This window comes from Streptomyces sp. NPDC098781 (assembly GCF_044759995.1).
Taxonomy (GTDB): domain Bacteria; phylum Actinomycetota; class Actinomycetes; order Streptomycetales; family Streptomycetaceae; genus Streptomyces.
This window is the reverse complement of sequence record NZ_JBIWAK010000004.1, coordinates 796,308-848,190: the sequence shown is the minus strand read 5'-3', so window position 1 is coordinate 848,190 and position 51,883 is coordinate 796,308. Positions and strand designations below refer to the sequence as shown.

The window sequence follows — 51,883 nt, the reverse complement described above, 5'->3', positions numbered from 1 at the left end:
GGCTGGACTGGTACAACTACCACCGACCCCACACCGGCATCAGCGGCCACACACCAGCCACCCGCGTCACCAACCTGTCCGAACAGCACACCTAGGTGGGCTTGAGCCCCCGGAGGGTCAGGTGCAGCAGCCGGTCCGCCAGTTCCGGGTCCGCCGGTGTCTCCTCCGCCGCCAGCGCGATCGCGTGGGTGAGTTGGAGCAGGTCGCCGATCGCCACGTCCGCGCGGACCGTGCCCGCTTCCTGGGCCCGTGACAGCAGTGCGCCGCCCGCCTGTCGGATCGGGTCGCTGCACCGGGCCAGGGCGGAGGTCCGGTCGTCGGAGACGGACATCAGGGCGTGCGCCAGGCCCCGGTACTCCCCGGCGTGCGTGACCATCTCGCGCAGCCAGGTCACCAGGGCCGTGCAGGGCTCGGGGGAGCGCAGAAGTTCGCGTGAGCGGGCCAGCAGGTCCCCGGCCGCCTCCTCGAAGACCGCGCTCAACAACGCGTCCCGGTTGGGAAAGTGGCGGTAGAGGGTGCCGATGCCCACGCCCGCCCTACGGGCCACGTCCTCCAGGGAGGCGTCCGTGCCGTGCTCGGCGAAGGCGGCGCGGGCCTCGGTGAGCAGACGCTCGTGATTGCGGCGGGCGTCGGCGCGCATGGCACGGCCGGCACCCGGTGAGGTGCCCGTGTCGGTCCCGCTCGTCATGGGGTCCTCCCTGGGATACGCCCTTCCAGGATGAAGCAAAGCGCCCGCCGGACCACTCGGGGTCCGGCGGGCGCCGATGTGCTGCTCCGGATCAGTCCTTGATCTCGCAGATCGCGGCCCCGGAGGTGAGCGAGGCGCCGACCTCGGCGGACAGGCCCTTGACGGTGCCGGCCTTGTGCGCGTTGAGCGGCTGTTCCATCTTCATCGCTTCGAGTACGACGACCAGGTCGCCTTCCTTGACTTCCTGGCCCTCCTCGACGGCCACCTTGACGATGGTGCCCTGCATCGGGGAGGCGAGGGTGTCGCCGGAGGCGGCCGGGCCGGACTTCTTCGCGGCGCGGCGCTTGGGCTTGGCACCGGCGGCGAGACCGGTGCGGGCCAGCGTCATGCCGAGCGAGGCCGGGAGGGAGACCTCCAGGCGCTTGCCGCCGACCTCGACGACGACGGTCTCACGGCCGGTCTCCTCCTCCGCCTCGGTGTCGGCGGGGGCGGCGAAGGGCTTGATCTCGTTGACGAACTCGGTCTCGATCCAGCGGGTGTGGACCGTGAACGGGTCGGTGGAGCCGGTCAGTTCCGGCGCGAAGGCCGGGTCCTTCACGACCGCGCGGTGGAACGGGATGGCGGTGGCCATGCCCTCGACCTGGAACTCCTCCAGGGCCCGCGAGGCCCGCTGCAACGCCTGCTCACGGGTGGCACCGGTGACGATCAGCTTGGCCAGCAGCGAGTCCCACGCCGGGCCGATCACGCTGCCCGACTCCACGCCACCGTCCAGCCGCACACCCGGTCCCGACGGCGGGGCGAACAGGGTCACCGTGCCGGGGGCGGGGAGGAAGTTGCGGCCCGGGTCCTCGCCGTTGATGCGGAACTCGAAGGAGTGGCCGCGCAGCGGCGGGTCGTCGTAGCCGAGCGCCTCGCCGTCGGCGATGCGGAACATCTCGCGGACCAGGTCGATACCGGTGACCTCCTCGGTGACCGGGTGCTCGACCTGGAGACGGGTGTTGACCTCCAGGAAGGAGATCGTGCCGTCCAGGCCGACCAGGAACTCCACCGTGCCCGCCCCGACGTAGCCGGCCTCCTTCAGGATGGCCTTGGACGCGGAGTACAGCTCGGCGACCTGCGCCTCGGACAGGAACGGCGCGGGCGCCTCCTCCACCAGCTTCTGGTGCCGGCGCTGGAGCGAGCAGTCACGGGTGGAGACGACCACGACGTTGCCGTGGGTGTCGGCGAGGCACTGGGTCTCGACGTGACGGGGCTTGTCGAGGTAGCGCTCGACGAAGCACTCCCCGCGGCCGAACGCGGCGACCGCCTCGCGGACGGCCGAGTCGTAGAGCTCGGGGACCTCTTCGAGGGTGCGGGCGACCTTCAGGCCGCGTCCGCCACCGCCGAAGGCGGCCTTGATCGCGATCGGCAGGCCGTTCTGCTCGGCGAACGCCACGACCTCGTCGGCGCCGGAGACCGGGTCGGGCGTGCCGGCGACCAGCGGGGCGCCGGCCCGCTGGGCGATGTGGCGGGCGGCGACCTTGTCGCCGAGGTCGCGGATGGCCTGCGGCGGCGGGCCGATCCAGATCAGGCCCGCGTCCAGCACGGCCTGGGCGAAGTCGGCGTTCTCCGACAGGAAGCCGTAGCCGGGGTGGATCGCGTCCGCGCCGGACTCGCGTGCGGCCTTGAGGACCTTGTCGATGTCCAGGTAACTGGTGGCCGGGGTGTCACCGCCCAGGGCGAACGCCTCATCCGCGGCGCGGACATGCAGAGCGTCGCGGTCCGGGTCCGCGTAGACGGCCACGCTCGCGATCCCGGCGTCCCGGCAGGCCCGGGCCACGCGGACAGCGATTTCGCCACGGTTGGCGATGAGCACCTTGCGCACGATTGAGGCTCCCTCCTTGAAACAAGCCGAGTTTAGGGACTGCCGACACGACACTTCGACCCGTCCCCAGTGGTGAGCTTGCCCACACGGAGCGTGATTCCAGGCTCGCCCGACCCGCGAAATCCCTTGTCGCGCCACGGTGCGCAGGTCTCTCCCGCAAAACCCTAGCTCTCCCCTGTGGTCAAGGTCTCTGTCATCACGTGCTGCGGGCCACCCTGTTTCTTTGTGGAATCCCTACGAATGGCCCAATGCATCTTTGCCATCTCCCGAACCCTTGTCCCGGGGTTTACCCGTTAGTAGCGTTCGCGATGTCTCGAACGTACTTGGGGTAACCGTCGTCGTGCTCGGATAGGGCTAGGACGGCGCTCGAACAGCTCGGAAGTGGGTGGGGACCGGTGGTGCGCAGGCCGGTGGCATGGGTCGTGGCGGTCGTGCTCCTCGTCGAGGCGCTCGGTGTCGCGGGGCTGAACTGGTTCCTGGGGGTCGTCGTCGACCGCCAGGACATGTCCCTGGCGGGCATGGATCCTGACGTGATGTCGATGTCCTCGAAGATCGGCGGCGTGGTCTTCGGCGCCTATTTCGCGCTGTGCGGCCTGGTCGCGCTGCTCGTGGCCCTGCGCGACCGCGCGCCGGCCGGCCTGGGCCGCATCCTGCTGATCAGCGCGGCCGTGGTGCACGCCCTGCTGGGCGCGTTCGCCTGGGGGCTGGTGGGCTGGACGGCCTTCCTGTTCATGATGGTCGTCCTGGGCCTGATCGTGCTGCTGCTCATGACGTACGACGCCCAGGCCGCGCCCGAGGGGCCCGTCGACGCGGCTCCCGACGGGGGCAAGGGCGGCGACTCACCGGCCCAGGGCTCCCCGGTCAGCCCTCCGCCGGCGCCCACAACTCCGTGATGCCGACGCCCAGTTGCCCCAGCAGCCGCCGCACCAGGGGCAGGCTGATGCCGATCACGTTGCCGTGGTCGCCGTCGATGCCGTCGATGAACGGGGCTGAGCGGCCGTCGAGGGTGAACGCCCCGGCGACGTAGAGGGGTTCGCCGGAGGCGACGTACGCCGCGATCTCCTCGTCGGTCGGCTCGCCGAAGCGGACGACGGTGGAGGCGGTGGCCGAGGTGTACCGGCCGGTGCTGGTGTCGTAGACGCAGTGGCCGGTCTGGAGGGTGCCCGCCCGGCCGCGCATCGACTTCCAGCGGGCCGTGGCCTCCTCGGCGTCGGCCGGCTTGCCCAGGGCCCGGCCGTCCAGGTCGAGGACCGAGTCGCAGCCGATCACCAGGGCGCCCATGACCTCGGGCCGCGCCGCCACGACGGAGGCCTTCGCCTCCGCGAGGGCCAGCGCCAGTTCGGCGGGGGTGGGCGCGCTGACGGCGTCCTCGTCGACGCCGCTCACGATGACCTCGGGGGCCAGCCCCGCCTGGCGGAGCAGATTGAGGCGGGCGGGGGACTGGGAGGCGAGGACGAGCCGGCGGCGGGGCTGATCAGTCATGCGGTCAGCGTATCGGCGCTCCCGGCCGGGCTCACCTCAGCCCGAGCACGATCATCGTCAGCACCATGGCCAGCGCCATGAGAACGCCCAGCCGCCGCAACATCTCCTGCGTGTCACGCAGTTCCTCGGGCGGTTCGTTCTCGGGGTCGGACCACAGCATGCCTTCCATCGTCGGGCGGGGATTCTCGGCTGCGCCTGAGTACGCGTACTCAACTTCCCTCCAAACGGTGCTACGGTTCCATTAGTTAAAGGGATTCTGGTTCCGTTTGGAGGATGTGCCGTGTTCACCACTTCCTGGACCGCGTCACCGCAGGCGCCGAGCGAGGGCTTCACGCCCAACTGGTCCCGCGAGGGCTTCTGGCGTCAGTCGGTACGGCAGGTCGTACGGCTGTCGGCGGGTGGCGGACGGGTGCGGGTACGGCTCTCCAACGCGTACGGCACCTCACCGGTCCGGGTCGCCGGCGCGAGCGTCGGGCATACGGCGGTCGGGGCGGGCGTACGGCCGGGGTCGCTCACACCGCTGACCTTCGGCGGCGGTGCGCAGATCGGGATACCCGCGCGGGGGGAGGTCGTCAGCGATGACGTCCCGCTCGCCGTCGCCGCCGGGGAGTCGGTGACCGTCACCCTCCACTTCGGCGCCCCGACCGGCCCCGCGACCTTCCACGCCCAGGCCTTCACGGCCGGCTACCGCGGCGAGGGCGACCTGACCGCGCGGGCCGACGGTGCGGGCTTCGACGCCGGAACCGAGTCCTGGTACTTCCTGTCGGCGGTGGAGACCGACGCCGGCCGCACGGACGGTGTGGCGCTCTTCGGCGACTCGGTCACGGACGGGTTCGGCTCCACGGTGGGCGCGGACCGGCGGTGGTCGGACGCGCTGGCCGCGCGCACGGGGCGGCCCGTGCTCAACGCGGGGATCGGCGGGAACCTGCTGCTCAACGACTCCGCGTGGTACGGCGAGAAGGGCCTGCACCGGCTGCGCCGGGACGTCCTCGGCCACCTCGGCCTCGACACCCTCGTGGTCCTGCTCGGCCTCAACGACATCGGCTTCAGCGAGACGGACGAACAGCCCACGTACAAGCCGGCGCCGGTGGTGGAGGCGGCGGAACTCGTCGCCGGGCACCGGGAGCTGATCCGGCAGGGCAGGGCGGCGGGGCTGCGGGTGATCGGCGCGACCCTGCTGCCGTTCGCCGGGTCGGACCACTGGGGCGAGCACGCGGCCAAGGCGGCTCACGAGCTGAACGAGTGGATCCGGTCCGCGGGCGAGTACGACGCCGTGGCGGACCTGAACCGGGCGCTCGCCGACCCGGCGGACCCGGACCGGCTCAGGCCGTCGTACGACTTCGGCGACCACCTGCACCCGAACGATCTCGGGTACGAGGTGATGGCCGAAGTCGTGTCAGCGACTCTCTAGCCGGGCCAGTACGTACGCGCCCACGTCGTCGGCCCGGGCTGCGGCACCCGCCGGGACGCGATGCGGGCCGGGTCCGCCCAGGAGTCGAGGGGTTCCGGCGCGCCGGACGGCGTGGCTGCCGCCGCCGCGGCGCGGGCGCGGACCACCGCCAGTGCGGCGGCCAGCTCCTCCGGTGTCGGGTTGCCCCGTAGGACCTTGATGTTCATGACGGGCTCCCAGCGGGCCTAGAGGGGGATGTTGCCGTGCTTCTTCGGAGGCAGGGATTCCCGCTTGGTACGCAGCTGACGCAGACCGCGCACGACATGGCGGCGGGTCTCGGACGGCATGATCACCGCGTCGATGTAGCCGCGCTCGGCCGCGACATAGGGGTTGAGGAGGGCGTCCTCGTACTCCTGGATCAGCCGCGCCCGCACCGCCTCGACGTCCTCGCCGCTCGCCTCGGCCTCGGCGATGGTGCGCCGGTGCAGGATGTTGACCGCGCCCTGGGCGCCCATGACGGCGATCTGGGCGGTCGGCCAGGCGAGGTTGAGGTCGGCGCCGAGGTGCTTGGAGCCCATGACGTCGTAGGCGCCGCCGAAGGCCTTGCGCGTGATGACCGTGATCAGCGGGACCGTCGCCTCGGCGTAGGCGTAGATCAGCTTGGCGCCGCGGCGGATGATGCCGTCGTGCTCCTGGTCCACGCCGGGCAGGAAGCCGGGGACGTCCACGAAGGTGATGACCGGGACGTTGAACGCGTCGCAGGTGCGCACGAACCGGGCCGCCTTCTCGGAGGCCGTGATGTCGAGGCAGCCGGCGAACTGCATCGGCTGGTTGGCGACGATGCCGACCGGGCGGCCCTCGACCCGCCCGAACCCGGTGACGATGTTCGGCGCGAACATCGGCTGCGTCTCGAAGAACTCGGCGTCGTCCAGGATGTGTTCGATCACCGCGTGCATGTCGTACGGCTGGTTGGCGCTGTCCGGCACCATCGTGTCCAGCTCGCGGTCCTCGTCGGTGAGGGCGAGGTCCGCCTCCTCCGGGAACGCCGGGGGCTCGCTGAGGTTGTTGGACGGCAGGTACGACAGCAGCTGCTTGACGTACTCGATGGCGTCCTTCTCGTCGCCGGCCATGTGGTGCGCCACGCCCGAGGTGGAGTTGTGGGTGCGGGCGCCGCCGAGCTCCTCGAAGCCGACGTCCTCGCCGGTGACCGTCTTGATGACGTCGGGGCCGGTGATGAACATGTGCGAGGTCTGGTCGACCATGACCGTGAAGTCGGTGATCGCCGGGGAGTAGACCGCGCCGCCCGCGCACGGGCCGACGACCAGGCTGATCTGCGGGATGACGCCCGAGGCGTGGGTGTTGCGGCGGAAGATCTCGCCGTACGCGCCCAGCGAGGCCACACCCTCCTGGATACGGGCGCCGCCGGAGTCGTTGATGCCGATGACCGGGCAGCCCGTCTTCAGCGCGAAGTCCATCACCTTGACGATCTTCTGGCCGTAGACCTCGCCCAGCGCACCGCCGAAGACGGTGAAGTCCTGCGAGAACACGGCGACCGGACGGCCGTCCACGGTGCCGTACCCGGTGACGACACCGTCGCCGTACGGACGGTTATTCTCCAGCCCGAAGTTGGTGGAGCGGTGCCGGGCGAACTCGTCGAGCTCGACGAACGACCCCTCGTCCAGGAGCAGCTCGATCCGCTCACGGGCCGTCAACTTGCCCTTGGCGTGCTGCTTTTCGACGGCGCGTGCGGAGCCGGCGTGCGTCGCTTCCTCAATGCGGCGCTGGAGATCCGCGAGCTTGCCCGCGGTCGTGTGGATGTCGATCCCAGGGGTCTGAGGGATCTCGTGACGCTCTTCCGGCTCGGACATCGGGATGGCGCTCCCTGCCTGCTCAAAAGGGGGGACGGTTACTCATCCGTAGACTAGTGGGGGCCCCACCGATCGGCAGTGCGGTGTTTACCACACCTAGGGTGGCTTGCATGACGCCGCGAGATGCATCAGACGACAGTCGCTGGTCCGACCTGGAGCGGCCGCCGCTCAACGCCGCCGCGCTGCGCCGTGGACTGCTGCGCGAGGGCGGGCTGTGGCGCGCGGTGGACATCGTGCAGCAGACCGGCTCCACCAACACCGACCTCGTGGACCTGGCCACCGCGGGCAAGGCCGCCGAGGGCTCGGTCCTGGTCGCCGAGGAGCAGACCGCCGGCCGGGGACGGCTGGACCGGAACTGGACGGCACCGCCCCGCTCGGGGCTGTTCTTCTCCGTGCTGCTCAACCCGGCCGAGGTGCCGCTGCCCCGCTGGGGCTGGCTGCCGCTGCTCACCGGCGTCGCGGTGGCGACGGGGCTGTCGAGGGCCGCGGGCGTCGACACGGCACTCAAGTGGCCGAACGACCTCCTGGTGACCGTCGGCGGCGAGGAACGCAAGGCCGGCGGCATCCTCGCCGAGCGCGCCGGGGACGCCGGCGTGGTCATCGGCGTCGGCATCAACGTCACGCTGCGCGCGGACGAGCTGCCCGTGCCCCAGGCGGGCTCGCTGGCGCTGGCCGGGGCGGTGAGCACGGACCGGGACCCGTTGCTGCGGGGCATCCTGCGGTCCCTGGAGGACTGGTACGGGCGCTGGCGGGCCGCCGCCGGGGACCCGTTGGTCAGCGAGCTCCAGGAGACCTACGCGGCGGGTTGCGCGACGCTGGGCAGAGTCGTGCGGGCCGAGCTGCCGGGCGACCGGTCGATCACCGGCGAGGCCGTCGCGATCGACGGGGACGGACGGCTGGTGCTGGCGACGGAGGAGGGTGTGCAGGAGCCGGTGGGAGCCGGGGACATCGTGCACCTGCGGCCGGCCTGACGCACAGCGGCCCGGCGGACGGGCCACGGCGACACCGAAGACGCACCGGCTACGGCAGGCGACGTCGGCGTTCTCTTACGGAGTGAGCTGGCGCACACCTGCCGTAAAGTGAAGGCCGGTCGATTACTGACCGCGGCAGATCGGAAGGGCAGCAGGCGTGACCGTCGACGACACGGGCTCCGGCGCGGGCGCGGACGGCCGGGTGGACCCTCCCCCAGTCTCGAATGCGCTCGACCGGGGGGACCCCCAGCCCGCCGACCCCGGCGGGGATCCGCTCGCGCTGCGTCTGGAACAGCTCATCCTCGGCGCCGAACGGCGCTACACCCCGTTTCAGGCCGCGCGCAGCGCCGGTGTCTCCATGGAGCTGGCGTCCCGGTTCTGGCGGGCCATGGGCTTCGCCGACATCGGCCAGGCCAAGGCGCTGACCGAGGCCGACGTCCTGGCGCTCAGGCGCCTCGCCGGTCTCGTCGAGGCGGGGCTGCTCAGCGAGGCCATGGCCGTGCAGGTGGCCCGGTCGACCGGGCAGACCACCGCCCGGCTGGCCGAGTGGCAGATCGACTCGTTCCTGGAGGGCCTGACCGAGCCCCCCGAGCCCGGCATGACCCGTACCGAGGTGACGTACCCGATCATCGAGCTGCTCCTGCCCGAGCTGGAGGAGTTCCTCGTCTACGTCTGGCGCCGCCAGCTCGCCGCCTCGGCCGGCCGGGTCATCCAGGCCGCCGACGACGAGGAGATGGTCGACCGGCGTCTCGCCGTGGGCTTCGCCGACCTGGTCGGCTTCACCCGGCTGACCCGGCGCATGGAGGAGGAGGAACTCGGCGAACTCGTCGAGGCCTTCGAGACCACCGCGGCCGACCTGGTGGCGGCGCGCGGCGGACGACTGGTCAAGACGCTCGGCGACGAGGTGCTGTACGCGGCGGACGACGCCGGGGTCGCGGCCGAGATCGCCCTGCGGCTCATCGAGACGATGGCCAACGACGACACGATGCCGGAACTGCGGGTCGGCATCGCGTTCGGCACGGTGACCACCCGGATGGGCGATGTGTTCGGCACGACCGTGAATCTCGCCTCCCGGCTGACGTCGATAGCTCCGCGCGACGCCGTGCTCGTCGACAGCGCGTTCGCCGAGGAGCTGATCCGAACGGGTGAAGCTCCGGCTTCCGAGGCCGAGGCGGCGGAGGCCGCGGCCACGGCCGAGAAGGAGGGCGAGGAGCCACCGGTGTACCGCTTCGCGCTCCAGCCGATGTGGCAGCGGCCGGTGCGAGGACTCGGCGTGGTGGAACCGTGGCTCCTGACCCGGCGAGCGTCCGCCGGCGAGTGACCGTCGTTCGTCGGTTTCCGCTGGTGAGGCCGCGGGGGCGGGGTGGCTGGGCCTGGGTCTCAGTTACGACGATCGTGTCCGCGGTCGGGGTCGTGCCGAGGCTGCCCATGGCCGAGGTTGCTGACGGACTTGTCTGCGTCGGTGTGGTGGGGAAGGTGGCGGCGGCGTTCGTCGCGCGCTTCGGTACCCGGCGGGGCGTCCGCCGGCGAGTGACGGTCGTTCGTCAGTTTCCGCTGGTGAGGCCGTCCACGCAGAGGCCGATGATCGGGATGCAGACGGCGTGCTCGTCGGGCTGGGACGGCTGAGGCGGTTGTGTCGGTCGAGGGGGCGAAGGGTTTGTCGTCCCGGCTGGGGGCTGTGTCGGCTGTGGGGCGTGGGGTGTCGTCGCCGAGGGTCGGGGTGGTGTGGGGGGCTGCTCCCGTGCGTCGGGGCTCGTGGCGGTGGGTGCGCCGGGTCGCGGCGTGGCTGTGGCGTGGGGGGTCGGGACGACGATCGTGTCCGCGGTCGGGGTCGTGCCCAGGCCGCCCATGGCCGAGGTCGCCGACGGGCTCGCCTGCGCCGGTGTGGTGGGGAAGGTGGCGGCGGCGTTCGTCGCGCGCTCCGGCTCCGCGTTGGTGCCGGGGGCCGGGACGGGGTCGGAGTCCGGCGCGGCGAGGCCGGTGACCCCGGAGTCGGGGGCGAGACGTACCAGGCTGAGCGCGCCGGCGGCCAGGGCCAGCCCGCCGGCCGCGAGGAGGACCTTGCGGGGGCGGGGCCGGCGGTGGCGGCCGCGGGAGCCGAAGAGGCGGCTCGTGGACTGCCCGTCCCCGTCGACCGTGCCGGACTCCGCCGCTGTCTGTGTCGTAACGCCCATCGCGACCCCTCCCATGCGCTCGCGCCCCCAATGCGCCGTGGTGTGGCGCACGCTATGCGCCGGGCTGGGCCGGATGGCGGGACTTGGGCGGGATGTCACTCGAACGGGGTGTCGGGCCTCGACCCGGGAACCGGCCGTGGTGGCCCTTTCGCCCTCGGGGTCCGGCTGCGATGATCGGGGCGAGTGTTGTTAACCCGCGTTAACCGGAGGGTGTCATGAGCGAGGAGCGGTACGGGGAGTTCGTGCTGGTGCGGCGGCACGGTGACGGAGGTGCCGGGCAGGTCGCGGAGCTCGCCCTCGACCGGCCCAAGGCCATGAACGCCGTCTCGTCGGAGATGGCCCGCTCGATCGCGCGGGCGTGCACCGCCCTGGCCGAGGACCGGGACGTACGCGTGGTGGTGGTGACCTCCACGCACGAGCGGGCGTTCTGCGTCGGCGCCGATCTGAAGGAGCGCAACTCCCTGAGCGACGCGGAGCTGGTGCGGCAGCGGCCCGTGGCGCGCGGTGCCTACACGGGGGTGCTGGAGCTGCCGGTGCCGACGATCGCGGCCGTGCACGGCTTCGCGCTGGGCGGCGGATTCGAGCTGGCCCTGGCGTGCGATGTGATCGTGGCCGACGGTACGGCCGTGGTGGGGCTGCCCGAGGTGTCGGTCGGAGTGATTCCGGGCGGCGGGGGCACACAGCTGCTGCCCCGGCGGGTGGGCGCGGCCCGGGCGGCGGAGCTGATCTTCACCGCCCGGCGGGTCGAGGCCGCCGAGGCCCGTGAGCTGGGGCTGGTGGATGTGCTGGTGGAGGACGGGCGCGACCGGGAGGAGGCGCTGGCCCTGGGCGCGCGGATGGCGGCGAACTCCCCGGTGGGTCTGCGCGCCGCCAAGCGGGCGCTGCGCGTGGGGCACGGGCTGGATCTGCGGGCCGGTCTCGAGGTCGAGGACGCGGCGTGGCGGTCGGTGGCGTTCTCGGGGGACCGGGCGGAGGGTGTCGCGGCCTTCAACGAGAAGCGGAAGCCCGAGTGGCCGGGCGAGTGAGGCCGGGCGGGCGGGGCTCGGGGCGCCGCTGACCTCCCGAGGCCGGTGACCTCCCCGTTCGCCACGCCAACGTCCCAAAACGGAGCAAACCTCCCTAGCCTGGGGTGATGGGCGAGGACAGACGGCTCGCGGCGGTGGTGGCGTTGGCGCAGGGGATGGCGGCGGCGCACACCCCGCGCGAGTCCTGGCGGGCGGCGGCGCTCGGAGCGTGTCGCGCGCTCACCGGGAGCTTCGCCGCGCTGTCGGTGTGGGAACGGGAGCTGGGGCGGCTGCGGGTGCTGGTGAACGTGGGGGAGCGCACCCGGGGGGAGGAGGAGTTCCCGGGCGACGAGGCGTATCCCGTGCACCAGTTCCCGGAGATCACCGAGTTCCTGCACGAGCGGTGGGTCGCCGGGGGCGAGCCCAACGCCTGGGTGGAGACCGCCGAGGGGCCCGCCGCCGGGCATCCCGGGTACATCCACCAGCGGGTCGCCGCCCTGCGGCGGCGCGGGCGGGGCTGCTGTGTCGTCGCGCCGGTCGTGCTGAACGGGCGCGCCTGGGGGGAGCTCTACGTCGCCCGGTCCGCCGGAGCGCCGGTCTTCGACCGGGGGGACGCCGACTTCGCCACCGTGCTCGCCTCCGTCGTGGCCGCCGGTCTCGCGCAGAGCGAGCGGCTGGAGGAGGCCCGGCGCCTGGCGTTCACCGACGCGCTGACCGGGCTCGCGAACCGGCGGGCCGTCGATGTGCGGCTGGAAGAGGCGATCGAGCGGCATCGCCGGGACGGTGTCGTCGTCAGCCTCGTCGTCTGTGACCTCAACGGACTCAAGCGGGTCAACGACACCCGGGGGCATGCCGTGGGGGACCGGCTGCTGGAGCGGTTCGGGTCGGTGCTGTCGCTGTGCGGGGCCATGCTGCCGGGGGCGCTCGCGGCGCGGCTCGGCGGTGACGAGTTCTGTCTGCTGGCGGTCGGCTCACCGGGCGACGACGTGGTGAAGGCGGCGGACGAACTGTGCCGCCGGGCCGGCGAGTTGGAGCTGGGCGAGGGCGTCGCCTGCGGTGTCGCGTCGACGGCGGACCCCATCGGGGACGTACGCTCCGCCCGGCGGCTGTTCCGGCTCGCCGACGCGGCGCAGTACCAGGCCAAGGCGTCCCGGGCCGGCCGGCCCGTCGTCGCGGGACGCCAGGGGCCGGACGATCCCGTGGTGCGGCTCGCCGACGAGCCGGTCGGAGAGGGGACGGCCGAGCGGCGGCGGTTCCGTGGGCGCCGGCCGTGACGCACCCATGACGCTGTAAGGGGTGTACCCCTCACCCACTAGTGACATCCTCGTCTTCACTGCGTACGCTCCTGAATATGGATATGCACACTGTGGTGGTGGGGACGTCCGGGGTCACCGCGTCCGACGTCCTTGCCGTGGCGCGTGGCGGTGCGCGCGTCGAGCTGTCGGCCGAGGCGCTCGCGGCGCTCGCCGCGGCCCGGGAGATCGTGGACGCGCTCGCGGCCAAGCCCGAGCCCGTCTACGGCGTCTCCACCGGGTTCGGCGCCCTCGCGACCCGGCACATCAGCCAGGAGCTGCGGGCCCAGCTCCAGCGCAACATCGTCCGCTCCCACGCCGCGGGCATGGGGCCCCGCGTGGAGCGGGAGGTCGTACGGGCGCTGATGTTCCTGCGGCTCAAGACCGTCTGCTCGGGACACACGGGCGTACGGCCCGAGGTCGCGCAGACCATGGCCGACGTGCTCAACGCCGGGATCACGCCGGTCGTCCACGAGTACGGCTCCCTCGGCTGCTCCGGCGACCTCGCACCCCTGTCGCACTGCGCCCTGACCCTGATGGGCGAGGGGGACGCCGAGGGCCCGGACGGAGTGCTGCGACCCGCCGGCGAACTGCTCGCCGCGCACGGCATCGCCCCCGTCGAGCTGCGCGAGAAGGAGGGTCTCGCCCTCCTCAACGGCACCGACGGCATGCTCGGCATGCTGGTCATGGCCCTCGCCGACCTCGACACCCTGTACAAGTCCGCCGACGTCACCGCCGCCCTCTCACTGGAAGCCCTCCTCGGCACCGACAAGGTGCTCGCACCCGAGCTGCACGCCATCCGGCCGCACCCCGGGCAGGGTGCCTCCGCCGCCAACATGCTGGCGGTGCTGGAGGGTTCGGAGCTGACCGGGCACCACCAGGACGACGCGCCCCGTGTGCAGGACGCGTACTCGGTGCGCTGCGCACCGCAGGTCGCCGGTGCCGGACGCGACACGATGGCGCACGCGCGCCTGGTCGCCGAGCGGGAACTCGCCTCCGCCGTCGACAACCCGGTCGTCCTGCCGGACGGACGTGTGGAGTCCAACGGTAACTTCCACGGGGCGCCCGTCGCCTACGTCCTCGACTTCCTCGCCATCGCCGTCGCCGACCTCGCCTCCATCGCCGAGCGCCGCACCGACCGGCTGCTGGACAAGAACCGCAGCCACGGGCTGCCGCCCTTCCTGGCCGACGACGCGGGTGTCGACTCGGGGCTGATGATCGCCCAGTACACCCAGGCGGCGCTGGTGAGCGAGCTGAAGCGGCTGGCCGTGCCCGCCTCCGCGGACTCCATCCCGTCGTCCGCCATGCAGGAGGACCACGTCTCCATGGGCTGGTCCGCCGCCCGCAAGCTGCGCACGGCCCTGGACAACCTCACGCGCGTCCTCGCCGTCGAGCTGTACGCCGCCACGCGCGCGATAGAACTCAGGGAGGGGCTCTCCCCGGCCCCGGCCTCCCAGGCGGTCATCGACGCCGTACGGGCCGCCGGAGTCAAGGGCGCGGGCCCGGACCGCTTCCTGGCGCCCGACCTCGCCGCGGCCGACGCGTTCGTGCGCGGCGGGGAGCTGGTCACGGCGGCCGAGAAGGTCACCGGGCCACTTCAGTGACGTGGGACGGGGCCCTGTCGTGCCGTACGGATACGGTCGACAGGGCCCCGGGGCGGTGTGGGCGGGTTACTTCAGCTTCGCAGTCTGTGCGTCGATGATCGCGGCCGGGACGTCGTACGCCTTGTCCGTCATCATCAGCCCGAGGTTCATCGTGTAGTACGTGGCGATGGTGGCGCCGTGCCGCACCACCTCGACGTGCGAGGTGCCGACGTCGCCGTCCATGTCGCTCTTCACCACGAACGCCACCGACTCGTCACCGGCCCCGGACGCCTTCTCCGGCTTGACCTCGCTGGGCTTCTGGTCCTCGCCCTGCATGACGAAGGGGAAGCCGCCGGAGCAGTTCTTCACCGCGTCCGACACGGACTTGAAGGTCTCCTCGGCGCCGTCACCGTCGTACGAGGAGAGTCCCACGATGGTCATGTCGAGGCTCATCGCGTTGCTGAGCGAGTCCTCGATCTCGTCCGGGCTCATCTCGTCGAGCGACTTGGACGGCTTGTCCGTCGGCTTCTTCTTCTCCTGGGTGGCGATGACGGCCGCCTTGGAGACCGGCGAGTCGCCCGGTGCCAGGCCGCCCATGGCGTGGGCGAGCGGCCGGCACTTGTCGTCGGTGCTCTTGACCTCGTTCTCGGACGGCAGCCGCTTGCCCGACGCGTCCACCTTGTAGCCCTCGACATCGCCCTGGGCGATGATCGCCTTCTTCAACTCCGCGGCGCTGAGCGCCTTCGCGTCCGATCCGGTGGAGTCCCCACCGCACCCCGTGACAAGGGCGAGCGTGACCGCGCTCACAACAACCGTGGCGGCTGCACGCACGCCCGATGATCTCTTCATGGGCGGACTATGAAGCCCAGGTCAAAGGGGCGTCAAACGAATTCAAAAACCCAGGCGTTCGCGGCGCACCGAGTAGGCGATGAAGCCCGCCCCGAGGGTCAGGAAGAGCGTGCCGCCCACGACGTACGGCGTGGTGTCGAAGCTTCCCGTGTCGGCGAGCCGGGTGTCGTCCGCGGTGGTGCCGTCCGTACTCTCGGACGCGGCCCGCGCCTGCTGGGTGACCTGCGAGGTCGGGGTCGCCGAGGGGTCCGTTCTCGCCGGCTCGCCGCCCGTGGCGTTCGCGGAGGGCACGAACCACAGGGCGCCCAGCAGGGCCCCGGCGGCGGTGGCGGTCAGCAGCGATCGGCGTGCGGTGGACGACGATCGGTGAGCGGCGGACACGGAATATCGATCCCCTTGTGGCGCTGGCGAATTGGCCGTGTGGGGCGATGTTAGTGAAAGTCGCGGGTCACGGGAAAGTCACGGGGGAAATGAGCCGTACTCTCCGACCATGAGCACTCCAGAAACCTCACGTTTTGTACGGCTTCGCGTGGAACTCGTCCTCGAAGTGGACGACGCGGACGCCGTGACCAAGGCCGCTCTGCGGCGCATCGCCGACGACAGCACCGTGCCGGTCGACGAGCGGGTCCACGCCGAGAACGCTGTGACGGAAGACACTGCGGAGGCCCTCGCCTATCTCGTCGATCCATTCGACCTGGTCAGCGAGGTGCCCGGAGTGGATCTCGCGCAGGCCTCCTGGTCCAGCGAGCGCATCGAGTACGACCCGGATTCGCCGGACTGGGACCTCGACGAGGATGATGGTGAGGAGGACTTCGACGGCGAGGGGGCCGTGCGGGCCGGCTGAGACGTCTTGGGGAATTCGTGACCCCGGGCGGCAACCGCCGCCCGGGGTTTCGTCGTCTCATGGGCTGCACTGACCGACATCCGCACCACCCGCCCCGGCGAACGTGGCGTGCCCCACATATCCATGGCATGGGGAACGGGACGAACCGGTCGTAGCGTTGAAGATTCTTACGGGGCTCTCGGGCGTTTTGGGGATTCGGGAAAGATGGAGAAGCGTGTGATGACGAACAGTAGGCGGCGCAAGGGCCTGACGGTCGCGTCCGCACTGCTCGGCGGTGTCCTGGTGCTCTCGGCCTGCTCCGGCGGCGACGACGCCTCCGCGAGCGACGGTGACACCTCACAGGCCAAGGTCGACGAGGCGGCGGCGAAGAAGACCTCAGAGGCCCAGATCAAGATCACGCCCGAGGACGGCACCGACAACGCCTCCATCAACAGTTCCGCCGCCGTCACCGTGAGCAAGGGCACGCTCACCGAGGTGACGATGACGACCGCCGAGGGCGCCGCGGTCGAGGGCGAGATATCCGCGGACAAGACCAGCTGGAAGCCCAGCGCCCAGCTGGAGCGCTCCACGACCTACAAGATCGCGGTGTCCGCGAAGGACTCCAAGGGTCTGGAGGCGCATGAGAACGCGTCCTTCACCACCCTCTCCCCGGACAACAGCTTCCTCGGCTACTTCACGCCGGAGGACGGCTCCACGGTCGGCGTGGGCATGCCCGTCTCGATCAACTTCGACAAGTCGATCAGCAACAAGGCGGCCGTCCAGAAGGGCATCACCGTCTCCAGCACCAGCGGCCAGGAAGTCGCCTGCCACTGGTTCAACGACACCCGCATGGACTGCCGGCCCGACGACTACTGGCAGGAGGGCTCGACCGTCACCATGAAGATGGCCCTGGACGGCGTCGAGGGCTCCAACGGTGTCTACGGCGTCCAGGAGAAGACGGTCACCTTCAAGATCGGCCGCAACCAGGTCAGTTACGTCGACGCCAAGACCAAGCAGATGAAGGTCACGCAGGACGGCAAGACCATCAAGACCATCCCGATCTCCGCGGGCTCGCCGGAGAACAAGACCTACCAGGGCGTCATGGTGATGTCCGAGAAGTTCAAGGAGACGCGCATGAACGGCGCGACCGTGGGCTTCACCGACGACGACGGCAAGGGCGAGTACGACATCAAGGACGTGCCGCACGCCATCCGCCTGTCCAGCTCCGGCACCTTCATCCACGGCAACTACTGGGGCGCCAAGTCCATCTTCGGCAGCGTGAACACCAGCCACGGCTGCGTGGGCCTGTCCGACACGAAGGGCGCCAACGACAAGGGCGTCGCGGGCTACTGGTTCTACAACAACTCCATCGTCGGCGACGTCGTGGTCGTCCAGAACACCGGCGACAAGACGATCGCGCCGGACAACGGCCTCAACGGCTGGAACATGGACTGGGCGCAGTGGAAGGCCGGTTCGGCCGTCTGACGTCCGCAGCGCGCACTGACGCGCTGACCTGGAACTGCTGAAGGCGGTCACCCGATGGGGTGGCCGCCTTCAAGTTTCGCCTTACATAAGGGAGTTGTCGGTAAAGTCCGGCATGTGACGCGCCTTCGGGTGCGCCTCCCTTGTTCCGGGCCCCACCCCATCGGGGCCCGGCCCGAGTGAGGCGGTTCCGGGCAATGAAAAAGGCCGCCTCCCTAGGAAAGGGAGGCGCACCCTGTGGGACGTCACGCCAAGCCGAAACTGACTCTCGTGTGCCGGCTCACCCGGCTGCTGCCGGAAAGGTGGGCCAAGCACGTGAGGAGGTGGTGGCTCTGGCTGCTTGCCAGGTAGCTGGAGGCCCCCATAAGGACTAGGGGCCTACAACCACAGCGCCTGTTGAGCTGTGGCCCCTGTCACGGTGCCCGCCGTGGCGGGGGCTTCTTACCTCTAGGAAAGTACACCGTCGGCACTCGCCGCAACCCCCACTCCGCCACATGCGCCCACACGGGTTGACAGTCGAGCAGGGGTTCCCTCCAGGGCCGCGTACAGCCTTCTCATCCGTCTCTTATCTCAGGCTTATCCAGTCATCAGGCGTCGTGCCTACTTTGCGGCCCATGTTCTTCACCTACCTGAGGCGCGAGCTGCGCCGCCGCAGAAAGGCGGCTCTCGTCGTCGCCTCCGGACTCGCGCTGGGCATCGCGCTGGTCATCGTGGTCAACTCCGTGTCCTCGGGCATGAGCAAGGCCCAGGACAAGGTCCTTCAGTCCCTGTACGGCCTCGGCACGGACATGACCGTCACCAAGGCCGCCGAACCGGCCGCGAACAGCTCGGAGCGCCCGCGTTTCCAGTTCGACGCGCAGGACAGCGACTCCGACGACGAGCAGTCCAGCGACCGTGTCATGGTGCAGGGCTTCCAGACGCTGTCGGCCTCGACCGTCACCGAGGTCGGCGACCAGAGCGGCGTCTCGGACGTCGTCGGCGGGTTGAGCCTCCAGGTCATCAAGGTGAGCGGGCAGTTCACACGCGGCCAGTTCCAGCAGGACCAGAGCAGCGGCGGCCAGCAGGGCGGCGGCCCGGGGCAGGGCAGCGGCGGCACCGGGCAGCCGCAGGGCGAAGTGCGCGGCGGCGGCGCCGACTTCGACGTCAACAACTACTCCGTGTACGGCGCCGACGTCACCAAGCCGGCGCTCGGCCCGCTGACCTCGTCCAAGATCACCAGTGGTCGTACCTTCAAGTCGACGGAGACCGACGCCAAGGTCGCCGTCGCCGACACCTCCTACGCCAAGGAGAAGAAGCTCAAGGTCGGCTCGACCGTCACCATCAAGGGCACCAAGTTCAAGGTGATCGGCATCGCCACACCCGACAGCGGGGACGCGGCCGCCAACCTGTACATCCCGCTGAAGCAGGCGCAGACCCTCGCCGATGCCAAGGACAAGGTCACCACGATCTACGTCAAGGCGACTGACTCCCAGCGGATCGACGCCGTCAAGTCGGCCATCCAGAAGAACATCTCCGGTACGACGGTGACCACCTCCGCCGATCTCGCGGACACGGTGTCCGGCTCCCTGTCCACGGCGTCCTCGCTGGCGACGAGCGTCGGCAAGTGGCTGTCGATCGCGGTGCTCGTGGCCGCCTTCCTGGTCGCCGGTCTGCTCACCTCCTCGGCCGTCTCGCGCCGGGTGCGGGAGTTCGGCACGCTCAAGGCGCTGGGCTGGAGGTCGGGGCGGGTGACCCGGCAGGTCGTCGGCGAGGCGATCGTCAACGGCCTGCTCGGCGGTGCGCTGGGCATCGCGCTCGGCCTCGCGGGCGCGTACGTCGTGACGGCCATCAGCCCGACGCTCCAGGCCCAGCTGGGCGGCGGCGCCGGCGGTGGCGGCACGGGCGGTGGCCCCGGCGGTGGCGGTGGCTTCGGGGGCGGAGGTCCCGGGCGGCAGACGGCGAGCACGACGCTGGACGTGGCGCTGACGGCACCGGTGAGCCTCACGACCGTCGCGCTCGCGGTGGGCCTTGCGGTGACCGGCGGACTGATTGCCGGCGCCTTCGGTGGCTGGCGGGCGTCGCGGCTCCGTCCGGCGGATGCGTTGCGCCGAGTCGAGTAGCTGACGTCGTCGGCTGCGGGTAGTGGGGGCCGGTCGCGAAGTTCCCCGCGCTCCTTGGGGGTTGCAGTCCCACCGGTCGGAAAGGCCCCCCGCGCGACCGGCCCCACCCCCGCTGCCGGACCCCAGGCAGGGCGGGCGATGGCAGCCGACGTAGCCGCCACCCCCCAGGAGCGCGCGGAACTGCGCGACCAGCCCCCACCCACCCAGCAGCCGAAGACGATCCGCACCACCCCGAACCCCACCCAGGAGCACCCCATGTACGAACTCAGAAGTGTCACCAAGCGCTACACCCGAGGCAAGGACACCGTCCTCGCCCTGGACGGAGTCGACCTCACCATCGCCGACGGCGACCGTCTCGTCATCCAGGGCCCCACCGGCGGCGGCAAGTCCACCCTCCTCCAGATGCTCGGCGCCCTGGACCGGCCCACCGAAGGCGAAGTCGTCCTCGACGGCGTCGACCTGGCCAAGCTCTCCGAGACCCGGCTGACCAAGGTCCGCAGCGAGAACATCGGGTTCGTGTTCCAGTCCTTCAACCTGATCCCCACCCTCACCGCACAGGAGAACGTCGAGACCGCCCTCGTCCCCCTCGGGGTCAAGGCGAAGGAGCGGCGCGAGCGGGCCGCCGAGGCGCTGACCTCCGTAGGCCTCGGAGAGCGGCTCGGGCATCTGCCGTCCGAGATGTCCGGGGGGCAGCAGCAGCGCGTCGCCATCGCCCGCGCCCTCGTCAAGGAGCCGAAGGTGCTGCTCGCCGACGAACCCACCGGAAACCTCGACGAGTCGATGCGCGACGAGATCATGGACGTACTCGAACGCATGTGGAAGGAACTCGGGTTGACCTTCATCATGGTCACCCACGACTCCGCGATCGCGAAGAAGGCGCCGCGGCTCGCCACCATCCGCAAGGGCCGCATCACTGTCAAGGAGAACGCGGGGGCGTAACCCGGCGACTGGGTAACGGAGTTCGCGCCGTCGCGTAACAGTCCACGAGCGCGCCCCTCAGCACCAACTCGTCTATTGAGGCGTCTGATCGCCCCTCGGCATACTGCGTATTCCGGGGGGCCGCGCGCATGCGTACGGGACCTCCCCCGGCCGGGTGAACGGGAAATCGCCCGGACCTTCTGCAAGGGGGAAACTTGCGCAGAAAACTCAACAGAATATGCGCGGCCACTGTCGCCTCGACGGCCGCCGTCGCCCTCACAGCGGGCATGACCAGCCCGGCGTCGGCGGAACCCGAGCAGCGCCCGGCCGGCGCCGCCGCCTCGTTCACGTCCCCCCACCGCATCACCCTGATCACGGGTGACCGGGTCTTCGTCGACTCCAAGGGCCGGGTGGTCGGCCTGGAGCGGGCGAAGGGGCGTCAGCACATACCCGTACAGATCCGCAAGGCCCAGGGGCACACCCTGGTGATCCCGGCCGACGCGGCCCGGATGGTCGCCACCGGCAAGGTCGACCAGCGGCTGTTCGACGTCACCGAGCTGAGCAGGTCCGCGACCCGCGCCTCCCAGGCCAAGGGCCCCAAGGTCATCGTCGGCTACCAGGGCGCGGCGAGCGGCACCAAGGCGGACGTCCGGGACGCGGGCAGGCTGCGCCTGACCCTGAAGTCCCTGAACGCGGACGCCGTGCAGACCACGCACCAGGACGCGGCCGAGCTGTGGGACGCGCTCACCAACGGCGACAGGGCGGCCTCCGGCATCGCCCACGTCTGGCTCGACGGTGTGCGCAAGGCCAGCCTCGACAAGTCCGTGGCGCAGATCGGCGCCCCCAAGGCATGGGCGGCCGGCTACGACGGCAAGGGCGTCAAGATCGCCGTCCTGGACACCGGCGTCGACGCGACCCACCCGGACCTGAAGGACCAGGTGGTCGCCGCCAAGAACTTCAGCCCGGCCGCCGACGCCACCGACAAGGTCGGCCACGGCACGCACGTCGCGTCCATCGCGGCGGGCACCGGCGCCAAGTCCGCCGGCAAGTACAAGGGCGTCGCGCCGGGCGCCGACATCCTCAACGGCAAGGTCCTCGACGACGAGGGCTTCGGCGACGACTCCAGCATCGTGGCGGGCATGGAGTGGGCGGCCGAGCAGGGCGCCGACGTCATCAACCTCAGCCTCGGCGGGCCGGACACGCCCGAGATCGATCCGATGGAGGCGGCGGTCAACAAGCTGTCCGCCGACAAGGGCGTCCTGTTCGCCATCGCGGCCGGCAACGCCGGTCCGCAGTCGGTCGGTTCGCCCGGCAGCGCTCAGGCCGCGCTCACCGTCGGCGCCGTCGACGACAAGGACGCCCTCGCGCCGTGGTCCAGCACCGGCCCGCGGGTCGGCGACAGCGGCATCAAGCCGGACGTGACCGCGCCGGGCGTGGCCATCACCGCCGCCTCCGCCAAGGGCAGCCTCATCGAGCAGGAGGTCGGCGAGAACCCGCCCGGCTATCTGACGATCGAGGGCACCTCCATGGCGACCCCGCATGTCGCGGGCGCGGCGGCGATCCTCAAGCAGCAGCACCCGGACTGGACGTACACCGAGCTCAAGGGCGCTCTGACCGCTTCCACCAAGGGCGGCAAGTACACGCCGTTCCAGCAGGGTTCGGGCCGGATCCAGGTCGACAGGGCCGTCGAGCAGACCGTGATCGCCGACCCGGTGTCGGTGAGCTTCGGTACGCAGACCTGGCCGCACACCGACGACAAGCCGGTCACCGAGCAGCTGACGTACCGCAACCTCGGCACGAAGGACGTCACCCTCCAGCTGTCCGCGACGGCCACCGACCCCAAGGGCCAGGCGGCTCCGGCGGGCTTCTTCAAGCTCGGCGCGACCAAGGTGACGGTCCCGGCGGGCGGCAGGGCCGCCGTCGGCCTCACCGTGAACACCAAGCTGGGCGGCACCCTCGACGGCGCCTACTCCGCTTACGTCACGGCGACGGGCGGCGGGCAGAGCGTCCGTACCGGCGCCGCGGTGCAGCGTGAGGTGGAGTCGTACGACGTCACCGTCAAGCACATCGACAAGGACGGCAAGCCCGCCCCCGAGTACAACACGGCCCTCCTCGGCTACTCGGGTCTGGCGACGGACCGGGGCTTCCAGGTGCCCGTCGTCCAGTCCGGCACCACGAAGATGCGGCTGCCCAAGGGCGCCTATCTGATGGACGCCTGGATCGCCAAGGACTGGGAGACCATGGAGGGCGGCCTCGACTGGGTCGTCCAGCCGAAGCTGAACGTCACCAAGAACACCACCGTGACGATCGACGCCCGGACGGCGAGGTCGGCGGACATCACCGTCCCGGACGCGCAGGCCAAGCCGATGCTCGTCGGCAGCAACTACTTCTACGAGCCGGCGGGCGTCGGCATCGGCGTCGCTGTCGACTCCTACGCCGACCTGCGCATGGCGCACCTCGGCCCCGAGGTCGCGAGCGGTCTGACCCAGACCTGGAGCGGCCAGTGGACCAAGGGCGACCAGGCCGAGTACGACGTGGCCACGACCGCCGAGGTCAAGAAGATCCAGGGCAAGAAGGTCCGCCACTTCAAGGCGGGCGAGCTCGCCAAGGTGACGAACCACCTCGGTGCCTCGTCCGCCGGCAAGACGGGCGGGCTGCTGCCGCTGGGCGTCTTCCCCGAGGACGTCGCGATCGGCACACCGGTCGAGCAGAAACTGCCGGGCACACGGACGCTGTACCTGTCGACGTCCGACAAGATCCGGTGGACGTTCGACTTCGAGCAGTACGCCGGCAAGGACGCGGACGGCTTCCCGCTCCCCGACGCGTACTACACGCTGGGCGATCCGCAGACCTTCAAGGCGGGCCGGAGCTACGCGAAGACCTTCAACACGGCCGTCTTCGGGCCGCACATCAACAAGGACTTCGGGCTGTTCCGTGAGGGCAACGACATCTACGGCCTGCTGCCGCTGTTCGCCGACGGGAGCAAGCACGCCGGCTCCTCGGACTTCACGGCAGTGACCACGAGCCTGTACCGCAACGGCACCAGGCTCGCCACCAACGACGACCCGCTGTTCGGCGAGAAGATGTTCCGGGTCCCGGCCGCCGACGCCGAGTACCGGCTGACGACCTCGGTCAAGCGCAGCGTCAAGGTCGCGGCCGCCTCCACGCGGATCGACGCGAGCTGGACCTTCCGCTCCAAGAAGACGTCCGCCGAGCGGGTCACCCTTCCCGCCTCCACGGTCCGCTTCAACGCGAGGACGGGGCTGGACAGCCGGGTCGAGGCCGACCGGAAGGTGACGTTCCCGGTCACCGTCGTCGGCGCGGCCGCCGGCGCCAACCTGAGGTCGCTGCACGTCTACGTGTCGTACGACTACGGCCAGACCTGGAAGAAGCTGGAGGTCAAGGACGGCAGGATCACCGTGAAGAACCCGGCGAAGGGGAAGGGCATCTCCTTCCACGCCAAGATCGCCGACAAGAAGGGCAACAAGTCGACGATCTCGATCTACAACGCGTTCTACGGCAAGTAGGAGGCGCTGAGCCGAGGCCCCGCCGGAGGTACACCTCCGGCGGGGCCTTCCGCGTGCCGATGGGACGGGCGACCGTGATGTGCCGGAGGACGGGCGTCCGGGCGGATTTCGTGCTTCGGTGAGGCCATGACGGCTCACACGGTCGAATACATCCGGTACCGCATACCCGAGCAGAAGTCGGCGGAGTTCCTCGCCGCCTACACCAGCGCCGCGGCCCAGCTCGCCGCGTCACCCCACTGCGTCGACTACGAACTCGCCCGCTGCGAGGAGGACTTCGAGCACTACGTCCTGCGCATCACCTGGACGTCGACCGAGGACCACATGGAGGGCTTCCGCAAGTCCGAGCTGTTCGAGGACTTCTTCGCGGAGATCCGCCCGTACGTCACGCACATCGAGGAGATGCGCCACTACAAGCCGACGACGGTGCGCGGCGCGGGCGCGTCGGTGCCGACGCTGTACGCCTGGGCGGGCGGGGCGGAGGCGTTCTCCCGTCTGACCTCGGTCTTCTACGACAAAGTACTCAAGGACGACCTGCTGGCCCCGCTCTTCGCACACCTCGACCCGGACCACGCCGAACATGTGGCGCTCTGGCTCGGCGAGGTCTTCGGCGGCCCGCCCGCCTACTCCGAGACCCAGGGCGGCCACGGCCACATGGTCGCCAAGCACCTGGGCCGCGGCATCACCGAGCCGCAGCGCCGCCGCTGGGTCAACCTCATCCAGGACGCCGCCGACGAGGCCGGCCTGCCGACGGACCCGGAGTTCCGCTCGGCGTTCCTGGCGTACGTGGAGTGGGGGACACGGCTGGCGGTGTACTTCTCGGGCCCCGACGCGGTGCCGCCGGCGGAGCAGCCGGTGCCCAGGTGGACCTGGGGCTCCGCGCCGCCGTACCGAGGGTGACGGGGGTGGCCCCTGCGGGGTGCCGGGCGGAGTGGTGATGTGACGGCGGGCGGAAGCCGCGGAGGAGGGGGCCTCAGCCGCCGCTGCCGTACGGCCTGGTGAGGATCTCCAGGTTGTGGCCGTTCGGATCGTCGAAGTAGGTGCCGCGGCCGCCGTCGTTGTGGTTGATCTCGCCGGGACGGCGGTGGGACGGGTCGGCCCAGTACGGGAGGCCGGCCGCCCGGATCCGGCCGAAGATCGTGTCGAAGTCGTCCTCCGACACCAGGAACGCGTAGTGCTGCGGGGTGATCGTGCCGGGCGCGTCCAGGTAGTCCAGGGTCACACCGTTGGGAATCTCGACCGGGATGAAGGGGCCGTACTGCGGGCTCACCTCCAGGCCCAGGATGTCGGCGAGAAACCGGGCCGACTCCTTCTTGTCGCGCGCGGCGACGATGGTGTGGTTGAGCTGGACGGTCATCGGGGCTGCCTCCTCGTGTGCACGGTTCGGACGGGCTCCTTCGCTCTTCACGCTAGGCAGGACCGCCGTACGGCACATCGGTCGCAGGGAGGGGGCGGGACTACTCCTTCGGTACTCGGACTCCACGGCGCAGAGGGCCCCGGAGCAGTGCGGCTCCGGGGCCCTCGGTCGTGACCGTGGTCATGATGGTCGCAACGGTGGTGGCGGTCGCCGTATCCGGTCTGCCGCCGTCCGTGCCGACCGCCTCAGATCGTCGCCGTGTCGATCACGAACCGGTACCGCACATCGCTGCTGAGCACCCGCTCGTACGCCTCGTTGATCTGGTCCGCGCTGATCAGCTCGATCTCGGCGCCGATGCCGTGCGCGGCGCAGAAGTCCAGCATCTCCTGGGTCTCACGGATGCCGCCGATGCCAGAGCCGGCCAGCGTCTTGCGTCCGCCGATCACCGAGAAGAGATTGAGGGAGACGGGCTCCTCGGGCGCGCCGACGTTCACGAAGGCGCCGTCCGTCCTCAGCAGCGAGAGGAACCGGTCCAGGTTCAGCGGGGCCGACACCGTGGACAGGATCAGGTCGAAGCTGCCGGCCAGCTCCTCGAAAGTCTTCGGGTCGCTGGTGGCGTAGTAGTGGTCGGCGCCCAGCCGCAGCCCGTCGTCCTTCTTGCGCAGGGACTGCGACAGCACGGTCACCTCGGCGCCGAGCGCGTGCGCGATCTTCACGGCCATGTGGCCGAGCCCGCCCATGCCGAGGACCGCGACCTTCTTGCCGGGGCCGGCGTTCCAGTGCCTGAGCGGGGAGTAGGTGGTGATGCCGGCGCAGAGCAGCGGCGCGGCGACGTCCAGGGACAGGCCGTCGGGGATGCGGACCACGTACTGCTCGTCGACGACGATCTTCTGCGAGTAGCCGCCGTAGGTGGGCTCGCCGTCCTTGCCGACGGCGTTGTACGTGCCGATCATCCCGCCGCCGGTGCAGTACTGCTCCAGACCGGCCTTGCAGTTCTCGCACTCTCGGCAGGAGTCGACCATGCAGCCGACGCCCACGCGGTCGCCGGCCTTGTACTTCGTCACACCGGGGCCGACCTCGGAGACGACGCCGGCGATCTCGTGGCCGGGGACCATCGGGAAGATCGCCTCGCCCCAGCCCTCACGGGCCTGGTGGATGTCGGAGTGGCAGATACCGGCGAACTCGATGTCGATCAGGACGTCGAACTCGCCGACCGCACGGCGCTCGATGGTGGTGCGCTCCAGCGGAGCCTTCGCGGAGGGTGCTGCGTATGCGGCAACGGTGGTCATGCCGGGTTCTCCTAGAGGGGGTTTCGCGCCCGGCTGCCTTCTGGTCCTGCTCGTCCGGGCACGAGTTCAGCCTGCCGATCCGGCGGCCGCTCACCCAGACCTCGGTTGTACGTACGTCCGCCGTGCCTACCACTGACGGGGACAGGCTCGTATGCGTACGACGAGGAATACTCGGGACCATGGATGAACAGCGCCGATCCATGACAGGACCCGCCGCCGACCCGGCCGCGGACGCCGACCCGGCAGCCGGGCACGGGGCCGGGCTGGACCGGCGCGCCGAGCTCAGCGAGTTCCTGCGCACCCGGCGGGCCCGGCTGAAGCCGGAGGACGTGGGGCTGCCGGACTTCGGGCGGCACCGCAGGGTCCCGGGCCTGCGGCGCGAGGAGCTGGCACAGCTGGCCGGAGTCTCCGTGGCGTACTACACGCGCCTGGAGCAGGGCAACGGACGCAACGTCTCGGCGGAGGTCCTCGACGCCATCGCCCGGGCGCTGCGGCTGACCGACGCCGAGCACGCGCACCTCATGCATCTCGCCAAGCCGAAGCAGCACAAGAAGAAGCAGGCGGCCCGCATGGAACACGTGCGGCCGGTGCTGCGGCAACTGCTGGACTCGATCGACAGCGTCCCGGCGTACATCTCGGGCCGCCGCTCGGACATCCTCGCCTGGAACCCGATGGCGGCGGCGGTCTTCGGCGACTGGGCGGAGCTGCCGGCGCGGGACCGGAACTGGGCGCGGCTGGTGTTCCTGCGGCCCGAGTACCGCGAGCTGTTCGTGGAGTGGGACCAGAAGGCGTCCGACATGGTCGCCTTCCTGCGCATGGACGCGGGCTGCCACCCGGACGACCCGCGGCTGTCCGCCCTCGTCGGTGAACTCTCCGTCAAGAGCGAGGAGTTCCGACGGCTGTGGGCCACCCACGACGTCAAGGAGAAGAGCTACGGCGTCAAGCGTCTGCGGCACCCCCTGGTGGGCGAGCTGACCCTGAACTTCGAGTCCTTCCAGCTGACGGACGGCACGGACCAGGTTCTGATCACCTACCACGCGGAACCGGGCTCGCCGTCGGCTGAGGCGCTGCGGCTGCTGGCCAGCTGGGGGACGGACGCGACGAAGGCGGGGACGGGGGCGTCGACGCCTTCGTCGTGACCTGCCTCAGCGGCCCTGGCCCCGGCTCTCGACCGCGCGGGCGATGTCGTCCAGGTCCTTCGCGATGGCCTTGGTCACCGCCCGGGTGCCCAGGCCGCCGAGGATCTTCGCGAGCAGGCCCGCGACGCCCCCGGAGGCCACGGCGGAGAAGGTCATCCGCACCGTCGACGCCGACGGCCCGTCCGCCCGTACCTGCCACTCCGAGACGTAGTGCGTGCCGTGCGACTCGGCCTCCACCACATAGCGCTCGGGGGGCTCGCAGACGGTCACCCACATCTCCTCGGTGGCCTCCTTGCCGAACATCCGCCGGGTCTCCCGCCATCGCGTGCCCACGCCGAAGGCCCCGTCCGTGAGCACCTCGACGCGCGTCACCCCGCTGAGCGCGCGCTCCATCCCGGCCAGGTCCGTCAGGGCCTCCCACACCGGCCCCTGTCCCGCCGCGACTTTCCGCTCCACAACGACACTTTTGCTGGTCATGCCTTTCATGAAATCAGCAGCCACTGACAACGGCGCCCGGACCGACGCGTGAGCCGACGGGTGGCCGCCCGAGCGGGTCTCCCTACGCTGGAAGAAGGGGACGTGTCCCGGGGGACGGGCGCGGAGCCGGTCCCGGGAGCCCGGAGGTGACAGCCATGAGCTCGGAGGTGACAGCCATGCGTGCCTCACTGGTCCAGCTGTCCGTCGACGCGACGGAATCCGTCGAGGAACGCCGTCACAGAGCCGCCGCGCTGGTCCGCGGCCGGGTGGGCGACGATCTCGTGGTCCTGCCGGAGCTGTGGACGGCCGGAGCCTGGTCGTACGACCGCTGGGACGACGACGCCGAGAAGATCGACGGCCCCACCGCCGAGGTCATGTCGGCCGCCGCCCGGCAGGCCGGGACGTGGCTGCACGCCGGGTCGATCGTCGAACGGGACGGGGACGGGACGCTGTACAACACCGCCCTCCTCTTCGACCGGACCGGCGATCTGAAGGGCGTCTACCGCAAGATCCACCGGTACGGCTTCGACACCGGCGAGGCGACCATGATGGGCGGCGGCCACGACATCGTGACCGTGCCCACCGAGTTCGGTGTGATCGGCCTCGCCATCTGCTACGACCTCCGCTTCCCGGAACTCTTCCGGGGCCTGCTCGACGCCGGCGCGGAGCTGATCGCCGTACCCGCCGCCTGGCCCGCGGCCCGCCTCACCCACTGGCACCTCCTCACCCGCACCAGGGCCCTGGAGGAACAGGTCTTCCTCCTCGCCTGCTGCGCGACCGGCACCCACGCGGACATGCGCCAGGCCGGGCACAGCGCGATCATCGATCCCTGGGGGACGGTCCTGGCCGAGGCCGCCACCGCGGAGGAGACGCTGACGGCGGACCTGGACATGAACGAGGTCACCCGGATCCGCTCCGAACTTCCCGTCCTGCGCGACCGGGTGCTGGCCGTCGGAAGTGCCATGGCGCGGTGAGGCGGCAGGACCGGCGGGGCGGGTCAGGAATCGCCTGGAACCCTCGTGCGTTGTGGAGGGTGGGCATCGGATGCCAGTGATGTGCGACCCGAGCAGCCCCAATGACCAGCTGACACGTATTGGAGGGCCGCAATGGCTGCGCAGACGCAGAGGGCCGTGCTCGCGGGCGGATGTTTCTGGGGGATGCAGGACCTGATCCGTCGGCTTCCGGGCGTGACGGCGACCCGGGTCGGATACACCGGCGGTGACGTGCCGAACGCGACCTACCGCAACCACGGCACACACGCCGAGGGCATCGAGATCCTCTTCGACCCCGAGAAGACGGACTACCGCGCGATCCTGGAGCTCTTCTTCCAGATCCACGACCCGAGCACGAAGAACCGCCAGGGCAACGACATCGGCCTCAGCTACCGCTCGGCGATCTACTACGTGGACGACGAGCAGAAGCGGATCGCCGAGGACACCATCGCGGACGTGGACGCCTCCGGCCTGTGGCCGGGCAAGGTCGTCACCGAGGTGGAGCCGGTCGGGCCCTTCTGGGAGGCGGAGCCGGAGCACCAGGACTACCTGGAGCGCTACCCGGACGGCTACACCTGCCACTTCCCGCGCCCGGGGTGGCGCTTGCCGGCCCGCGCGGAGGGCTGACCGCACGTCGGCCCGCCCGTCGGCTGCGGAGCCCCACTGGCCGGGGCTCCGCAGCCGGTGCCTGTCCGGCGCCACGGTCACACTTGACGCTGGGGAAAGCCCCAGGGACGCCAGAGCTGTGCGTCGTCCGCGTCGACCGGTTGCGGAGCCTGTCCCGGGATGGCGGCCTCAGCCACCTGTGCCGGGGAATCGGTGGCAGGGCCGGTCTCGGGCTGCCGACGCGCGTGCCGGCCTTTCACCTCGGTGTGGCTCTCGTTGATGTTGAAGTCGATCAGCAGAAGTTCCAGAAGGTGGGCCTCCTCGGCGGCGCCCACGGTGTCCAGCCCCTTCTGGACCGCGCGAACGAGCCGCTCGATCTCGATCTTCGCTCGTCTTTCCATGTTCGACCGCTGCGTCTCGGATCGCTGAACCGCCTGCTCGGCCTCACCGCGGAGCAGGTCGACCTCGCTGAGCATCCGGTCCGTCTGCGCGGCTGCCTTCTCGCGATGGGCCTTGGCATCCTCGATGGCCCGTTGCTTCAGAGCGCTCGCTTCCTGCTGCGCCTTGCGGCGGACCGCGTCAGCCCGGTCATTGGCTTCCTGGACGATCTGGTCGTGCTCCATCCGGGCCAGCAGTACGTGCCGGTCGGCCTTTGCGCGTGCCTCCGCAAGGATCGACTCGGCCTGCCGTTCCACATCGGGCATCCGCTCGTGGGCCTGCTGGACCTGCGCCATGGCCTCCGACAGTACGGAGCGCGCCTGCGCCTCAAGTGCCGTCGCTCTCTCCATACGGGCTGCCGCGGCTTCGGCTGCCGAGTTCGCCTGCGCGATAACGGAATCGGGGTGAAGGGTCAGCGTCAGCAGTCGCTTGTTCTCGTACTCCAGGCGCGCCAATCTCGCTTCCGGGGAGTCACCTTGGCGTTCGGCGGCCGCTTGGAACTCTTCCTCGGCTTCACGCAGCGTCTTCAGTCGTGCCAACCAAGCCTGGGGGTCTCCGCCGAGTGCTTGGACAACATCGTGGACGAGGTCGTCGTGCGGCACCCGTCGGGCGTTGAACAACTCCGAAAGACGGGGTTGGGCATAGCCCGTCTTCTTGGCCAGCCTGGTCAGGCTGGGGGAACCCGAGTTCTCACGCAGCGCGCGCAAGGCTAACGCGAAGCCCGTCAACGGCCGTCCGTCGTCGGGCAGGACATTGATCCTCCGGCCCATGAACCCCCCTCGCACCGCTTTCTCAGCAGGCGGGTCATTCTTCAGGTGCGGGGACTCGACATCCAGTTGATCCGCGGTATCCGAACGGGAGCACGGATGATCAACAGCCGTAGCGTGACCGCTGTTTCATCGAGGCGGCTCGGCGATGAATGATTCGAAGATCGCGGTGATTGCCGTGGGGGGCATTCTGAGCGGTCGCTTGCTCATTCATCGCCATTTCTTCGACTTCGAGTATCGGGTTTGGCTGGAAGTTCGGCGCCGCCTTCACTGAGAGGAACAGCCAGTCCACGCGTGTGAGCGGGGCGGCGCCGGTCTCTTTGTGCCGGCGGTTGTCAGGCGCGCAGCGCACCCGTCTTCTCCGCGGGACTCGTGCTGCCCGAACAAAGTCAGCACTCAGTAAGGGACCTGCGAATGACCCCCCAGCGCCGCACCAAGAAGATCACTTCGGACCAGAAGGTCGCTGATCCGGAAGGGGTACGCCGTAGGGTATGGCGGCTCGAGGTACCGGCGCCGCGGCTGCCCGCCATCCCCACCATCACAGCCGTCGGCAGTAGTGGTGGGCTCACCGCGGCCATCGCCACGGGCCACGTCCAGCCGGGCGTGGTCTGGCCCGCGGTCGCCCTCGCGATCGCCGGCTTGGCGTACGACATCGCCGTCCGCGCGCTCAACAGGCGGCCTGTCTGACTCCTGGTCCGTCGTCCACCCTCCGCAACATGATGAGGGCCGGCCCCGGAGGCAACTTCTCCTGGGAGTCGGCCCTCTCACGTGTCCCGGGCCCCACGCCACCGAGATGCCGAGATGCTCCGGCCGCCGCTCCCGGACCCTCGTGGGCCCGCTGATCAGTGCGGCAGAGTCGCCGGGCTGCCGCCGTTCGCCTCGTAGCCCGCCACCGCGAGCGCGCGGTAGACGGCGAACTCGGCGGCCGGGTCGGTGGACAGTGTCCAGGGCAGGGCGCCGACATGGCCGTCGACGTGGATCAGCTGGTTCATCGCCTCCGACCAGCGCTCGCCGCGGACCAGGAAGAAGATCAGCAGGTGGCGTACGTGCGCCAGCATCGGGTCGTCGGGGCGGGCCGCGTTCACCGCGTACAGCGCGCCGTGGATCGCCTTCGTCACGACCTCGCTCTGGTAGAAGCCGCTGACCAGGTTCACCTCCGGCAGGTGCTCGAACACCGCGAAGAGCGGCATGGCCGCCAGGAGGGAGCCCTGGGGAGCGCGGGCCGCCGCCGCTTCCGCGAACTCGTTGGCCAGCTGGCGCGAGCCGTGCCACTTCTCGCACCAGTAGTGCAGGGCCGCCAGATGGGCGCCCATGTGGGCCGGGGCGCGGTCCAGGATCTTCAGCCAGAGCTGCTCGAACTCCGGGCGGGGATAGGCGAGTCCACGGGCCACCGACAGCTCGACGATGTACGGGATCGGGTCACCGGGAGCGAGCAGGGCCGCGTCGCCGCACGCCGACTTCGCCTCCTCCATGATGATCCGGAACTCGTCCGTGCCGGGCGTCGCCGTGCGCCACGCCTGCTGCACCAGGAACTCCGCGTGGACGGCCGCCCCGCCTGCGTCCTTGGGCTGTTCGGTCCGCCACACCCGCAGCCACTGGCCGCCCGGCGACTCGCTGACACCGCCGGGGCGCTGCTGAAGCTCCAGTGCGGCGGCGCCGGCGAAGGCCTGCACACGCTGCCAGCGCAGCTCGCCCTCCGCCTCCGTGCCGGCCAGCAGCTGCGAGGCGGCCCGGTAGTCCTGGGTGCGCTGCACCAGGTCGAGGACGTCCAGCAGGTCCTGGTCGGGGCCGGGCATGCGGATGTCCAGCTCCTCCTGCCGTACGAAGCCGTAGTTCGCCGGGTCCGCGGCGTCCGGGTGGCCCGGCTGGACCTGCTCGATCATGCCCCGCCTGCGGCGCATGAACGGCACCAGCACAAAGCCGATCATGAGCACCGCGAACAGGACCCAGAGAATTTCCATGGCTCCAGCGTTCCAGACGCCGCCGACAATTGGCCAACGAGGTCGCAGGCCTGTGGAGAAAGCGTTCTGCTGCCTTGGTCACCTGGGGTCTGGTGGGGGTCCGGTGCGGTCCGGTGGGGGGCCGGTGGGGTCCTGCCGTCCGGGTCCGCCGCTGAGGTGCGAGGGGCCCGGAAACCCCGTCGTCCGGCATCCGTCCCGTTCGCGCACTACGCTCGGTGCCCATGAGCGACAGGCACATCAGTCAGCACTTCGAGACCCTCGCGATCCACGCCGGTAACACCGCCGATCCGCTTACCGGCGCGGTCGTCCCGCCGATCTACCAGGTCTCGACCTACAAGCAGGACGGCGTCGGCGGCCTGCGCGGCGGCTACGAGTACAGCCGCAGCGCCAATCCGACCAGGACCGCCCTGGAGGAGAACCTCGCCGCCCTCGAGGGCGGTCGTCGCGGGCTCGCGTTCGCGTCCGGACTGGCGGCCGAGGACTGCCTGTTGCGTACGCTGCTCAGCCCCGGTGACCACGTGGTCATCCCCAACGACGCGTACGGCGGCACGTTCCGGCTGTTCGCGAAGGTCGTTGCGCGGTGGGGGGTGGAGTGGTCGGTCGCCGACACCAGTGACCCGTCCGCCGTGCGGGCCGCCATCACCCCGAAGACCAAGGTCGTCTGGGTGGAGACCCCCTCCAACCCGCTGCTCGGCATCACCGACATCCCCGCCGTCGCACAGGTCGCCCGGGACGCCGGCGCGAAGCTCGTCGTCGACAACACCTTCGCCACGCCCTACCTTCAGCAGCCGCTGTCGCTCGGCGCGGACGTCGTCGTGCACTCCCTGACCAAGTACATGGGCGGCCACTCCGACGTGGTCGGCGGCGCGCTGATCGTCAGCGACTCGGACCTGGGCGACGAGCTGGCCTTCCACCAGAACGCCATGGGCGCCGTCGCCGGCCCCTTCGACTCGTGGCTGGTGCTGCGCGGCACCAAGACACTGTCGGTGCGCATGGACCGGCACAGCGAGAACGCCACGAAGATCGCCGACATGCTGACCCGGCACGCGCGCGTGACGCAGGTGCTCTACCCGGGCCTGCCCGAGCACCCCGGGCACGAGGTCGCCGCCAAGCAGATGCGGGCGTTCGGCGGCATGATCTCCTTCCGGGTCACCGGCGGTGAGGAGGCGGCGGTCGAGGTCTGCAACCGCGCCAAGGTGTTCACCCTCGGCGAGTCCCTGGGCGGCGTCGAGTCCCTGATCGAGCACCCGGGACGGATGACCCACGCCTCGGTGACCGGCTCGGCCCTCGAGGTGCCCGCCGACCTCGTCCGTCTGTCCGTCGGTATCGAGAACGTCGACGACCTGCTCGAAGACCTTCAGCAGGCGCTCGGCTGAGCCCAGGCCGGAAGGGCCCAGGGCTCACCAGCCCATCAGTGGTGGAGTCGTCTCCGAGGGCGGCTCCACCCACGGTTGCGCCGTCAGCGCCCACACCGTGAACGCCACCGCCGCCGCGAACACCAGCAGCCACATCAGCCGTGCGGCGGCCCTCCGGCGGCGCAGCACACGGCCGCCGCGCCGCACCGCCTCCACGTACAGGTCCGGCGGCACCGGCGGAGGCGTGCGCTCCATGATCCGGCGTGCGGCTGCTTCGCGTTGGGGGCGGTTCACGGCGACACCGCCTTCGCTCCCAGCACGGTCGGCGCGCTCTCCCGGGGCGGGTGCAGCAGCGTCGCCGTCGCCCGGTCGCAGAGCGCCTGCACACGCTCGTGGGGCAAGCCGAGCAGGGCCGCCACCTGTTCCTCGGCGACACCCTCGTACAGCCGCAGAACCAGGATCAGCCGTTGCTGCGGGGAGAGCCGGGCGAGCGGGCCGTCGGCGGGCGGGCGGGACCGGCCCAGGGCGCCCAGAGCGCCGTACTCGTGCCAGGCGGCCCGGGAGAAGCGGCCGGCCAGGTGCTGGCGGGCGCGGTCGTACGGGTCCTCGCCGCGCAGTCGGTCCCAGCTCGCGTACGTGTGCGCGAGGGACAGCGTCAGCAGGCGCCGCGCGCGCGGGTTGTCGTCCCGGGGCTCGGCGGTGAGCAGCGTGGCGGCATGCAGCAGTCGCCCCGCCGCGCCCGCGACGAACGCCTCGAACTCCCGGTCCCGGCGGGCGTCCTGGACCTCTCTGCGTCGTCCCACCGCCCCTCCCGCCTTGCCGCGTCCTGAGGAACCGGCCCGTCCCCGCGCCTGACGCGCCGGTCGCACGGGGAGGACTCGGTTTCATATGAGGCCAGCGACGGCCCAGGGTCAAGAGCCGGGAGCGGATCACGCGGGCACGCGCGTGTGCCGGCCGCGCAAGAGGCGGCGGCGAGCCGAGGGGCGGTGCCCCTTCAGGACGGTCAGGAGGCCGCGTTCGTCTCGGTGCCCGAGATCCCCTGGGCGGCCATGCGGGTGGAGAGCGCGGTGTTGAAACGGGTCAGCAGCGCGCAGAACGACTCACGCTCCTCGGGTGCCCAGTCGTGTGTCAGCTCGGCCATCAACTGTCGCCGTGACGAGCGCACTTCCTCCAGCCGGGACTGCCCGCGCGGCGACAGCTGGAGCACCACGGCCCGGCCGTCCTCGGGGTGCGAGGTCCGCTTGACGAGCCCCGTGTCGACGAGCGGCGCCACCTGCCGGGTGACCGTCGACGAGTCGATGCCCATGCTCGCAGCGAGCGCCTTGACGCCCATGGGGCCTTCCTTGTCGAGGCGGTTGAGCAGCAGGTATGCGGCGCGGTCCATGGAGTTGCGCACCTGCCCGACCCCGCCGAGCCGGGTCTGTTCGGCACGGCGGGCGAACACCGCCACCTCGTGCTGAAGCGTGTCGAGCAGACCGCTGTCAGCGACGGTCGTCATGTCCATCGACATGTCAGGTGTTGTGGGCATGGCCGGAGGCTCACTTCATGAAGGGGGTGCTGGGTTGGGGGACAGGGTACGCGGCCCGGGCGCGGGGTGTACCGGCGCTGCGTAAACCTGTCTCGGTGCTTGGTCACACCAGGGCGGCGCGCCTGTGAACTGCGAGACTTGTGTCATGAGCTACCGCAAGGCTGACTCCTTGCCTCCCGTCACGCTCGACGACGTACGGGGTGCCCAGAAGATGCTGTCGGGCGTCTCGCGGGTGACGGCGATGGAAGGCAGCAGGTATCTGTCCCAGCTGGTGGGCGCGCCGGTGCACCTCAAGTGCGAGAACCTCCAGCGGACCGGCTCGTTCAAGCTGCGCGGCGCCTACGTCCGGATCGCCGGGCTGCTCCCGGAGGAGCGCGCGGCGGGGGTCGTGGCGGCCAGCGCCGGCAATCACGCGCAGGGGGTCGCGCTGGCGTCGTCGCTGCTCGGCGTGCACTCGACGGTGTTCATGCCGAAGGGCGCCCCGCTGCCGAAGATCAGTGCGACCCAGGACTACGGCGCCGAGGTGCGGCTGCACGGGCAGGTGGTCGACGAGACACTGGCCGCGGCGCAGGAGTACGCGGCCGAGACGGGCGCGGTGTTCATCCACCCCTTCGACCATCCCGACATCATCGCCGGTCAGGGGACGGTCGGCCTGGAGATCCTTGAACAGTGCCCGGAGGTCCGCACGATCGTCGTCGGCATCGGCGGGGGAGGGCTCGCGGCCGGCATCGCGATGGCGGTGAAGTCGCTGCGGCCCGACGTACGGATCGTGGGCGTGCAGGCGGAGGGCGCGGCGGCGTACCCGCCCTCGCTGGCGGCCGGGCGCCCGCTCGCCCTCGACAACCCGGCGACGATGGCCGACGGCATCAAGGTCGGCTGCCCCGGTGACGTGCCGTTCCGGATCATCGGCGACCTGGTGGACGAGGTCCGTACGGTCAGCGAGGACGAGCTGGCCACGGCCCTGCTGCTGTGTCTGGAGCGGGCCAAGCTGGTCGTCGAACCGGCCGGGGCGAGCCCGGTCGCGGCGCTGCTGAGCGACCCGGACGCCTTCGAGGGCCCGGTCGTCGCGGTGCTGTCCGGCGGGAACGTCGACCCGCTGCTGCTCCAGCGCGTCCTGCGGCACGGCATGGCCGCGCAGGGCCGCTACCTGGCCGTACGGCTGCGGCTGACGGACCGGCCGGGCGCGCTCGCCACGCTGCTCGGGGCGTTGTCAGTGGTGGACGCTAACGTCCTCGATGTGAGCCACGTACGGACCGACCCACGGCTCGGGCTCACGGAGGCGGAGGTCGAGCTGCACCTGGAGACGAAGGGCCGAGCGCACTGCGTCGAGGTCGGCCAGGCCCTGCGCGAAGCGGGCTACACCGTCATCGACTGAGCCGCGCAAGGTCGCCCGGCCTGGGCGACCCCGCGGGTGAAAGCCCCAGGTCGGAGTCTCTTTGTCACTCGTTCGGGAAACTCCATTGAGAGACGCGATACATCGCGTTATGGTGTGTCTCGAAAAATCCGCACCCGAGCGGAACGAAAGTGCAAACCTAGGCTTCCCGAAGCTTCCCCGACGACGTGGAGACTCATATGCCAGGCGCCATCTATGCCGAAGGCCTGGTGAAGACCTTCGGTGACGTAAGGGCTCTGGACGGTGTCGACCTCGATGTCCCCGAGGGCACCGTCCTGGGTCTGCTCGGGCCGAATGGCGCGGGCAAGACGACGGCCGTCCGCTGTCTGACCACCCTGCTGCGACCGGACAGCGGTTCGGCGGTCGTGGCCGGTGTCGACGTCCTCAAGGATCCCGACGCCGTTCGCCGCTCCATCGGCCTGTCCGGCCAGTTCGCCGCGGTGGACGAGTATCTGACCGGCCGCGAGAACCTCCAGATGGTCGGCCAGCTCTACCAGATGAAGGCCAAGGCGGCGAAGGCCCGCGCGGGCGAGCTGCTGGAGGAGTTCGACCTCGCCGACGCCGCCGACCGGCCCACCAAGACCTACTCCGGAGGCATGCGCCGCCGGCTCGACCTCGCGGCGGCCCTGGTGGTCTCACCTCCCGTGATGTTCATGGACGAGCCGACCACCGGCCTGGACCCGCGCAACCGCCAGTTGCTGTGGGAGGTCATCAAACGACTGGTCTCGGGCGGTACGACGCTGCTGCTGACCACCCAGTACCTGGAGGAGGCCGACCACCTGGCCCATGACATCGCCGTCGTGGACCACGGCCATGTCATCGCCAAGGGCACCTCCGACCAGCTCAAGGCCCGCACCGGCGGGGAGCGCGTCGAGGTCGTGGTGCACGAGCGCGACGACATACAGGCCGCCTCGGAGGTGCTGCGCGGCTTCGGCAAGGGCGACACGACGGTCGAGGACCACATGCGCAAGCTCACCGTGCCCGTGACCGGCGGCGCCAAGCTGCTCGCCGAGGTCATCCGCGAGCTCGACACCCGCGGTATCGAGATCGACGACATCGGACTGCGCCGGCCCACCCTCGACGATGTGTTCCTGTCGCTGACGGGCCACCTGGCGGAGATCAAGAACGAGGAGAACCACGACAAGGAGGCCGCGAAGTGAGCGCCGTGACCGACACCGTGCGGGTCGCGCCTGCCACGAACCCCTTCGGACAGTCCGTCCGGGACTCGATGGTCGTCGCCAAGCGCAATCTGATCCGGATGTCCCGGATCCCGGAAATGATCATCTACGGGCTCATCCAGCCCATCATGTTCGTGGTGCTGTTCACCTACGTCTTCGGCGGGTCCATGCAGATCGGCAACAGCACCAGCGCTGCCGACTACAAGAACTTCCTGATGGCGGGCATCTTCGCGCAGACCGTCACCTTCGCCACCGCCAGCTCCGGTGCGGGCATCGCCGACGACATGCACAAGGGCCTCATCGACCGCTTCCGCTCGCTGCCCATGGCGCGCGGCGCGGTGCTGACCGGGCGTACCTTCGCCGACCTCGTGCAGACCGCGCTGACCCTGGTCGTGCTCGCCGCGGTCGCCCTGCTGGTCGGCTGGCGGGTGGGGTCGGACGGCAGCACCAACGCCGGCAAGGTTCTCGCCGCCTTCGGTCTGCTGCTTCTGCTCGGCTACGCGTTCACCTGGATCGGCGCCCTGATCGGCATGTCCGTGAGCACCCCCGAGGCGGCCACGTCCAGCGGACTGATCTGGCTCTTCCCGGTCACGTTCATCTCGAACGCGTTCGTGGACACCAGCCATATGACCCCGTGGCTGCGGCACGTCGCCGACTGGAACCCGTTCAGCGCCACGGTCCAGGCCTGCCGGGAGCTGTTCGCCAATCCGGGAGTCTCACCGTCGGACGCCTGGCCCATGCAGCACCCGGTGTGGGCCTCGCTGATCTACTCGATCCTGATCATCGCCGTCTTCCGTACGTTGGCGGTGCGGAAGTACCGCTCCGCCACGGCATGACGAAGCCCCCGGCGCCGAGGGGCGGCCGGGGGCCGGCGGGGGACCGGTCGAGCCGGTCCCGGGGGCTGGGTCAGCCGTTGTAGGGCTCGGCCTTCAGGATCTTCACCGAGGCGGTCTTGCCGTTGGGCAGCTCGTACTCGGCGTCCTCGCCGACCTTGTGACCGATCACACCGGAGCCCAGCGGGGACTGCGGCGAGTAGGTCTCGATGTCGGTGCTCGCGTACTCGCGGGAGGCCAGCAGGAAGGACAGGGTGTCGTCCTCGTCGCCGTCGAAGGCGATCGTCACGACCATGCCGGGAGCCACCGCACCGTCCGCCGACGCCGGCGCCTCGCCGACCTTCGCGTTCTCCAGGAGCTGGGTCAGCTGGCGCACACGGAGCTCCTGCTTGCCCTGCTCCTCCTTGGCCGCGTGGTACCCGCCGTTCTCGCGCAGGTCGCCCTCCTCGCGCGCGGCCGCGATCTTGGCGGCGATCTCCGTGCGCGCAGGACCAGACAGGTACTCCAGCTCGGCCTTGAGCTGGTTGTACGCCTCCTGGGTCAGCCAGGTGACGTTCTCGCTGGTCTGGGTCACAGGTGCTCCTCGTAGGTACTGGGAATACAAAGCATCGCCCTACCCAGAAGGATGTTCCTTCATGGATGGGCGAAACCACGAGCCTAACAATTCAACGGCCGAAGGGGGAGGACATAAGCCATCAGAATCGCATCAACGCAGGTCAGTGCCCACGTATTACGTACCCGTCCGGTCGGTGTCGGACCAGTTCGGTCGGATTCGGTCGGTCGGATCAGTCGGCGTGGCAGCCGAGCAGCTCGGCCGTCGTCCCCGGGGACGTCGTACGCAGCGTGACGACCTTGTCGATGCGGGTGGAGTCGCCGTCGAAGCGGAAGTCGGCCCGGCCCACCTCGGCGCCGCTCTCCGCCTGGGAGCGCAGCGTGCAGTAGCCGGAGGCGCCGGCGTCCTTGCGGACCTCCAGATGCACCTTCACCGAGTCCTTGCCGACGTCGAACTCGATCACCTCGGCGCTGATCTTGTTCTTGCCGATGTAGTGGTAGGCGAAGTAGCCGATCATCGCCAGCAGCAGCGCCCCGAGGACGGCACCGACGACCTTGAGCGTGCGGTCGGCGCGTGCGTCCGAGGAGCGGCCGTAGCGGCCCTCGGGCGCCCGCGTGCTCGCCGTGCTCATGATCGTCCTCTCCGCCCGGGTGGGACCGATGTCCCGAAAGTGGGGCCTGCGGGCCGTACCGCGGAATTATCCGTCCCCCGATTCGGTCACTATAGAAGCGCCGATCGCGCCGGTGGACACCGGGCGCCGACTACGAGGATTGAGTCTTGACTGACCAGCTGCGACTGATGGCCGTGCACGCCCACCCCGACGACGAGTCGAGCAAGGGCGCCGCGACCATGGCGAAGTACGTGTCCGAGGGGGTGGACGTGCTGGTGGTGACCTGCACGGGCGGGGAGCGCGGCTCCATCCTCAATCCGAAGCTTCAGGGCGACAAGTACATCGAGGAGCACATCCACGAGGTACGCAAGAAGGAGATGGACGAGGCCCGCGAGATCCTCGGCATCAAGCAGGAGTGGCTCGGCTTCGTCGACTCCGGCCTGCCCGAGGGCGACCCGCTGCCGCCGCTCCCCGAGGGCTGCTTCGCCCTGGAAGACGTCGACAAGGCCGCCGGCGAGCTGGTGAAGCAGATCCGGTCCTTCCGTCCCCAGGTGATCACCACCTACGACGAGAACGGCGGCTACCCGCACCCCGACCACATCATGACCCACAAGATCTCGATGGTGGCCTTCGAGGGCGCGGCGGACACCGAGAAGTACCCGGAGGCCGAGTTCGGCCCCGCCTACCAGCCGCAGAAGCTGTACTACAACCAGGGCTTCAACCGCCCCCGCACCGAGGCCCTGCACCAGGCCATGCTGGACCGGGGCCTGGAGTCCCCGTACGGCGACTGGCTCAAGCGCTGGGACGAGTTCGGCATGAAGCAGCGCACCCTCACCACGCACGTGCCCTGCGGCGACTTCTACGAGATCCGCGACAAGGCGCTGATCGCGCACGCCACGCAGATCGACCCCGACGGCGGCTGGTTCAAGGTGCCGCTGGACCTTCAGAAGGAGGTCTGGCCGACCGAGGAGTACGAGCTCGCGAAGTCCCTCGTCGATACCTCCCTCCCCGAGGACGACCTCTTTGCGGGCATCCGCGACAATGCCTGACATGAGCGCAAGCGCAAGCCTGGCAATGACACAGCTCGCCACCCTCGCCAAGGAGGTGGACGAGGACAAGGTCACCCCCGGCGTCCTCGGCTTCATCGTCTTCGCGATGCTGGCTCTGGCCGTGTGGGGCCTGATGAAGTCCATGAACCGCCACATGAGCAGGGTCGACTTCACGGAGGCCCCGGATCCGAAGGCAGACTCCGGGGACTCCGCCGAAGCGAGCGGTGCGGCCAAGCCGCAGCAGGGCTGAGGAGGCCGCGGCGCCCGGCACCGTTCAGTGCCGGGCCGCAGCCGCCACCCCCATGACCTCCCGCGCGTGGCGGTTCGGCACCATGCCGAGCCGCCAGGCCTGCCATCCCGCCTCCAGGTTCACACCGCGTTCGAGCAGCAGCTGGTACGCCTCCACGTAGTCGTCCAGCTTCGCGTCCCGCAGCGGATGGCCGGCGCGGGACAGCTGGGCGAGTTCCTCCTGGGCCACCGCCGTGCCGATCTCCACACCGCCGGGAGCGGCGTACGGCAGCAGCGTGCAGCGCAGGAAGCGGGCCCAGTCCTCGCCGCGCCGGTCGCCGTACGACGCGAACAGACCGATCGCGTCGTCGCACAGGGCCAGCGCCTGCTGGGTCCGGGTGTTCCCGGCGTCCACCACCACCAGCTCCAGACAGGTCCACGCCTCCCCGTGCGCGACACCGATGCGCTGGAAGTCGGCGCGGGCGTCCACCAGGAGCTGGCGGGCGAAACCGGAGTTGCGCAGGGAGCCCGTCTGCGCGGCCCGCTGGTCGCGGGTCACCCGCGCCGAGTGGTGCCGGGCGCACGCCAGGCCGTACACGTCCCGCATGCGGGAGAACATCGTCCGGGAGCGCTCCAGCTCCCGTACCGCGAGGTCCAGGTTGCCCGTCTCCTCCAGGGCCTGGCCCAGGTAGTACAGCGACCAGGCCTCGCCGCGCGCGTCCTCGTTGTCGCGGTGGCGGGCGGCCGCCCGGCGCAGTCCGTCCACCGCCGGGGACGGATCACCGGCGACCAGCCGGGCCCGGGCCAGCTGGGTCATCGCCCACGCCTCGCCGCGGGCGTCGCGGGTCCGGCCGTACAGGTCCAGGGCCGCCCGCAGGTCCGCCTCCGCACGCGGTACGTCGCCCATCCTGAGGCCCAGCTGACCGAGCTGGAAGTGGGCCCAGGCCTCGCCGTGCAGCGACTCGCCGGCGCGGTGCAGGGACAGCGACTCGGTCAGCAGGCCGAGGGACTCGGCGACGTGGCCCCGGTCGCGTTCCACCGCCGCCAGCGCGTGCATCGTCCAGGCGCGGTCCGTCGACAGCTCGGGCGCCGACTGAAGATCGAGGGCCTCCCGTAGCTTCGTCGCCGCCTCGGTCAGGTTGCCCTGGTGGTGGAGGGTGATGCCGAGCGAGCACAGCGCGCGTGCCGCGCCCGCGTCGTGGTGGGCCTCCATGTAGAGCTCGACCACCGAGGTCAGGGTGGTGCGGGCCTTGTCCAGTTCGCCGAGCTGGCGGGCCGCGATGCCGGTGCGCCACTGCACCGAGCGGACCAGCAGGCCCTTGTCGACGGCCTGCGCCAGCTCGTTGATCTCGCCGAGGCGGTAGAGGTCGCCGCGCAGCAGGCAGTAGTCGCACAGCGCGCCCAGCAGGTTGAGCACCGCCGCCTGGTTGGCGTCCTCGGCGTGCCGCAGCGCCGCGGTGATGAAGCTCGACTCGTCGTCCAGCCAGCGCAGCGCGTCGTCCAGCGAGGTGAAGCCGTGCGGGCTGAAGCGGTCCGAGCGGGTCGACATGTTGCCGTCGACCAGGCGCAGGACCGACTCGGCGAGATCGGCGTAGTTCACGATCAGCCGTTCCTGGGCCGCCGTGCGCTCCGCGGGCTGCTCCTCGTCGAGGAGGCGGGCGTGGGCGAAGGCGCGGACCAGGTCGTGCAGGCGGTAGCGGTTGCCGCGCACGTGGTCGACCAGGCCCGCCTCGGACAGCGCCACGAGGTGACGGGTCGCCTCCGCCTCGTCGGTGGCCAGCAGCGAGGCCGCCGCTGCCGCGCCCAGCGAGGCGCGGCCCGCGAGCGCAAGCCGGCGCAGCAACCGCCGGGCCGCCTCCGACTGGTCCGTGTAGCGCAGCCACAGCACCCGCTCGATCGGCTCCACCGGGCCGTACGCGCCCAGATCGGTCGCCAGCGCGCGCGGTGATCGCGGGCCCAGCGACGAGCCCGCGATCCGCAGCGCCAGCGGCAGCCCACCGCACAACTCCCGGATCTCGTCGGTGGATTCGGCGTCGTAGGGGCCCGAGGAATCCTGTGCGGAGGCCGTCAGCAGCTCCTCCGCGCCCGCCGCGTCCAGCTTCTCCACCGGGAGCTGATGCACCCAGGCGGCGAGATCCCCGGGCAGGTCGAGGGGCTCGCGGGCGGTGACGAGCACCAGGCTGTCGGAGCGTTCGGGGACGAGGGTACGGACCTGCCGGGCGTCCGAGGCGTCCTCCAGTACGACCGTGACCGGAAGGCCGGTGAGGTGCTGGTGGTAGAGCTCGCTCAGCCGCTTGACCTGCTGCTCGGCCGACGAGCGCTCACGGAAGAGGAGTTGCTCGCGGGGCGCGCCCAGACGGTTCAGCAGATGCAGCAGCGCGTCTCGCGTCGACAGTGGCGGCTCCTCGGTGGTGTCGCCGCGCAGGTCCACCACGCACGCGCCGCGGAACTGGTCCTTCAGGTCGTGCGCCGCGCGGATCGCCAGTGCGGTGCGGCCGCTGCCGGGCGCGCCGTGCAGGACGACCACCGTCGGCCTGGTCTCCGTACTCGCGCGGGCCGCCTGCACCCACTGCCGGATGCGGGCCAGCTCCGGCCGGCGGCCCGCGAACGGGCCCATCGGCTCGGGGAGTTGGCCGAACGACTGCTCCAGCACGCTCCGCCCCCGGGCCGCGGCGCTCTTGTCGGCGCCTCTCAGCCGCGGTGACGACTTCTTCGGGCCGGTGGAGGCGCTCAGCACGCGCTGCTGGTCGAGGAACGGTCGGATGCCGCGTACTTCCAGCGCCGTCAGCCATTGCAGGCGCAGCTGTTCCGGGCCGCCGGGCTGGCCGGCGGCGCCCGCGCGGTGATGTGCGGCGGGCAGATGCGTGCCGGCCACCTTCACGACGGTGGCCGCGGCGCCGACGACGCCCACGGTGACGCCCGCGCCGACCGCGGTGGTCGGGCCGGTGCCGAGCGCCAGGTCGGACACGACGGCCGCGACCGCGGCGACACCGGCCACGATCAGCGGCGTGGCACCGCCCTCCCGCGCGAACCGCTGCCCGAACGACAGCCGACCGGCGTCCGCCTCGTCCAGGGCCCGTGTATACGCCGCGTACTCCTCGGCGGCCGCCTGCGCCATGTCGTCCAGCGCGGCACGCGCCCGGGACAACAGCACCTGTCCGTCGGTACGCCCGCCCGAGCGCCGCACCTCCTCCTCCACGGCGCGGACCAACAGCCGCTCGGCCTCGGCCCGATGGCTGTCTCGCATGTCACGTCCCCCTCCGGCGGAAACAGCGTCCTTGGTCAAGTGTGCTGCGTACCGCGCACGGGGGCGAGGGGGCGGGCGGTGCGCGAACCACTGTGGAGGGTCTGTGAATTGGTGGTGCGGCTCGTCCGAGTGGCCATTGTGAACGCCGTCGTCGACAGAACAGCCGGGGGAGACACGCCCACGCCGCAGGGCGCGCCCTGGGGGCCGCCGCAGCCGCCTCAGCCGCAGCCGCCGCAGCCGCCACAGCAGCCTCGCAGGGCCTGGTGGGTCGCCGGGATCGTCATCCCGGTGGTGGGAATCCTCGGACGGTCAACCCGACGATCTCGGTCCCGGACTCGGCGGACAACCTGGCTCCCTGGGCCGACCCCGGTACCACTGCGACGCCCCAGGAGTGCCTGGAGAGCGTGGAGCGCAACGGCAGCTACGGCGCGTCGAACGTGCAGCCGGGAGAGGCGTTCTGTCTGCTGACCGTCGAGGGACGGGTCGCCTAACCTCCAGGTCGTCACCGCTCCGGACAGCGGCGGCGGAAAACTCAAGGTCACCGTCTGGGAGACGCCTGACGCGTGACCCGTGGGGTACTGCGGCAGGATGGACCCCATGCCGAACCGACTGGCTCACGAGACGTCCCCCTACCTGCTCCAGCACGCGGACAACCCGGTCGACTGGTGGCCGTGGTCGGCCGAGGCCTTCGAGGAGGCCCGTAAGAGCGGCAAACCGGTCCTGCTCAGCGTCGGCTACAGCAGCTGTCACTGGTGTCACGTGATGGCCCACGAGTCCTTCGAGGACCAGGAGACCGCCGACTACCTCAACGCCCACTTCGTCAGCGTGAAGGTCGACCGCGAGGAACGTCCCGACGTGGACGCCGTCTACATGGAGGCCGTGCAGGCGGCCACCGGCCAGGGCGGCTGGCCCATGACCGTGTTCCTCACCCCGGACGCCGAGCCGTTCTACTTCGGCACCTACTTCCCGCCCGCGCCCCGCTCCGGCATGCCCTCCTTCCGGCAGGTCCTGGAGGGGGTGCGCAGTGCCTGGACCGACCGGCGCGACGAGGTCGCCGAGGTCGCGGGGAAGATCGTGCGGGACCTCGCCGGCCGGGAGATCTCCTACGGCGGGCCCGAGGCGCCCGGCGAGCAGGAGCTCGCGCAGGCGCTGCTCGGGCTCACCCGGGAGTACGACCCGCAGCGCGGCGGATTCGGCGGCGCCCCCAAGTTCCCGCCGTCCATGGTGATCGAGTTCCTGCTGCGGCATCACGCGCGCACCGGTGCCGAGGGCGCGTTGCAGATGGCGCGGGACACCTGTGAGCGGATGGCCCGGGGCGGTATCTACGACCAGATCGGCGGCGGCTTCGCCCGGTACTCCGTCGACCGGGACTGGGTCGTGCCGCACTTCGAGAAGATGCTGTACGACAACGCCCTGCTGTGCCGTGTCTACGCCCACCTGTGGCGCGCCACCGGCTCCGAGCCGGCCCGCCGGGTCGCGCTGGAGACCGCCGACTTCATGGTGCGTGAACTGCGCACCGCCGAGGGCGGGTTCGCCTCCGCTCTCGACGCCGACAGCGACGACGGGACCGGCCGGCACGTCGAGGGCGCCTACTACGTGTGGACGCCGGAGCAGCTGCGCGAGGTCCTCGGCGACGACGACGCCGAGCTCGCCGTCCGCTACTTCGGCGTGACGGAGGAGGGCACTTTCGAGCAGGGCTCGTCCGTCCTGCAACTCCCGCAGCAGGACGGGCTGTTCGACGCCGAGAAGATCAGCTCCGTACGGCGCAGGCTGCTGGACAGCAGGAGCGAGCGCCCCGCCCCCGGCCGTGACGACAAGGTCGTCGCCGCCTGGAACGGCCTCGCGATCGCCGCTCTCGCCGAGACCGGCGCCTACTTCGACCGCCCCGACCTGGTCGACGCCGCTCTCGGAGCCGCCGACCTCCTCGTGCGGCTGCACCTCGACGACCACGTCCGTCTCGCGCGTACCAGCAAGGACGGTCACGTCGGCGCCAACGCGGGTGTGCTGGAGGACTACGCGGACGTCGCCGAGGGCTTCCTGGCGCTCGCCTCCGTCACCGGCGAGGGCGTCTGGCTGGACTTCGCCGGGTTCCTGCTCGACCACGTGCTCGCCCGGTTCGTCGACGAGGAGTCCGGCGCCCTCTACGACACCGCCTCCGACGCCGAGCGGCTGATCCGCCGGCCGCAGGACCCCACCGACAACGCCGCACCCTCCGGCTGGAGCGCCGCGGCCGGCGCCCTGCTGAGCTACGCCGCCCAGACCGGCGCCGAGCCCCATCGCAGGGCCGCCGAACGGGCGCTCGGCGTCGTCAAGGCCCTCGGCCCGCGCGTCCCCCGCTTCATCGGCTGGGGTCTGGCGGTCGCCGAGGCCGCCCTCGACGGGCCGCGCGAGGTCGCGGTCGTCGGACCGGCACTCGATGACGAGGCGACAAAAGCCCTGCACCGTACGGCACTTCTCGGCACCGCCCCCGGTGCAGTCGTGGCCATGGGAACTCCGGAGAGTGACGAGTTTCCCCTTCTCGCCGACCGTCCCCTGCGACAGGGCGCACCCGCCGCGTACGTGTGCCGCAACTTCACGTGCGACGCCCCGACCACGGATCCGGAGCGTCTGAGGGCCGCGCTGACCAGGTGAAACCGTGGCCATATCGGGCCACTTACGTAGGCTGTGTTCGAATTGTTCACTCTCGGGGCTCGTTGTGAGGAAACGCGCTCTTCATCAAAACGGCCTGCGGGCTTCACAGATCCCCCCTAACCTCTCCACAGTGACGCGACGGGTGTGACGCACCGTCGCGACAGGGGGCATTGGGGATCTGGGGGGATCTTTTGCTGACGTCTGTTTTCATAGCCGTCGTCTCGCTGGCCTTGTTCTGGATGGCGGCTTTCACCTTGTGGTGGCAGATGCACGCGTGGCGTACGCCCGAAGTGCTGGCCTCCACCCGGTTCAGCAGACCGGACGGCGGCGAGCACGTGTCGTTCTCGCTGCTGCTCCCGGCACGGCACGAACAAGCCGTGCTGGACCACACGATCCAGCGACTGCTGGAATCCACACACACCGACTTCGAGATCATCGTCATCGTCGGACACGACGACCCGGAGACCACGGAGGTGGCCGAGAAGGCCGCCTCCCGCGACCCGCGCGTCCGTGTCGTCGTCGACACCCACGAGAAGAAGAACAAGCCGAAGGCCATGAACACCGCGCTGCCGCACTGCCGCGGCGACGTCGTCGGGGTCTTCGACGCCGAGGACCAGGTCCATCCCGAGCTCCTCGCGCACGTGGACCACGCGTTCCGGACGACGAAAGCGGACGTGGTCCAGGGCGGCGTCCAGCTCATCAACTTCCACTCCAGCTGGTACAGCCTGCGCAACTGCCTGGAGTACTTCTTCTGGTTCCGGTCGCGGCTGCATCTGCACGCGCAGAAGGGGTTCATCCCGCTGGGCGGCAACACCGTCTTCGTGCGGACGGACGTGCTCAGGGAGGCCGACGGCTGGGATCCCGACTGCCTCGCCGAGGACTGCGACCTGGGCGTCCGGCTGTCCAGCGTCGGCAAGAAGGTCGTCGTCGCCTACGACTCCGACATGGTGACCAAGGAGGAGACGCCCGGCAGCCTGATGTCGCTGCTGAAGCAGCGCACCCGCTGGAACCAGGGCTTCCTCCAGGTCTACCGGAAGAACGACTGGCGGCAACTGCCCACCTTCGGACAGCGGTTGCTCGCCCGCTACACGCTCACCACGCCGTTCCTCCAGGCCTTCACCGGCCTGATCATCCCGCTGAACGTGGCCGTCGCGCTCTTCCTCGACGTGCCGGTGAGCGTCGCCTTCATCACCTTCCTGCCGGCCGTCACCGCGCTCGTCACCTTCGTCTTCGAGCTCGTCGGACTGCACGACTTCGGCAAGCAGTACGGGCTTCGGGTGCGCTTCGTCCACTACGTGAAGCTGATCGTGGGCGGCCCCTTCTACCAGGTGCTCCTCGCCGGGGCCGCCCTGCGCGCCGTATGGCGTGAGCAGCGCGGCCAGAACGACTGGGAGCTGACCAGCCACGTAGGCGCGCACCTCGCGGACGCCGAAGTGACCCGAGACCTCCGAGAGGACGTCCCTGCGTGACCTCCACCCTTCCCGCGGTGACCACTCAGAAGGTCCCCGCGCAGCGGCAGCCTGCGCCCATGGCGCGTCCGACCGGTCGAACGACGCCGCCGGTACGGCTGCGTTCGTCCCGTCCCGACCTGATCCTGTGCGGCGTACTCCTCGTCGTGATCCTCCTCGTCCAGGGCTGGAACATCGCCGACTACCCGACCCTCAGCGACGACGAGGGCACCTACCTCGCCCAGGCCTGGGCGGTCCAGGAGGGCCGGGGCCTCGCCCACTACACGTACTGGTACGACCACCCACCCCTCGGCTGGATCCAACTCGCCCTGCTGACCTGGATACCGGCCGCGCTCAGCCCCGAGTCGATGACCGTCGGCACCATGCGCGCCGCGATGCTCGTCATCAGCGCGGTCAGCGCGGTGCTGGTGTACGTGCTGGGGCGGCGGCTGTCCCTGCCGCGCTGGGCCGCCGGGCTCGGCATGGTCCTGTTCGGGCTCTCGCCGCTGTCGGTCGTGCTCCAGCGGGAGATCTTCCTCGACAACCTCGCGGTGATGTGGACGCTGCTCGCGTTCGCCCTCGCCGCCTCGCCGAGCCGGCATCTGTGGCACCACTTCGGCGCCGGGATGGCGGCCGCGACGGCCGTGCTGACCAAGGAGACGATGCTCTTCGTCCTCCCCGCGGTCCTGATCACCATGTGGCGGCACAGCCACCGCGACACCCGCAAGTTCGCCCTGACCGGCGGCGTCACCGCATGCGTGCTGATCGGCCTGTCGTACCCCTTGTTCGCCCTGCTGAAGGGCGAGTTGTTCCCGGGCAGCGGACATGTCTCACTGTGGGACGGCGTCAAGTACCAGATGACCCGGCCCGGTTCGGGCTTCATCCTCGACCAGGGCTCCGGCTCGCACGGCGTCCTTCAGTCGTGGCTCTACTACGACCGTGTCCTCATCGTCGGCGGCCTCGCGGGCGCCCTGCTGCTCCTGGTCACCTGGCGCTGGTCGGTCACCGCGCGCGCCCTGGCCGGACCGTCGTTCGCGGTGGCGATCCTCGCCCTGGTGGCGATGCGCCCCAGCGGCTATCTGCCCGCGATGTACGTCATCCAGGCGCTGCCGTTCCTCGCCCTCGTCCTCGCCGGCGGAACGGCCTCCGTCGCCCACGCCGTACTGCGGCGATGGCGGTCCGGGACCGAGCACCGGTATCTGACGGGCGGACGGTACGCACTGGCGGCCGTGCTCGCGATCGCCGCCGGTGCCTATGTCGTCCCGCGCTGGTACGACGGCGACCGCACGGCCGTCACCGCCGACGCCAACGCCCCCTACCAGGCCGCCTCGAAGTGGCTGGCCAGTGAGGTGGAGCACCCGGAGGACACCCGTGTCCTCGTCGACGACGCGCTGTGGCTGGACCTGGTGCACGCCGGGTACGAGCCGGGGCGCGGGGTCATCTGGTTCTACAAGGCGGACCTCGACCCGGCCGTCACGAAGACCATGCCGCGCGGCTGGAAGGACCTCGACTACGTCGTCGCCTCCCCGACGGTCCGGCGTGACGCGGTCGACCTGCCCAACGTCAAGGCGGCCATCGAGCACTCGAAGCCGGTCGCCGTCTTCGGCGCCGGCGAGGACCGCATCGAGATCCGCCAGATCCAGACCGCCTCCGGAGGCGTCCGATGACCCACGAGTACACCGCCCCCGAGGAGCTCGGCGACCCGGCCGTGCGGGCCGCCGAGGTGGCCGAGCCGGGCGCCGTCACCATCGTCGTACCGACCTTCAACGAGTCCGCGAACGTAAGGCAGTTGCTGCACCGGATCACCGAGTCGGTGCCGTCCCGGCTGCCCTGCGAGGTCGTCTTCGTGGACGACTCCACCGACGACACCCCGCAGGTCATCAAGGAGGCCGCGCAGGACTGCCCGTTCCCCGTCACCGTCATCCACCGCGACGAACCCGTCGGCGGGCTCGGCGGCGCGGTCGTGGAGGGGATGAAGGCGGCCGGGTCGGACTGGATCGTCGTCATGGACGGCGACTGCCAGCACCCGCCCTCCCTGGTGCCGGACCTGGTGGCCACCGGCGAGCGGGCCAACGCCGGGCTGGTCGTGGCCTCCCGGTACATCAAGGGCGGCAGCCGGGCCGGGCTCGCCGGCAGCTACCGGGTGGCCGTGTCACGGGCGGCGACCTGGCTGACCAAGTCCCTCTTCCCGCGCAAGCTGCACGGCATCAGCGACCCGATGAGCGGCTTCTTCGCGATCCGCCGCAGCGACATCGCCGCCGAGGCGCTGAAGCCGCTCGGCTACAAGATCCTGCTGGAGCTGGCGGTGCGCAGCCGGCCGCGCGCGGTCACCGAGGTGCCGTTCGTCTTCCAGGAGCGGTTCGCGGGGGAGTCCAAGTCCACGGCCGCCGAGGGGCGGCGTTTCCTGCGGCATCTCGCCGGGCTGCGCACGGCCGACGCGCTGTCCCGGATGGTGGTGTTCGGGCTGATCGGACTGACCGGCTTCGTACCGAACCTGGCCGCGCTGTGGGTGTTCACCGAAGCGGGCCTGCACTACCTGCCCGCCGAGATCGTCGCCAACCAGTTCGGCGTGGCCTGGAACTTCCTGCTCATCGAGAAGCTGCTGTTCCGCGACCGCCGGCAGCACCGCCACTGGGCCGACCGCACCATTCGGTTCGCGCTGCTTGCCAACGCCGACCTGGTGCTGCGCATCCCGCTGATAGCGCTGCTGGTGGGCCAGTTCGGGCTGGCCGTGCTGCCGGCCACCGCGCTGGCCCTGGTCATCACCTTCGTCCTGCGCTTCGCCGGTACCGA

Annotated in this window: 49 protein-coding genes (1 of these 49 running past the window's edge); 28 read left to right on the top strand and 21 right to left on the bottom strand. The window is 70.6% G+C overall.

Annotated elements, in window-relative coordinates; genetic code table 11:
- Nucleotides 1-91 precede the first annotated feature (91 nt).
- Both ACIQWG_RS20760 and ACIQWG_RS20755 read right to left on the bottom strand, forming a co-directional pair.
- Complete coding sequence (locus ACIQWG_RS20760) at nucleotides 92-640, bottom strand: TetR/AcrR family transcriptional regulator (RefSeq protein WP_404097764.1); 549 nt, start codon at nucleotides 638-640, stop codon at nucleotides 92-94.
- 139 nt (nucleotides 641-779) lie between these two features.
- Entirely contained in the window at nucleotides 780-2,552 is a 1,773-nt protein-coding gene (locus ACIQWG_RS20755; protein ID WP_404097685.1) for an acetyl/propionyl/methylcrotonyl-CoA carboxylase subunit alpha, read from the bottom strand.
- Nucleotides 2,553-2,947: 395 nt separating this feature from the next.
- Between ACIQWG_RS20755 and ACIQWG_RS20750 the strand changes: the two genes are divergently transcribed.
- Complete coding sequence (locus tag ACIQWG_RS20750) at nucleotides 2,948-3,445, top strand: hypothetical protein (RefSeq protein ID WP_404097683.1); 498 nt, start codon at nucleotides 2,948-2,950, stop codon at nucleotides 3,443-3,445.
- On the opposite strand, the gene ACIQWG_RS20745 is transcribed toward ACIQWG_RS20750, so the two are convergent.
- Together ACIQWG_RS20745 and mmpB are read right to left on the bottom strand one after the other, a co-directional pair.
- Nucleotides 3,414-4,034 carry a Maf family protein gene (locus tag ACIQWG_RS20745; RefSeq protein WP_404097681.1) on the bottom strand — a complete coding sequence of 207 codons (621 nt, stop codon included), beginning with the start codon at nucleotides 4,032-4,034 and terminating at the stop codon, nucleotides 3,414-3,416. The genes ACIQWG_RS20750 and ACIQWG_RS20745 overlap by 32 nt on opposite strands.
- A gap of 31 nt (nucleotides 4,035-4,065) precedes the next feature.
- Entirely contained in the window at nucleotides 4,066-4,194 is a 129-nt protein-coding gene (gene mmpB / locus ACIQWG_RS20740; RefSeq protein WP_404097679.1) for a morphogenic membrane protein MmpB, read from the bottom strand.
- A gap of 120 nt (nucleotides 4,195-4,314) precedes the next feature.
- On the opposite strand from mmpB, the gene ACIQWG_RS20735 reads away from it, so the two are divergent.
- Nucleotides 4,315-5,445 carry an SGNH/GDSL hydrolase family protein gene (locus tag ACIQWG_RS20735; RefSeq protein ID WP_404097676.1) on the top strand — a complete coding sequence of 377 codons (1,131 nt, stop codon included), beginning with the start codon at nucleotides 4,315-4,317 and terminating at the stop codon, nucleotides 5,443-5,445.
- Here the strand turns inward: ACIQWG_RS20735 and ACIQWG_RS20730 are convergent.
- Nucleotides 5,442-5,651 (bottom strand): acyl-CoA carboxylase epsilon subunit, encoded by a 210-nt coding sequence (locus ACIQWG_RS20730; RefSeq protein WP_404097673.1) that lies wholly within the window; start codon nucleotides 5,649-5,651, stop codon nucleotides 5,442-5,444. The two genes, ACIQWG_RS20735 and ACIQWG_RS20730, sit on opposite strands and share 4 nt — an antisense overlap.
- 18 nt (nucleotides 5,652-5,669) lie before the next feature.
- Nucleotides 5,670-7,292, bottom strand: a complete 1,623-nt coding sequence (locus tag ACIQWG_RS20725) for an acyl-CoA carboxylase subunit beta (RefSeq protein ID WP_404097670.1) — start codon at nucleotides 7,290-7,292, stop codon at nucleotides 5,670-5,672.
- Nucleotides 7,293-7,402: 110 nt separating this feature from the next.
- On the opposite strand from ACIQWG_RS20725, the gene ACIQWG_RS20720 reads away from it, so the two are divergent.
- Together ACIQWG_RS20720 and ACIQWG_RS20715 are read left to right on the top strand one after the other, a co-directional pair.
- Nucleotides 7,403-8,263 (top strand): biotin--[acetyl-CoA-carboxylase] ligase, encoded by an 861-nt coding sequence (locus ACIQWG_RS20720; protein WP_404097666.1) that lies wholly within the window; start codon nucleotides 7,403-7,405, stop codon nucleotides 8,261-8,263.
- Nucleotides 8,264-8,420: 157 nt separating this feature from the next.
- Nucleotides 8,421-9,584 (top strand): adenylate/guanylate cyclase domain-containing protein, encoded by a 1,164-nt coding sequence (locus ACIQWG_RS20715; RefSeq protein WP_404097664.1) that lies wholly within the window; start codon nucleotides 8,421-8,423, stop codon nucleotides 9,582-9,584.
- Nucleotides 9,585-9,807: 223 nt separating this feature from the next.
- Here ACIQWG_RS20715 and ACIQWG_RS20710 read toward each other — a convergent pair whose 3' ends face one another.
- Nucleotides 9,808-10,437: a hypothetical protein gene (locus ACIQWG_RS20710; RefSeq protein WP_404097661.1), complete on the bottom strand. Its 630-nt coding sequence runs from the start codon at nucleotides 10,435-10,437 to the stop codon at nucleotides 9,808-9,810.
- Between the two features lie 215 nt (nucleotides 10,438-10,652).
- Here ACIQWG_RS20710 and ACIQWG_RS20705 point away from each other — a divergent pair, with 215 nt between their 5' ends.
- The 3 genes from ACIQWG_RS20705 to hutH all read left to right on the top strand — a co-directional run bounded on the left by ACIQWG_RS20705 (nucleotide 10,653) and on the right by hutH (nucleotide 14,337).
- Nucleotides 10,653-11,462: an enoyl-CoA hydratase/isomerase family protein gene (locus ACIQWG_RS20705; protein ID WP_404097660.1), complete on the top strand. Its 810-nt coding sequence runs from the start codon at nucleotides 10,653-10,655 to the stop codon at nucleotides 11,460-11,462.
- A gap of 107 nt (nucleotides 11,463-11,569) precedes the next feature.
- A complete protein-coding gene (locus tag ACIQWG_RS20700) occupies nucleotides 11,570-12,715 on the top strand; it encodes a diguanylate cyclase domain-containing protein (protein ID WP_404097658.1) in 1,146 nt (381 codons plus the stop codon).
- Between the two features lie 83 nt (nucleotides 12,716-12,798).
- On the top strand, nucleotides 12,799-14,337 hold the full coding sequence (gene hutH, locus ACIQWG_RS20695; protein WP_404097762.1) for a histidine ammonia-lyase: 1,539 nt from the start codon (nucleotides 12,799-12,801) through the stop codon (nucleotides 14,335-14,337).
- A 66-nt stretch (nucleotides 14,338-14,403) separates the two neighbouring features.
- Here hutH and ACIQWG_RS20690 read toward each other — a convergent pair whose 3' ends face one another.
- Nucleotides 14,404-15,165 (bottom strand): hypothetical protein, encoded by a 762-nt coding sequence (locus tag ACIQWG_RS20690; protein ID WP_404097655.1) that lies wholly within the window; start codon nucleotides 15,163-15,165, stop codon nucleotides 14,404-14,406.
- A gap of 42 nt (nucleotides 15,166-15,207) precedes the next feature.
- Nucleotides 15,208-15,546: a hypothetical protein gene (locus tag ACIQWG_RS20685; protein WP_404097654.1), complete on the bottom strand. Its 339-nt coding sequence runs from the start codon at nucleotides 15,544-15,546 to the stop codon at nucleotides 15,208-15,210.
- 109 nt (nucleotides 15,547-15,655) lie between these two features.
- Here ACIQWG_RS20685 and ACIQWG_RS20680 point away from each other — a divergent pair, with 109 nt between their 5' ends.
- The 6 genes from ACIQWG_RS20680 to ACIQWG_RS20655 all read left to right on the top strand — a co-directional run bounded on the left by ACIQWG_RS20680 (nucleotide 15,656) and on the right by ACIQWG_RS20655 (nucleotide 24,911).
- On the top strand, nucleotides 15,656-16,009 hold the full coding sequence (locus ACIQWG_RS20680; RefSeq protein ID WP_404097651.1) for a hypothetical protein: 354 nt from the start codon (nucleotides 15,656-15,658) through the stop codon (nucleotides 16,007-16,009).
- 219 nt (nucleotides 16,010-16,228) lie between these two features.
- Nucleotides 16,229-17,473: an Ig-like domain-containing protein gene (locus ACIQWG_RS20675; protein WP_404097649.1), complete on the top strand. Its 1,245-nt coding sequence runs from the start codon at nucleotides 16,229-16,231 to the stop codon at nucleotides 17,471-17,473.
- Nucleotides 17,474-18,084: 611 nt separating this feature from the next.
- On the top strand, nucleotides 18,085-19,569 hold the full coding sequence (locus tag ACIQWG_RS20670; protein WP_404097648.1) for an ABC transporter permease: 1,485 nt from the start codon (nucleotides 18,085-18,087) through the stop codon (nucleotides 19,567-19,569).
- Between the two features lie 255 nt (nucleotides 19,570-19,824).
- The gene (locus ACIQWG_RS20665) at nucleotides 19,825-20,508 is read left to right on the top strand and encodes an ABC transporter ATP-binding protein (RefSeq protein ID WP_404097759.1); all 684 of its coding nucleotides are present in this window, start codon (nucleotides 19,825-19,827) and stop codon (nucleotides 20,506-20,508) included.
- Nucleotides 20,509-20,774: 266 nt separating this feature from the next.
- A complete protein-coding gene (locus ACIQWG_RS20660; RefSeq protein ID WP_404097646.1) occupies nucleotides 20,775-24,014 on the top strand; it encodes a S8 family peptidase in 3,240 nt (1,079 codons plus the stop codon).
- 126 nt (nucleotides 24,015-24,140) lie between these two features.
- Nucleotides 24,141-24,911 (top strand): group II truncated hemoglobin, encoded by a 771-nt coding sequence (locus ACIQWG_RS20655; protein WP_404097644.1) that lies wholly within the window; start codon nucleotides 24,141-24,143, stop codon nucleotides 24,909-24,911.
- A gap of 73 nt (nucleotides 24,912-24,984) precedes the next feature.
- Here ACIQWG_RS20655 and ACIQWG_RS20650 read toward each other — a convergent pair whose 3' ends face one another.
- Both ACIQWG_RS20650 and ACIQWG_RS20645 read right to left on the bottom strand, forming a co-directional pair.
- Nucleotides 24,985-25,368 carry a VOC family protein gene (locus ACIQWG_RS20650; RefSeq protein WP_404097641.1) on the bottom strand — a complete coding sequence of 128 codons (384 nt, stop codon included), beginning with the start codon at nucleotides 25,366-25,368 and terminating at the stop codon, nucleotides 24,985-24,987.
- Between the two features lie 245 nt (nucleotides 25,369-25,613).
- Complete coding sequence (locus ACIQWG_RS20645) at nucleotides 25,614-26,657, bottom strand: NAD(P)-dependent alcohol dehydrogenase (protein WP_404097638.1); 1,044 nt, start codon at nucleotides 26,655-26,657, stop codon at nucleotides 25,614-25,616.
- 179 nt (nucleotides 26,658-26,836) lie between these two features.
- Here ACIQWG_RS20645 and ACIQWG_RS20640 point away from each other — a divergent pair, with 179 nt between their 5' ends.
- The gene (locus ACIQWG_RS20640; protein ID WP_404097635.1) at nucleotides 26,837-27,796 is read left to right on the top strand and encodes a helix-turn-helix domain-containing protein; all 960 of its coding nucleotides are present in this window, start codon (nucleotides 26,837-26,839) and stop codon (nucleotides 27,794-27,796) included.
- A gap of 6 nt (nucleotides 27,797-27,802) precedes the next feature.
- Here the strand turns inward: ACIQWG_RS20640 and ACIQWG_RS20635 are convergent, their stop codons facing one another.
- A complete protein-coding gene (locus ACIQWG_RS20635) occupies nucleotides 27,803-28,273 on the bottom strand; it encodes an SRPBCC family protein (protein ID WP_404097632.1) in 471 nt (156 codons plus the stop codon).
- A gap of 176 nt (nucleotides 28,274-28,449) precedes the next feature.
- On the opposite strand from ACIQWG_RS20635, the gene ACIQWG_RS20630 reads away from it, so the two are divergent.
- Both ACIQWG_RS20630 and msrA read left to right on the top strand, forming a co-directional pair.
- Nucleotides 28,450-29,247 (top strand): carbon-nitrogen family hydrolase, encoded by a 798-nt coding sequence (locus ACIQWG_RS20630; protein WP_404097758.1) that lies wholly within the window; start codon nucleotides 28,450-28,452, stop codon nucleotides 29,245-29,247.
- 132 nt (nucleotides 29,248-29,379) lie between these two features.
- Complete coding sequence (gene msrA, locus ACIQWG_RS20625; RefSeq protein WP_404097629.1) at nucleotides 29,380-29,892, top strand: peptide-methionine (S)-S-oxide reductase MsrA; 513 nt, start codon at nucleotides 29,380-29,382, stop codon at nucleotides 29,890-29,892.
- Nucleotides 29,893-29,969: 77 nt separating this feature from the next.
- Here the strand turns inward: msrA and ACIQWG_RS20620 are convergent, their stop codons facing one another.
- Together ACIQWG_RS20620 and ACIQWG_RS20615 are read right to left on the bottom strand one after the other, a co-directional pair.
- The gene (locus tag ACIQWG_RS20620) at nucleotides 29,970-31,079 is read right to left on the bottom strand and encodes a helix-turn-helix domain-containing protein (protein ID WP_404097626.1); all 1,110 of its coding nucleotides are present in this window, start codon (nucleotides 31,077-31,079) and stop codon (nucleotides 29,970-29,972) included.
- Nucleotides 31,080-31,179: 100 nt separating this feature from the next.
- Nucleotides 31,180-31,368, bottom strand: a complete 189-nt coding sequence (locus ACIQWG_RS20615; RefSeq protein ID WP_404097624.1) for a hypothetical protein — start codon at nucleotides 31,366-31,368, stop codon at nucleotides 31,180-31,182.
- 122 nt (nucleotides 31,369-31,490) lie between these two features.
- Here ACIQWG_RS20615 and ACIQWG_RS20610 point away from each other — a divergent pair, with 122 nt between their 5' ends.
- On the top strand, nucleotides 31,491-31,763 hold the full coding sequence (locus ACIQWG_RS20610; protein ID WP_404097621.1) for a hypothetical protein: 273 nt from the start codon (nucleotides 31,491-31,493) through the stop codon (nucleotides 31,761-31,763).
- A 155-nt stretch (nucleotides 31,764-31,918) separates the two neighbouring features.
- Here ACIQWG_RS20610 and ACIQWG_RS20605 read toward each other — a convergent pair whose 3' ends face one another.
- Nucleotides 31,919-33,037: a hypothetical protein gene (locus ACIQWG_RS20605; RefSeq protein WP_404097618.1), complete on the bottom strand. Its 1,119-nt coding sequence runs from the start codon at nucleotides 33,035-33,037 to the stop codon at nucleotides 31,919-31,921.
- Between the two features lie 221 nt (nucleotides 33,038-33,258).
- Here ACIQWG_RS20605 and ACIQWG_RS20600 point away from each other — a divergent pair, with 221 nt between their 5' ends.
- Nucleotides 33,259-34,413: a cystathionine gamma-synthase gene (locus tag ACIQWG_RS20600; protein WP_404097615.1), complete on the top strand. Its 1,155-nt coding sequence runs from the start codon at nucleotides 33,259-33,261 to the stop codon at nucleotides 34,411-34,413.
- A gap of 24 nt (nucleotides 34,414-34,437) precedes the next feature.
- Here ACIQWG_RS20600 and ACIQWG_RS20595 read toward each other — a convergent pair whose 3' ends face one another.
- The 3 genes from ACIQWG_RS20595 to ACIQWG_RS20585 form a co-directional block, all read right to left on the bottom strand.
- Nucleotides 34,438-34,686: a hypothetical protein gene (locus tag ACIQWG_RS20595; RefSeq protein ID WP_404097613.1), complete on the bottom strand. Its 249-nt coding sequence runs from the start codon at nucleotides 34,684-34,686 to the stop codon at nucleotides 34,438-34,440.
- Complete coding sequence (locus ACIQWG_RS20590) at nucleotides 34,683-35,195, bottom strand: sigma factor-like helix-turn-helix DNA-binding protein (protein ID WP_404097610.1); 513 nt, start codon at nucleotides 35,193-35,195, stop codon at nucleotides 34,683-34,685. Before ACIQWG_RS20590 ends, ACIQWG_RS20595 begins: the two co-directional genes overlap by 4 nt.
- Nucleotides 35,196-35,395: 200 nt before the next feature.
- Nucleotides 35,396-35,902 (bottom strand): MarR family winged helix-turn-helix transcriptional regulator, encoded by a 507-nt coding sequence (locus ACIQWG_RS20585; RefSeq protein WP_404097755.1) that lies wholly within the window; start codon nucleotides 35,900-35,902, stop codon nucleotides 35,396-35,398.
- Between the two features lie 163 nt (nucleotides 35,903-36,065).
- Between ACIQWG_RS20585 and ilvA the strand changes: the two genes are divergently transcribed.
- The 3 genes from ilvA (at nucleotide 36,066) to ACIQWG_RS20570 (ending at nucleotide 39,327) form a co-directional block, all read left to right on the top strand.
- A complete protein-coding gene (ilvA, locus tag ACIQWG_RS20580; protein WP_404097608.1) occupies nucleotides 36,066-37,295 on the top strand; it encodes a threonine ammonia-lyase in 1,230 nt (409 codons plus the stop codon).
- Between the two features lie 197 nt (nucleotides 37,296-37,492).
- Nucleotides 37,493-38,473: an ATP-binding cassette domain-containing protein gene (locus ACIQWG_RS20575; protein WP_404097605.1), complete on the top strand. Its 981-nt coding sequence runs from the start codon at nucleotides 37,493-37,495 to the stop codon at nucleotides 38,471-38,473.
- Entirely contained in the window at nucleotides 38,470-39,327 is an 858-nt protein-coding gene (locus tag ACIQWG_RS20570; RefSeq protein WP_404097602.1) for an ABC transporter permease, read from the top strand. The genes ACIQWG_RS20575 and ACIQWG_RS20570 overlap by 4 nt, the downstream gene beginning before the upstream one ends.
- Before the next feature lie 70 nt (nucleotides 39,328-39,397).
- Here ACIQWG_RS20570 and greA read toward each other — a convergent pair whose 3' ends face one another.
- Both greA and ACIQWG_RS20560 read right to left on the bottom strand, forming a co-directional pair.
- Nucleotides 39,398-39,898: a transcription elongation factor GreA gene (gene greA / locus ACIQWG_RS20565; RefSeq protein WP_404097599.1), complete on the bottom strand. Its 501-nt coding sequence runs from the start codon at nucleotides 39,896-39,898 to the stop codon at nucleotides 39,398-39,400.
- 211 nt (nucleotides 39,899-40,109) lie between these two features.
- Nucleotides 40,110-40,508, bottom strand: coding sequence for a DUF4307 domain-containing protein (locus ACIQWG_RS20560; RefSeq protein WP_404097597.1), 399 nt, complete (start codon nucleotides 40,506-40,508; stop codon nucleotides 40,110-40,112).
- A gap of 167 nt (nucleotides 40,509-40,675) precedes the next feature.
- On the opposite strand from ACIQWG_RS20560, the gene mca reads away from it, so the two are divergent.
- Together mca and ACIQWG_RS20550 are read left to right on the top strand one after the other, a co-directional pair.
- Nucleotides 40,676-41,536 carry a mycothiol conjugate amidase Mca gene (gene mca, locus ACIQWG_RS20555; RefSeq protein WP_404097753.1) on the top strand — a complete coding sequence of 287 codons (861 nt, stop codon included), beginning with the start codon at nucleotides 40,676-40,678 and terminating at the stop codon, nucleotides 41,534-41,536.
- A complete protein-coding gene (locus ACIQWG_RS20550) occupies nucleotides 41,529-41,786 on the top strand; it encodes a hypothetical protein (protein ID WP_404097595.1) in 258 nt (85 codons plus the stop codon). The genes mca and ACIQWG_RS20550 overlap by 8 nt, the downstream gene beginning before the upstream one ends.
- 24 nt (nucleotides 41,787-41,810) lie before the next feature.
- Here the strand turns inward: ACIQWG_RS20550 and ACIQWG_RS20545 are convergent, their stop codons facing one another.
- A complete protein-coding gene (locus tag ACIQWG_RS20545; RefSeq protein WP_404097592.1) occupies nucleotides 41,811-45,011 on the bottom strand; it encodes a tetratricopeptide repeat protein in 3,201 nt (1,066 codons plus the stop codon).
- Nucleotides 45,012-45,274: 263 nt separating this feature from the next.
- Between ACIQWG_RS20545 and ACIQWG_RS20540 the strand changes: the two genes are divergently transcribed.
- From ACIQWG_RS20540 to ACIQWG_RS20520, 5 genes are all read left to right on the top strand, one after another.
- The gene (locus tag ACIQWG_RS20540; protein ID WP_404097589.1) at nucleotides 45,275-45,502 is read left to right on the top strand and encodes a hypothetical protein; all 228 of its coding nucleotides are present in this window, start codon (nucleotides 45,275-45,277) and stop codon (nucleotides 45,500-45,502) included.
- 106 nt (nucleotides 45,503-45,608) lie between these two features.
- Nucleotides 45,609-47,642, top strand: coding sequence for a thioredoxin domain-containing protein (locus ACIQWG_RS20535; protein WP_404097586.1), 2,034 nt, complete (start codon nucleotides 45,609-45,611; stop codon nucleotides 47,640-47,642).
- Nucleotides 47,643-47,833: 191 nt separating this feature from the next.
- Nucleotides 47,834-49,111, top strand: coding sequence for a glycosyltransferase (locus ACIQWG_RS20530; protein WP_404097584.1), 1,278 nt, complete (start codon nucleotides 47,834-47,836; stop codon nucleotides 49,109-49,111).
- Nucleotides 49,108-50,757 carry an ArnT family glycosyltransferase gene (locus ACIQWG_RS20525; RefSeq protein ID WP_404097581.1) on the top strand — a complete coding sequence of 550 codons (1,650 nt, stop codon included), beginning with the start codon at nucleotides 49,108-49,110 and terminating at the stop codon, nucleotides 50,755-50,757. The genes ACIQWG_RS20530 and ACIQWG_RS20525 overlap by 4 nt, the downstream gene beginning before the upstream one ends.
- Nucleotides 50,754-51,883: the 5' portion of a glycosyltransferase gene (locus tag ACIQWG_RS20520; protein ID WP_404097578.1), read on the top strand. It continues 73 nt past the right edge of the window; 1,130 of the gene's 1,203 nt are visible here — the first part of the coding sequence; it begins with the start codon at nucleotides 50,754-50,756; its stop codon lies off the right edge, out of view. Before ACIQWG_RS20525 ends, ACIQWG_RS20520 begins: the two co-directional genes overlap by 4 nt.

Coding starts and splice junctions, on each gene's coding strand:
- mmpB (WP_404097679.1), bottom strand. CDS start 4,194: ATGCTGTGGTCCGACCCCGAGAACGAACCGCCCGAGGAACTGCGTGAC.
- hutH (WP_404097762.1), top strand. CDS start 12,799: ATGCACACTGTGGTGGTGGGGACGTCCGGGGTCACCGCGTCCGACGTC.
- ACIQWG_RS20585 (WP_404097755.1), bottom strand. CDS start 35,902: ATGTCGATGGACATGACGACCGTCGCTGACAGCGGTCTGCTCGACACG.
- ACIQWG_RS20725 (WP_404097670.1), bottom strand. CDS start 7,292: ATGTCCGAGCCGGAAGAGCGTCACGAGATCCCTCAGACCCCTGGGATC.
- ilvA (WP_404097608.1), top strand. CDS start 36,066: ATGAGCTACCGCAAGGCTGACTCCTTGCCTCCCGTCACGCTCGACGAC.
- ACIQWG_RS20700 (WP_404097658.1), top strand. CDS start 11,570: ATGGGCGAGGACAGACGGCTCGCGGCGGTGGTGGCGTTGGCGCAGGGG.
- ACIQWG_RS20655 (WP_404097644.1), top strand. CDS start 24,141: ATGACGGCTCACACGGTCGAATACATCCGGTACCGCATACCCGAGCAG.
- ACIQWG_RS20550 (WP_404097595.1), top strand. CDS start 41,529: ATGCCTGACATGAGCGCAAGCGCAAGCCTGGCAATGACACAGCTCGCC.
- ACIQWG_RS20660 (WP_404097646.1), top strand. CDS start 20,775: ATGACCAGCCCGGCGTCGGCGGAACCCGAGCAGCGCCCGGCCGGCGCC.
- ACIQWG_RS20605 (WP_404097618.1), bottom strand. CDS start 33,037: ATGGAAATTCTCTGGGTCCTGTTCGCGGTGCTCATGATCGGCTTTGTG.
- ACIQWG_RS20705 (WP_404097660.1), top strand. CDS start 10,653: ATGAGCGAGGAGCGGTACGGGGAGTTCGTGCTGGTGCGGCGGCACGGT.
- ACIQWG_RS20730 (WP_404097673.1), bottom strand. CDS start 5,651: ATGAACATCAAGGTCCTACGGGGCAACCCGACACCGGAGGAGCTGGCC.
- ACIQWG_RS20630 (WP_404097758.1), top strand. CDS start 28,450: ATGCGTGCCTCACTGGTCCAGCTGTCCGTCGACGCGACGGAATCCGTC.
- ACIQWG_RS20650 (WP_404097641.1), bottom strand. CDS start 25,368: ATGACCGTCCAGCTCAACCACACCATCGTCGCCGCGCGCGACAAGAAG.
- ACIQWG_RS20670 (WP_404097648.1), top strand. CDS start 18,085: ATGTTCTTCACCTACCTGAGGCGCGAGCTGCGCCGCCGCAGAAAGGCG.
- ACIQWG_RS20690 (WP_404097655.1), bottom strand. CDS start 15,165: ATGAAGAGATCATCGGGCGTGCGTGCAGCCGCCACGGTTGTTGTGAGC.
- ACIQWG_RS20645 (WP_404097638.1), bottom strand. CDS start 26,657: ATGACCACCGTTGCCGCATACGCAGCACCCTCCGCGAAGGCTCCGCTG.
- ACIQWG_RS20710 (WP_404097661.1), bottom strand. CDS start 10,437: ATGGGCGTTACGACACAGACAGCGGCGGAGTCCGGCACGGTCGACGGG.
- ACIQWG_RS20665 (WP_404097759.1), top strand. CDS start 19,825: ATGTACGAACTCAGAAGTGTCACCAAGCGCTACACCCGAGGCAAGGAC.
- msrA (WP_404097629.1), top strand. CDS start 29,380: ATGGCTGCGCAGACGCAGAGGGCCGTGCTCGCGGGCGGATGTTTCTGG.
- ACIQWG_RS20635 (WP_404097632.1), bottom strand. CDS start 28,273: ATGACCAGCAAAAGTGTCGTTGTGGAGCGGAAAGTCGCGGCGGGACAG.
- ACIQWG_RS20575 (WP_404097605.1), top strand. CDS start 37,493: ATGCCAGGCGCCATCTATGCCGAAGGCCTGGTGAAGACCTTCGGTGAC.
- ACIQWG_RS20760 (WP_404097764.1), bottom strand. CDS start 640: ATGCGCGCCGACGCCCGCCGCAATCACGAGCGTCTGCTCACCGAGGCC.
- ACIQWG_RS20680 (WP_404097651.1), top strand. CDS start 15,656: ATGAGCACTCCAGAAACCTCACGTTTTGTACGGCTTCGCGTGGAACTC.
- ACIQWG_RS20535 (WP_404097586.1), top strand. CDS start 45,609: ATGCCGAACCGACTGGCTCACGAGACGTCCCCCTACCTGCTCCAGCAC.
- ACIQWG_RS20545 (WP_404097592.1), bottom strand. CDS start 45,011: ATGCGAGACAGCCATCGGGCCGAGGCCGAGCGGCTGTTGGTCCGCGCC.
- ACIQWG_RS20560 (WP_404097597.1), bottom strand. CDS start 40,508: ATGAGCACGGCGAGCACGCGGGCGCCCGAGGGCCGCTACGGCCGCTCC.
- ACIQWG_RS20640 (WP_404097635.1), top strand. CDS start 26,837: ATGGATGAACAGCGCCGATCCATGACAGGACCCGCCGCCGACCCGGCC.
- ACIQWG_RS20720 (WP_404097666.1), top strand. CDS start 7,403: ATGACGCCGCGAGATGCATCAGACGACAGTCGCTGGTCCGACCTGGAG.
- ACIQWG_RS20745 (WP_404097681.1), bottom strand. CDS start 4,034: ATGACTGATCAGCCCCGCCGCCGGCTCGTCCTCGCCTCCCAGTCCCCC.
- ACIQWG_RS20610 (WP_404097621.1), top strand. CDS start 31,491: ATGACCCCCCAGCGCCGCACCAAGAAGATCACTTCGGACCAGAAGGTC.
- ACIQWG_RS20600 (WP_404097615.1), top strand. CDS start 33,259: ATGAGCGACAGGCACATCAGTCAGCACTTCGAGACCCTCGCGATCCAC.
- mca (WP_404097753.1), top strand. CDS start 40,676: ATGGCCGTGCACGCCCACCCCGACGACGAGTCGAGCAAGGGCGCCGCG.
- ACIQWG_RS20675 (WP_404097649.1), top strand. CDS start 16,229: ATGACGAACAGTAGGCGGCGCAAGGGCCTGACGGTCGCGTCCGCACTG.
- ACIQWG_RS20620 (WP_404097626.1), bottom strand. CDS start 31,079: ATGGGCCGGAGGATCAATGTCCTGCCCGACGACGGACGGCCGTTGACG.